59 protein-coding genes and 1 pseudogene are annotated in these 55140 nt (G+C 39.3%); 24 read left to right on the top strand and 36 right to left on the bottom strand.

Annotated features, from left to right (window positions below):
- Positions 1–46: 46 nt before the first annotated feature.
- A complete protein-coding gene (locus C3945_RS08145; protein ID WP_202623327.1) occupies positions 47–592 on the bottom strand; it encodes a hypothetical protein in 546 nt (181 codons plus the stop codon).
- A gap of 3 nt (positions 593–595) precedes the next feature.
- On the bottom strand, positions 596–1024 hold the full coding sequence (locus C3945_RS08140) for an acyl-CoA thioesterase (RefSeq protein WP_161879204.1): 429 nt from the start codon (positions 1022–1024) through the stop codon (positions 596–598).
- 127 nt (positions 1025–1151) lie between these two features.
- Between C3945_RS08140 and C3945_RS08135 the strand changes: the two genes are divergently transcribed.
- Positions 1152–1358, top strand: coding sequence for a hypothetical protein (locus C3945_RS08135; RefSeq protein ID WP_161879203.1), 207 nt, complete (start codon positions 1152–1154; stop codon positions 1356–1358).
- A 63-nt stretch (positions 1359–1421) separates the two neighbouring features.
- Here C3945_RS08135 and C3945_RS08130 read toward each other — a convergent pair whose 3' ends face one another.
- The 6 genes from C3945_RS08130 to C3945_RS08105 form a co-directional block, all read right to left on the bottom strand.
- On the bottom strand, positions 1422–2141 hold the full coding sequence (locus tag C3945_RS08130; RefSeq protein WP_161879202.1) for an MIP/aquaporin family protein: 720 nt from the start codon (positions 2139–2141) through the stop codon (positions 1422–1424).
- A 22-nt stretch (positions 2142–2163) separates the two neighbouring features.
- Positions 2164–3831 (bottom strand): FAD-dependent oxidoreductase, encoded by a 1668-nt coding sequence (locus C3945_RS08125; RefSeq protein ID WP_161879201.1) that lies wholly within the window; start codon positions 3829–3831, stop codon positions 2164–2166.
- 56 nt (positions 3832–3887) lie between these two features.
- Positions 3888–5411 carry a glycerol kinase GlpK gene (gene glpK, locus C3945_RS08120; RefSeq protein ID WP_161879200.1) on the bottom strand — a complete coding sequence of 508 codons (1524 nt, stop codon included), beginning with the start codon at positions 5409–5411 and terminating at the stop codon, positions 3888–3890.
- A gap of 229 nt (positions 5412–5640) precedes the next feature.
- Complete coding sequence (locus C3945_RS08115) at positions 5641–6186, bottom strand: general stress protein (RefSeq protein ID WP_161879199.1); 546 nt, start codon at positions 6184–6186, stop codon at positions 5641–5643.
- Positions 6187–6393: 207 nt separating this feature from the next.
- Complete coding sequence (gene pta / locus C3945_RS08110) at positions 6394–7377, bottom strand: phosphate acetyltransferase (protein ID WP_161879198.1); 984 nt, start codon at positions 7375–7377, stop codon at positions 6394–6396.
- 100 nt (positions 7378–7477) lie between these two features.
- Positions 7478–8164: a uracil-DNA glycosylase gene (locus tag C3945_RS08105; protein ID WP_442862169.1), complete on the bottom strand. Its 687-nt coding sequence runs from the start codon at positions 8162–8164 to the stop codon at positions 7478–7480.
- 115 nt (positions 8165–8279) lie between these two features.
- Between C3945_RS08105 and C3945_RS08100 the strand changes: the two genes are divergently transcribed.
- Complete coding sequence (locus C3945_RS08100; RefSeq protein WP_161879196.1) at positions 8280–9176, top strand: Cof-type HAD-IIB family hydrolase; 897 nt, start codon at positions 8280–8282, stop codon at positions 9174–9176.
- An 86-nt stretch (positions 9177–9262) separates the two neighbouring features.
- Here the strand turns inward: C3945_RS08100 and C3945_RS08095 are convergent, their stop codons facing one another.
- Genes C3945_RS08095 through C3945_RS08085 form a run of 3 tightly spaced genes read right to left on the bottom strand, consistent with a single transcriptional unit; the run spans position 9263 to position 11197 of the window.
- Positions 9263–9811 carry an acyl-CoA thioesterase gene (locus tag C3945_RS08095; RefSeq protein WP_161879195.1) on the bottom strand — a complete coding sequence of 183 codons (549 nt, stop codon included), beginning with the start codon at positions 9809–9811 and terminating at the stop codon, positions 9263–9265.
- A gap of 20 nt (positions 9812–9831) precedes the next feature.
- Positions 9832–10440 carry an NUDIX hydrolase gene (locus C3945_RS08090; RefSeq protein ID WP_161879194.1) on the bottom strand — a complete coding sequence of 203 codons (609 nt, stop codon included), beginning with the start codon at positions 10438–10440 and terminating at the stop codon, positions 9832–9834.
- Between the two features lie 25 nt (positions 10441–10465).
- Positions 10466–11197 carry an NAD-dependent protein deacylase gene (locus C3945_RS08085; RefSeq protein WP_161879193.1) on the bottom strand — a complete coding sequence of 244 codons (732 nt, stop codon included), beginning with the start codon at positions 11195–11197 and terminating at the stop codon, positions 10466–10468.
- A 155-nt stretch (positions 11198–11352) separates the two neighbouring features.
- Here C3945_RS08085 and thiD point away from each other — a divergent pair, with 155 nt between their 5' ends.
- Both thiD and C3945_RS08075 read left to right on the top strand, forming a co-directional pair.
- Entirely contained in the window at positions 11353–12177 is an 825-nt protein-coding gene (gene thiD, locus C3945_RS08080; protein WP_161879192.1) for a bifunctional hydroxymethylpyrimidine kinase/phosphomethylpyrimidine kinase, read from the top strand.
- Positions 12178–12489: 312 nt separating this feature from the next.
- The gene (locus C3945_RS08075) at positions 12490–13062 is read left to right on the top strand and encodes an LURP-one-related/scramblase family protein (RefSeq protein ID WP_161879191.1); all 573 of its coding nucleotides are present in this window, start codon (positions 12490–12492) and stop codon (positions 13060–13062) included.
- A gap of 48 nt (positions 13063–13110) precedes the next feature.
- Here C3945_RS08075 and C3945_RS08070 read toward each other — a convergent pair.
- From C3945_RS08070 to C3945_RS08055, 4 genes and pseudogenes are all read right to left on the bottom strand, one after another.
- A pseudogene (locus C3945_RS08070) lies at positions 13111–13320 on the bottom strand (GNAT family N-acetyltransferase); the annotation flags it as partial.
- Between the two features lie 12 nt (positions 13321–13332).
- A complete protein-coding gene (locus tag C3945_RS08065; protein ID WP_161879190.1) occupies positions 13333–13674 on the bottom strand; it encodes a GNAT family N-acetyltransferase in 342 nt (113 codons plus the stop codon).
- 12 nt (positions 13675–13686) lie between these two features.
- Positions 13687–15471 (bottom strand): excinuclease ABC subunit UvrC, encoded by a 1785-nt coding sequence (gene uvrC / locus C3945_RS08060; RefSeq protein WP_161879189.1) that lies wholly within the window; start codon positions 15469–15471, stop codon positions 13687–13689.
- Positions 15472–15500: 29 nt separating this feature from the next.
- Positions 15501–15755 carry a hypothetical protein gene (locus C3945_RS08055; protein WP_161879188.1) on the bottom strand — a complete coding sequence of 85 codons (255 nt, stop codon included), beginning with the start codon at positions 15753–15755 and terminating at the stop codon, positions 15501–15503.
- A 181-nt stretch (positions 15756–15936) separates the two neighbouring features.
- Here C3945_RS08055 and C3945_RS08050 point away from each other — a divergent pair, with 181 nt between their 5' ends.
- The 8 genes from C3945_RS08050 to C3945_RS08015 all read left to right on the top strand — a co-directional run bounded on the left by C3945_RS08050 (position 15937) and on the right by C3945_RS08015 (position 22667).
- Complete coding sequence (locus tag C3945_RS08050) at positions 15937–16920, top strand: aldo/keto reductase (RefSeq protein ID WP_161879187.1); 984 nt, start codon at positions 15937–15939, stop codon at positions 16918–16920.
- Positions 16921–17107: 187 nt separating this feature from the next.
- Positions 17108–18031, top strand: a complete 924-nt coding sequence (locus C3945_RS08045; RefSeq protein ID WP_161879186.1) for a hypothetical protein — start codon at positions 17108–17110, stop codon at positions 18029–18031.
- A 126-nt stretch (positions 18032–18157) separates the two neighbouring features.
- Positions 18158–18859, top strand: a complete 702-nt coding sequence (locus C3945_RS08040; protein WP_161879185.1) for an NUMOD3 domain-containing DNA-binding protein — start codon at positions 18158–18160, stop codon at positions 18857–18859.
- Between the two features lie 158 nt (positions 18860–19017).
- The gene (locus C3945_RS08035; protein WP_202623325.1) at positions 19018–19392 is read left to right on the top strand and encodes a hypothetical protein; all 375 of its coding nucleotides are present in this window, start codon (positions 19018–19020) and stop codon (positions 19390–19392) included.
- Positions 19393–19615: 223 nt separating this feature from the next.
- A complete protein-coding gene (locus tag C3945_RS08030; protein ID WP_161879184.1) occupies positions 19616–20557 on the top strand; it encodes an NUMOD3 domain-containing DNA-binding protein in 942 nt (313 codons plus the stop codon).
- A gap of 158 nt (positions 20558–20715) precedes the next feature.
- The gene (locus C3945_RS08025; protein WP_161879183.1) at positions 20716–21657 is read left to right on the top strand and encodes a hypothetical protein; all 942 of its coding nucleotides are present in this window, start codon (positions 20716–20718) and stop codon (positions 21655–21657) included.
- 33 nt (positions 21658–21690) lie between these two features.
- The gene (locus C3945_RS08020) at positions 21691–22260 is read left to right on the top strand and encodes an ECF transporter S component (protein ID WP_202623324.1); all 570 of its coding nucleotides are present in this window, start codon (positions 21691–21693) and stop codon (positions 22258–22260) included.
- A gap of 11 nt (positions 22261–22271) precedes the next feature.
- Positions 22272–22667 carry a DUF4430 domain-containing protein gene (locus tag C3945_RS08015; RefSeq protein ID WP_161879182.1) on the top strand — a complete coding sequence of 132 codons (396 nt, stop codon included), beginning with the start codon at positions 22272–22274 and terminating at the stop codon, positions 22665–22667.
- 45 nt (positions 22668–22712) lie between these two features.
- Here C3945_RS08015 and C3945_RS08010 read toward each other — a convergent pair whose 3' ends face one another.
- The 3 genes from C3945_RS08010 to C3945_RS08000 all read right to left on the bottom strand — a co-directional run bounded on the left by C3945_RS08010 (position 22713) and on the right by C3945_RS08000 (position 27611).
- Positions 22713–24665, bottom strand: coding sequence for a BglG family transcription antiterminator (locus tag C3945_RS08010; protein WP_161879181.1), 1953 nt, complete (start codon positions 24663–24665; stop codon positions 22713–22715).
- A 110-nt stretch (positions 24666–24775) separates the two neighbouring features.
- Complete coding sequence (locus C3945_RS08005; RefSeq protein ID WP_272928088.1) at positions 24776–26776, bottom strand: PTS fructose transporter subunit IIABC; 2001 nt, start codon at positions 26774–26776, stop codon at positions 24776–24778.
- A gap of 94 nt (positions 26777–26870) precedes the next feature.
- Complete coding sequence (locus tag C3945_RS08000) at positions 26871–27611, bottom strand: alpha/beta fold hydrolase (protein ID WP_161879180.1); 741 nt, start codon at positions 27609–27611, stop codon at positions 26871–26873.
- Between the two features lie 174 nt (positions 27612–27785).
- On the opposite strand from C3945_RS08000, the gene C3945_RS07995 reads away from it, so the two are divergent.
- The 3 genes from C3945_RS07995 to C3945_RS07985 all read left to right on the top strand — a co-directional run bounded on the left by C3945_RS07995 (position 27786) and on the right by C3945_RS07985 (position 29513).
- Entirely contained in the window at positions 27786–28502 is a 717-nt protein-coding gene (locus C3945_RS07995) for a dihydropteridine reductase (protein ID WP_161879179.1), read from the top strand.
- Between the two features lie 79 nt (positions 28503–28581).
- Positions 28582–29070, top strand: coding sequence for a DUF1456 family protein (locus tag C3945_RS07990; RefSeq protein ID WP_161879178.1), 489 nt, complete (start codon positions 28582–28584; stop codon positions 29068–29070).
- 80 nt (positions 29071–29150) lie between these two features.
- A complete protein-coding gene (locus C3945_RS07985) occupies positions 29151–29513 on the top strand; it encodes a thioredoxin domain-containing protein (protein WP_161879177.1) in 363 nt (120 codons plus the stop codon).
- Positions 29514–29588: 75 nt separating this feature from the next.
- Here C3945_RS07985 and C3945_RS07980 read toward each other — a convergent pair whose 3' ends face one another.
- Genes C3945_RS07980 through gnd form a run of 3 tightly spaced genes read right to left on the bottom strand, consistent with a single transcriptional unit; the run spans position 29589 to position 32617 of the window.
- Complete coding sequence (locus C3945_RS07980; RefSeq protein WP_161879176.1) at positions 29589–30701, bottom strand: iron-containing alcohol dehydrogenase family protein; 1113 nt, start codon at positions 30699–30701, stop codon at positions 29589–29591.
- A 12-nt stretch (positions 30702–30713) separates the two neighbouring features.
- Positions 30714–31712: a D-isomer specific 2-hydroxyacid dehydrogenase family protein gene (locus C3945_RS07975; protein WP_161879175.1), complete on the bottom strand. Its 999-nt coding sequence runs from the start codon at positions 31710–31712 to the stop codon at positions 30714–30716.
- 2 nt (positions 31713–31714) lie between these two features.
- Complete coding sequence (gene gnd, locus C3945_RS07970) at positions 31715–32617, bottom strand: phosphogluconate dehydrogenase (NAD(+)-dependent, decarboxylating) (protein ID WP_161879174.1); 903 nt, start codon at positions 32615–32617, stop codon at positions 31715–31717.
- 156 nt (positions 32618–32773) lie between these two features.
- Here gnd and C3945_RS07965 point away from each other — a divergent pair, with 156 nt between their 5' ends.
- On the top strand, positions 32774–33646 hold the full coding sequence (locus C3945_RS07965) for a MurR/RpiR family transcriptional regulator (RefSeq protein WP_161879173.1): 873 nt from the start codon (positions 32774–32776) through the stop codon (positions 33644–33646).
- An 83-nt stretch (positions 33647–33729) separates the two neighbouring features.
- Here C3945_RS07965 and C3945_RS07960 read toward each other — a convergent pair whose 3' ends face one another.
- Genes C3945_RS07960 through C3945_RS07945 form a run of 4 tightly spaced genes read right to left on the bottom strand, consistent with a single transcriptional unit; the run spans position 33730 to position 36365 of the window.
- Positions 33730–34137, bottom strand: a complete 408-nt coding sequence (locus tag C3945_RS07960; RefSeq protein WP_161879172.1) for a PTS sugar transporter subunit IIA — start codon at positions 34135–34137, stop codon at positions 33730–33732.
- Between the two features lie 41 nt (positions 34138–34178).
- On the bottom strand, positions 34179–34670 hold the full coding sequence (locus tag C3945_RS07955; RefSeq protein ID WP_161879171.1) for a PTS system mannose/fructose/N-acetylgalactosamine-transporter subunit IIB: 492 nt from the start codon (positions 34668–34670) through the stop codon (positions 34179–34181).
- 28 nt (positions 34671–34698) lie between these two features.
- Positions 34699–35577: a PTS system mannose/fructose/sorbose family transporter subunit IID gene (locus C3945_RS07950; RefSeq protein WP_161879170.1), complete on the bottom strand. Its 879-nt coding sequence runs from the start codon at positions 35575–35577 to the stop codon at positions 34699–34701.
- Between the two features lie 17 nt (positions 35578–35594).
- A complete protein-coding gene (locus tag C3945_RS07945; protein WP_161879169.1) occupies positions 35595–36365 on the bottom strand; it encodes a PTS sugar transporter subunit IIC in 771 nt (256 codons plus the stop codon).
- A gap of 479 nt (positions 36366–36844) precedes the next feature.
- Between C3945_RS07945 and C3945_RS07940 the strand changes: the two genes are divergently transcribed.
- Entirely contained in the window at positions 36845–37285 is a 441-nt protein-coding gene (locus C3945_RS07940; RefSeq protein ID WP_161879168.1) for a YtoQ family protein, read from the top strand.
- 162 nt (positions 37286–37447) lie between these two features.
- Here the strand turns inward: C3945_RS07940 and C3945_RS07935 are convergent, their stop codons facing one another.
- Positions 37448–38236, bottom strand: coding sequence for an AAC(3) family N-acetyltransferase (locus C3945_RS07935; RefSeq protein WP_161879167.1), 789 nt, complete (start codon positions 38234–38236; stop codon positions 37448–37450).
- Between the two features lie 146 nt (positions 38237–38382).
- Positions 38383–39600, bottom strand: coding sequence for a 3D domain-containing protein (locus tag C3945_RS07930; protein WP_161879166.1), 1218 nt, complete (start codon positions 39598–39600; stop codon positions 38383–38385).
- A 336-nt stretch (positions 39601–39936) separates the two neighbouring features.
- Between C3945_RS07930 and C3945_RS07925 the strand changes: the two genes are divergently transcribed.
- Positions 39937–41502 (top strand): Ppx/GppA family phosphatase, encoded by a 1566-nt coding sequence (locus C3945_RS07925; RefSeq protein WP_161879165.1) that lies wholly within the window; start codon positions 39937–39939, stop codon positions 41500–41502.
- A 3-nt stretch (positions 41503–41505) separates the two neighbouring features.
- Entirely contained in the window at positions 41506–43659 is a 2154-nt protein-coding gene (locus tag C3945_RS07920) for an RNA degradosome polyphosphate kinase (RefSeq protein WP_161879164.1), read from the top strand.
- Positions 43660–43754: 95 nt separating this feature from the next.
- On the opposite strand, the gene C3945_RS07915 is transcribed toward C3945_RS07920, so the two are convergent.
- Genes C3945_RS07915 through C3945_RS07900 form a run of 5 tightly spaced genes read right to left on the bottom strand, consistent with a single transcriptional unit; the run spans position 43755 to position 47339 of the window.
- On the bottom strand, positions 43755–44663 hold the full coding sequence (locus C3945_RS07915; RefSeq protein WP_161879163.1) for a metal ABC transporter permease: 909 nt from the start codon (positions 44661–44663) through the stop codon (positions 43755–43757).
- Entirely contained in the window at positions 44660–45583 is a 924-nt protein-coding gene (locus tag C3945_RS07910; RefSeq protein ID WP_161879162.1) for a metal ABC transporter permease, read from the bottom strand. The genes C3945_RS07915 and C3945_RS07910 overlap by 4 nt, the downstream gene beginning before the upstream one ends.
- A complete protein-coding gene (locus C3945_RS12050; protein ID WP_272928087.1) occupies positions 45576–45971 on the bottom strand; it encodes a metal ABC transporter ATP-binding protein in 396 nt (131 codons plus the stop codon). The genes C3945_RS07910 and C3945_RS12050 overlap by 8 nt, the downstream gene beginning before the upstream one ends.
- Entirely contained in the window at positions 45944–46342 is a 399-nt protein-coding gene (locus C3945_RS12045; protein WP_272928086.1) for a metal ABC transporter ATP-binding protein, read from the bottom strand. The genes C3945_RS12050 and C3945_RS12045 overlap by 28 nt, the downstream gene beginning before the upstream one ends.
- A 58-nt stretch (positions 46343–46400) precedes the next feature.
- On the bottom strand, positions 46401–47339 hold the full coding sequence (locus C3945_RS07900; protein WP_161879161.1) for a metal ABC transporter solute-binding protein, Zn/Mn family: 939 nt from the start codon (positions 47337–47339) through the stop codon (positions 46401–46403).
- Between the two features lie 192 nt (positions 47340–47531).
- On the opposite strand from C3945_RS07900, the gene C3945_RS07895 reads away from it, so the two are divergent.
- From C3945_RS07895 to C3945_RS07880, 4 genes are all read left to right on the top strand, one after another.
- Positions 47532–48182, top strand: coding sequence for a metal-dependent transcriptional regulator (locus C3945_RS07895; RefSeq protein WP_161879160.1), 651 nt, complete (start codon positions 47532–47534; stop codon positions 48180–48182).
- A gap of 82 nt (positions 48183–48264) precedes the next feature.
- Positions 48265–48858, top strand: coding sequence for a TVP38/TMEM64 family protein (locus C3945_RS07890; RefSeq protein WP_161879159.1), 594 nt, complete (start codon positions 48265–48267; stop codon positions 48856–48858).
- A gap of 145 nt (positions 48859–49003) precedes the next feature.
- Positions 49004–50992 (top strand): type I pullulanase, encoded by a 1989-nt coding sequence (gene pulA, locus C3945_RS07885; protein ID WP_161879158.1) that lies wholly within the window; start codon positions 49004–49006, stop codon positions 50990–50992.
- Positions 50993–51041: 49 nt separating this feature from the next.
- A complete protein-coding gene (locus C3945_RS07880) occupies positions 51042–51779 on the top strand; it encodes a hypothetical protein (RefSeq protein WP_161879157.1) in 738 nt (245 codons plus the stop codon).
- A gap of 62 nt (positions 51780–51841) precedes the next feature.
- Here the strand turns inward: C3945_RS07880 and C3945_RS07875 are convergent, their stop codons facing one another.
- On the bottom strand, positions 51842–52369 hold the full coding sequence (locus C3945_RS07875; protein WP_161879156.1) for a cupin domain-containing protein: 528 nt from the start codon (positions 52367–52369) through the stop codon (positions 51842–51844).
- Between the two features lie 200 nt (positions 52370–52569).
- On the opposite strand from C3945_RS07875, the gene C3945_RS07870 reads away from it, so the two are divergent.
- Positions 52570–53079: a hypothetical protein gene (locus C3945_RS07870; protein ID WP_161879155.1), complete on the top strand. Its 510-nt coding sequence runs from the start codon at positions 52570–52572 to the stop codon at positions 53077–53079.
- Between the two features lie 172 nt (positions 53080–53251).
- Here the strand turns inward: C3945_RS07870 and C3945_RS07865 are convergent, their stop codons facing one another.
- From C3945_RS07865 to C3945_RS07855, 3 genes are read right to left on the bottom strand one after another with little or no spacing between them, the layout of a single operon-like run.
- The gene (locus C3945_RS07865; protein ID WP_161879154.1) at positions 53252–53890 is read right to left on the bottom strand and encodes an ABC transporter permease subunit; all 639 of its coding nucleotides are present in this window, start codon (positions 53888–53890) and stop codon (positions 53252–53254) included.
- Complete coding sequence (locus tag C3945_RS07860; protein ID WP_161879153.1) at positions 53887–54804, bottom strand: ABC transporter ATP-binding protein; 918 nt, start codon at positions 54802–54804, stop codon at positions 53887–53889. The genes C3945_RS07865 and C3945_RS07860 overlap by 4 nt, the downstream gene beginning before the upstream one ends.
- Positions 54804–55007: a PLD nuclease N-terminal domain-containing protein gene (locus C3945_RS07855; RefSeq protein ID WP_161879152.1), complete on the bottom strand. Its 204-nt coding sequence runs from the start codon at positions 55005–55007 to the stop codon at positions 54804–54806. The genes C3945_RS07860 and C3945_RS07855 overlap by 1 nt, the downstream gene beginning before the upstream one ends.
- Positions 55008–55140 lie beyond the last annotated feature (133 nt).

The following is a 55140-nucleotide window of genomic DNA, read 5'->3' as shown; positions in this document are numbered from 1 at the left end:
GTGTTTTTTGATAATTATTTATAAGAAGTTTCAATAACCGCAAGGGTTAAACCTGGATATTCAACTGCAAAACTTGAGTTAGGTAGTTGACTAAAGGAAGACGGGCCTCTACTTCCCCTTCATCGGAATTTAGTCGATGCCTTACATTACTGGTCACTAATTCTTTATGAGAGAACTCGATGTCTCGTTTTGATGGTTTGGCTGCCAACCGATCTTCCAACGTGTTTCGCTTTATTCGTTCGTTAATATCTACTTCAAGTTCAACGAAATAGACCGTTGCATTTGCATCGGTAAAAATCGATACCCAATTTTCCAGGACCTTCCAATCAGTTTCGGATCCGAAGCTAATCACTACAGTGAAGATGATTCCTTTAGTTGCATTCGTTTCTTCATTTTCGACGAATTGCTGAAATAAATCGGTTCTTACAGCATCAGACAAGTGAAAGGTTTGAGGGGTATAAGTCAAAAAGCGAGCAAACAAATCAATGGTTTGATGGTTATAAAGCAACCTCGCTTCTATCTTTCTTTCTAGCTCCAAACCAACTGTCATTTTCCCTACGGCTTGCGGTCCACAGAGTAGAATCAATTCCATAGTCTATTCCTCTACTTTCCTGTCTTTTAATTGATTAAATAAATCAAATAGGTTCTTGTGTTTGCGTTTGAGGGATAGTGGACGATAGGTTTCTTTATCCAAGAATGCATGCTTCGTTTCACCTGTGCACCGGATCTCCTCAGTATGCTTGTCGACAATCTCATAGGCGATGATCATCTTGACTCCTGTAAATTCTTTTATATGCGCTCTAACTTCGACGGTCTCACCAAATCTTGACATACTTTTATAATCAGCCTGAACCGCCAAAACAGGTACAACAATCCCTTGCTCCTCCATCTGATCATAACCAAAGTCGATTTGTTCCATTAAATATGTACGAGCCTCTTCAAACCACCTGATATAATTCGAGTGGTGGACGATTTGCATTTGATCTGTTTCATAATATTGTACTTTGTGAAGCCAGTTGTTCATATTCAGCATCCCTCTTCTTTTTATATTAGTTTATAGTGTAGCATAAAAGCGCTACTTTATGGTAAAATCATAAGTGAAAACGAATTGTGTAAATTATCACTAGCGAAGGGTAAGGGGGATGTTAAATATGAAAAATACAGTAGGTACGGTTATAGGATGGGTTGCTCTTTTAGCTGCTGTTGTTGGATTCTTCTGGCAAGCAAACATTATGGGCGGTATAGCCATTGGCTTAGGCATTATTGGTTATTTCCTGAAAGTCGATATCACTCGAATGAGCATCACAGCTATCGGGATGGGTATTGTAGCAATACTATTTGGAAACGTTAGTTATTAAGTAAAATAAAAACGGCAAGACTATTAACGAAATAGCCTCTGCCGTTTTTATTTTGATGAATTTTTAGATGACGAGTAAATAAATAAGTGCACCCAGTACGCCTCCGATAAATGGTCCTATTATGGGAACCCAGGCGTATCCCCAATCAGAATGACCTTTATTGGCAATTGGTAAAACTTGGTGCGCCATTCTTGGACCAAGGTCACGCGCCGGATTAATGGCATACCCTGTGGTTCCTCCAAGAGAGAGACCGATAACCACAATGAGCAACCCAACAACGAGTTGGTTTAATCCATCTGTAAAGTCCCCTTGTGTAAAGGCAAGCAATCCGTACACTAATACGGTGGTCGCAATGGTTTCAGATACAAGGTTCCACACGCTGCTTTTAATAGCCGGACCGGTAGAGAAAACAGCTAAAATGGCTTCTTTATCTTCCGTCGCTTCAAAGTGAGGCATATAATGTAACCAAACGACAACGGCTCCAGCGAAACCTCCTGCTACTTGAGCAATAATATATGGGAGTACCATATCCCAGCCAAATTCTCCAGCTACAGCCATACCTAGAGTAACAGCTGGATTAATGTGCCCAGGTGAGAGCCAACCAACAGCGTAAACCGCCATCGAAACAGCAAGCCCCCAGCCTAAACTGATCATGACCCATCCACCATTGTAAGACTTCGTTTTCTTCAAAACATTCGCTGCAACAACTCCATCACCGAGCAATATCAATATAAATGTCCCTAAAAACTCTCCAGTTATCTGTTGCCAAAAAGTGGTATCCACGGCGTTCTCCCTCTCTTATCGGTTAATTGTATTTAAATTGCTGTAAGGATGTTTCTGCCATTCTGTCATTCAATTGCTGATTCCAAAACTCTCTATCTTCTTTACTCCAATTCAACTCTTTTTCAAAAGCATCAAGAACAGGTTCTTTCAATGCTTCCATCTTATCTATAGCAAATAAGAGTGTGTCTGTCCGTCTAGCAAAAAAGTCTTCAGGGGTTAAGGCCATCTCATGTTCCAATGCATAAGCCAGTTGCAAGGCATCCTTTAGAGGCATGTCATAGGATTTGGCTTTATCAACCATTTCATACACTGTATCAACATTCGTTCCATACCAATCTGCCAGACTATCTGCTTCTTCTTCAGTTAGCCCAAGTGCTGTACCCTTTTCTCGTTTTGATTCAATAAATGCTTGAAAGTTGTTAGGATCTGAAACATCTCCTCCGGATAAAGGAATAGACTTTGTGTCAACGGAATCAAACGAAATGGATGCCTCTTTCCACTTTTCATCAATGACTCTAAAGGCATCCTCAGCCATACGTCGATAATCCGTTAACTTTCCACCAGCTATAGTGATCAAGCCATCTTCTTCAACGAAAATGTCGTGACCTCTTGAAATACCCGATGGATCAGAATTGTTTTCATCTTGAATCAGTGGCCTTAAACCAGCCCAGCTTGACTCGAGATCATTCACAGTTAAGTGAATCCCTTCAAAACGGTGATTAATCGCTTTTAACAAATAATCAATATCTTCTTCTGTTATTTCTGGGTCTTCATAAGGCCCTTCAAAAGGTGTATCCGTTGTTCCGAAGTATGTCTTATTCCCCCTTGGGATAACAAATATCATTCGGTTATCATCTTGGCCAGTATCCGTATATATCGTGCGATTGATCGGCAATTTGTCATGAGATACAACAAAGTGGACCCCTTTCGTTGGAAACATCTTTTGCTCTGTTTGGGCATCTTTATGGTTACGAACCTCATCAGACCACGGGCCAGCAGCATTAATAACGATACCGGCTTCAATTTCAAATTCTTCCTCTGTCAGCATATCTTTGGCGATAATACCTTTAATTTGCTTTTGATCATCATATAAAAAGTCCACAGCTTTCACGTAATTGGCTATAATCGCACCATACTCATGAGCTTTTTTTATTGTCTCGATAGTTAAACGGGCATCATCATTTGTGTAGTCTAGGTAAAAGCCCCCTGCATTTAAATCTGCTTCTTTTAAAGAAGGCTCTGCCTTTAGAACCTCTTCTTTTTCGACCATATAATGAGCCCATTCCTCATCCACTTCAGCTAAATAATCATACAGGTGAAGCACCACTTCTGCTGTAAATTTATTAAAGGAAGCTCCTGTTTCATCGTAAACGGGCATCAGCATATAGCTAGGTTGGGCAATGTGTGGTGCATTTTTGCCAATGACTGTCCGTTCTTTTGCCACGTCCGCTACTAGTTCAACGTCAAATTGTTTTAGATACCTTAAGCCACCGTGTACCAATTTAGTTGACCGACTGCTCGTTCCACCTGCAAAGTCTTGCATATCAATTAATCCCGTTTGTATATTCCGGGCGGCACCGTGAAGTGCCACGCCGGCCCCAGTTACTCCACCCCCAATAATTAGAAGGTCAAGCTTGTTTTCTTTAAAGCTTTTTATGTTTTCGCTTCTAGTCCGAGCTGACCATGTCATTAATGCATCATCATCCTTTCACTTGTTATCCTAACCATTCCTTCATTCATAGCAGACTATTTTTTCTCTTTTTTAGTTCGTTTTGGTCTGTGCTTGAATGCACGAGTCGCTTCTACTGCTTGTTGCCACCCACTGTATAAATCTTCTCTTTGTTCTTCATCCATTTCTGGTTTAAAGGTAGCGTCCTTGTCCCACTTTTCTTTAATCTCGTCCAAGTCTTTAAAGAATCCTGTTTCTAATCCAGCTAAATAAATCGCTCCAAGAGCCGTCGTTTCCATTATTTTAGAACGATCAATCGTCACGTTAGAGATATCGGCTTGGAATTGCATCAAGAAATCATTCATGCTAGCTCCGCCATCCACTCGAATAATTTCCGTTTTTAAACCGGCATCTTCATTCATTGCATCGACCACATCACGTGTTTGGTAAGCCAGCGACTCTAGAGTTGCACGAATAAAGTGTTCTTTTTCTGTTCCTCTAGTTAAACCGAAAACGGCTCCTCTTGCGTCTTGATCCCAATGAGGCGCTCCTAGTCCAGTAAATGCTGGAACCACGTACACATTGTCTGATGACTCTACTTTTGTTGCATACTGTTCAGATTGAGGGGAATCTCTAAACATACGTAATCCATCTCTCAACCATTGGATAGCTGAACCAGCTACAAAGATAGCCCCTTCTAGAGCATAGTAGACTTCCCCGTCTAAACCGTACGCTAAGGTGGTCAGCAATCCATTTTCAGACTGAATGGGTTCTTTTCCTGTATTCATGATAATAAAGGCACCCGTTCCATACGTGTTTTTGACCATGCCTTTTTCAAATGCCGTTTGACCAAATAAAGCCGCTTGTTGGTCTCCAGCAATACCCGCAATAGGTACATGCGTCCCGCGGAAAATCTCATCCATGGTTTCTCCAAAGGAATGAGACGATGGCAAGACTTCTGGAAGCATGTCTTCCGGTATGTCTAACAGGTCTAATATTTCTTTATCCCACTCCATGTCATAAATATTGTAAAGCATCGTACGGCTGGCGTTGGAGTAATCCGTCGCATGAACCTTTCCACCTGTTAATTTCCATAAAAGCCACGTATCAATGGTTCCGAATAATAACTCGCCATTTTTAGCACGCTCTTTTGCTCCATCTACTTCATCAAATAGCCATTTAATTTTTGTTCCAGAAAAATATGAGTCTACTATCAATCCTGTTTTCTTGTGAATCATGTCTTTATGACCATCTTTTACTAACTGGTCTGCAATATGAGAGGTTTGTTTTGACTGCCAAACAACTGCACGGTGAATCGGTTCACCTGTCTCTTTGTCCCAAATAACTGTCGTTTCACGTTGGTTTGTAATCCCAATACTATCTAAATCTTTTCCATATAGACCCGACTCAATCATGACACTTGCAATAACTTGAAGCGTCTTTATCCAAATTTCGTTTGCGTCATGCTCTACCCAACCTGGCTCTGGAAAATACTGAGTGATTTCCTGTTGCGATGTCCACTTCGGATCTCCATTCTTGTCAAATATGATTGCCCTCGTGCTAGTGGTTCCTTGGTCTATTGCCATAATGTAATCTGCCATATGATCATCTGCTCCTTTTCGTTTTGTAAAGGCTTACTATTACGTTTAGTATAGCACTGCTTACTTTCTTTCTTCTACTCAAAACCACTAGAAAGGTGTGGGAGTTTTATTTGACAACAAAAAGCACAATTAACCATGAACAAGTAGACCACTCGTCCACTGTTAAACATGATTAATCGTGCTATACTCGCTTACGCTTTATTAGTTGTTCATAAAAAACTTGATGCCATTATCTGTCTCGATTATACATGCTTGAATTTAGAGTGTTGTTTGATTCAAATGTTTTGTATACCGTATCGACTCTTTCAGGTTCAACTTCAACCATAATCACGATATTATCATCTTTTAAATAAGCTTCATATTCTTTTGCTTCTTCTTCCGGCATGCCGGCACCAACTAATGCTCCGACAATACCACCACCACCAGCACCAATTCCAAGTCCTGCTAATGTCGTAGCTAATGGTCCTGCAGCAGCCAATGGGCCAATACCTGGAATGGCAATCAGACCGACTTCTGCAATTAGTCCACCAATACCACCAAGTACACCTCCGGATAAGGCACCTAGACCTAGACCTTTACCTGCATTCTTACCTCGGCCGCTATCGTTTCCTTCAACGCTTTGGTTTGTGTCATCTTCAATGCGCTCGACTTGATTATCATCTTTAGCAAAAACAGATATATCATCTTTACCAAAATTCAAACCTTGTAGTTCTCTAATAGCTGCTTCTGCATCATTAACGTTTGAAAATACGCCACCAATTAATCGTTTTTCCATTATAATTTATCTCTCCTTTAGACTATTTGTACGGATTTGCATGAGCAATATTCGTTCATTTAGTTAAAAGATAAGACCATCCCCTTCTTACATCACTAAAACCAGTTTAACCAAGATAAAAATAGGAGTCAAAAATAAGGCTTAGAGGCTTTACTATTTACCAAATAAAAAAACGCCCACGGTTATAGTGAGCGTTTTTCTATTGGATTAGTTATTCATGATGGCTTGGTTTGCTGTAATGATAGCTGTTTTGTAAACATCCTCTTCAATACATCCACGTGACAAGTCAGATACTGGCTTGTTTAACCCTTGTAAAACTGGTCCTACTGCTTCAAAGTTTCCGAAACGTTGAGCAATTTTATAACCAATGTTTCCTGATTGCAATTCTGGGAAGATAAAGACAGTTGCTTCACCGGCAACGGTTGAATCAGGTGCTTTTTGCTGAGCTACAGATTTCACGAAGGCAGCATCAAATTGTAATTCTCCGTCAATGTCGAATTCTGGAGCCAATTCTTTTGCAATTCGTGTTGCTTCTGCTACTTTTTCAACTTCTGGGGCACTTGCTGATCCTTTAGATGAGAAGCTGAGCATAGCAACTTTAGGTTCGATTCCAAACATTTTAGCTGTACGTGCACTTTCTACAGCAATTTCTGCTAACACTTGAGCATCTGGGTTAGGGTTGATGGCACAGTCAGCAAAGACATACTTCTCTTGCCCTCTACCACGAAGCATGATAAACGCACCAGATGTACGACTAACGCCAGGACGTGTTTTGATGATTTGTAGAGCTGGACGAACGGTATCGCCTGTTGAGTGAATCGCTCCACTGACTAAACCATCTGCAAGATCAAGATACACAAGCATCGTTCCAAAATAGTTAACGTCTCTTAACTGTTTTCTCGCCTGTTCTTCTGTTGCTTTTCCTTTTCTGCGTTCAACAAAAGCTGCAACCATTTCATCATATTTATCATATGAGTTAGGATCAATAATTGAAATATCTGTTAAATCGTAACCATGTGATTTAGCTTCTGCTTGTACTTCATCAGGCTTACCTAATAAGATAGGTTGCAAAATATCTTCATGATGTAAACGAAGAGCCGCTCCTAAAATACGTTCATCTGTTGCTTCAGGAAAAACAATCTTAAGGTTTTTTCCTTTAATTTGACTAATTAATGTCTCTCTTAATTCCACTTGTATTACCTCCAAGGTTTTGTTTTCAACACTCATTATGATAACACTTTTCATCCTGTTTTCACAGAGTCATCCATTATTTCTCTAGATTCTTCTCTTTTTACTGATTTTCAGGAACATGCGGTAGCTGCCAGTCAATCGGTGACATACCCCAATTTAGTAATCGTTCATTCGTTTTAGAAAACGGTCTTGATCCGAAAAAACCTCTACTTGCTGACAGCGGGCTAGGATGTGCAGAAGTAATCACGGCATGCTTCGTTTCATCAATCATCGCTCGCTTTTCTTTAGCCGCATTTCCCCACAGAATAAAGACGATGGGTTTATCTCGATTATTTAGAGCTTCAATCATATGGTCAGTAAACTCTTCCCATCCTTTGTTTCTGTGAGAATAAGCCTCTGCTTTTCGAACAGTTAATACAGTATTTAAAAGCAATACCCCTTCTTTCGCCCATTTTTCTAAATAACCATGGTTAACTGGCTTGATTCCTAAATCAGCATCGAGCTCTTTGTAAATATTTCTTAGCGATGGCGGTATTCTGACACTTGGTTGAACAGAAAAAGCCAATCCATGAGCTTGATTCTCACCATGATAAGGATCCTGCCCTAGAATAACTACTTTTACTTCACTGAAGGGTGTCCACTCGAAAGCTTGCCACAGGTTTTCTTTTACTGGATAGACGATTTCGGACTCATACTCATGCTTTAAAAATTCCCTTAATTGTTGATAAGAGTCATTTTGGGCCTCTTGGTTTACTATTGGCTCCCAATCGTTAGTTAGTGGTATCATCAAAATTATCCCTACTTTCAAATGTAATGTTCGTGTAAACCGATGTTTTTTAACGCTGATTTTTGTTAGACTAGATAAGGATGATGATGAAAATTAAAACAAAGGAGTATCATGCATGATAAAATTAATTGTTTCTGACATGGACGGGACGTTATTAAATGAACAGATGGAGATTTCAGACGCTAATGCTTCTGCTATTAAGCGAGCTCAAAATGAAGGGATCCATTTTGCTATTGCTACTGGGAGAGACTTCCCATCTGCAAGCCCTATAGTCAACAAACATGGGATTGTCTGTCCACTTATCTTATCAAATGGTGCAGAATTCTTTAATACAGATGGAGATAAGCTTTACAATCGTGGACTTGAAAAGAATATGGTCCGAAACATATTGTCCATCTTATCAACAGAAGATACGCTTCATACAGAACTTGTGACGACTAACGGCTTATACACAGTGGACAAATCAGGTCGTATCAATATGGTGGCATCTTTATTAACAGATATCAATCCGGATATCACTTTTGAAGAGGCTAGAGAACTGGCACACGAGAAGATAACTGATATAAATCTACACCAAGTGGATTCTTTTGATGCCGTTCTTGAGGATGATCGTGTCATCATTTTGAAAGTAACCACTCACTCCATGAAAGGGAAAGAAGTCTTGACCCCTATTAAAGTCGAACTCAACAACACTATCCCTCATTTGGCAGTGACTGCTTCTTCTACCAGCAACTTGGAAATTAACCATGAAAAAGCGACGAAAGGCATTGCAGTTGCTCAATTGGCTAAAACACTTGGCTTGAAAGCTGATGAAGTCATGACTATTGGAGATAATATCAATGACGTCTCCATGTTAGAGTGGGCTGATTATTCTGTTGCTATGGAAAACGCTGCTCCAGAAGCTAAGGCCGCAGCAAACTATTCAACTTCAAGTAACGCTCATAATGGTGTAGCTGAAGTCATTTCCCGTGTGTTGAGTGGAAGCATGGATAAAAAAGCTGCTAACTTTTAGTTAATTAGTCATATAAATTGGAACAGAAGAATCGCTCTCACTCATTTTTGGGAGCAGGTTCTTCTTTTTTTTTAATGATAAACAGGTTAGTTCTTAGTTGAACTAATCCAAGGTGGCAGTAAAGACAAGGCGTTAACTAGCTCTTTATTCCCCTCTTTATCCTTCAACCGTTTTTGTCTTCGTTCTTGATAGCCTTCACAAATCATTTTTTCTTCTGTTGATTCCGGCGCTATTTTCGGAAGCGAAAAGTCAGGGTTCTTTTTTCTGTCTAAAACGACAAAGGTTAAAAAGCTCGTTGCCCCAATGTATCGTTCACCGGTTACTAAATCCTCCCCCAGTACTTTAGCGAATACCTCTATGGAGGTTTTTCCAGCTCCAGTGATGTAGGTTTCTACACACACTGAATGGCCACTTTTAATTGGATGAATAAAATGCAATTCATCCATGGAGGCAGTCACGATTGCATTCGATCTGGAAAAGCGTGAAACTGAAATGGAGGCCGTATTGTCAATAAAACTCATTAACTTCCCACCGAATAAAGTTTCATGATTGTTCAAATCAGACGGAAGAATCCGATGAGTTTGGACTACTCTCGTTTCGTTGCACGTCCGTTTTTTTGTATGTGGTTCAGTCATTTGAAGGACCCTTTCTTCTTCTAGTTATGTTTATCAATTATTTCTATGAAGCGATGAGTGAAGTTAGCTGTAAAGCCCCATAAGTAATAATTGGGCATGCGGTAAAAAGGGACAAAGTGTTTACGATCAATCCACTTGTATTTCTCTCCCGAGAATATGAGATCAAAGGGAAACCGTTCATCATGGACAGTTTTCATGTTAACACCATGGTACTCGGGTGGGTTTTCTATAAAGAAAGAGAGCGGTACAGTGAATACTTCATCGACTTCCTTATTCGGCTTGATGGAATCGACGTCTTCTATTTTGAGGTGGCCTACAAAGCAGTGGATAATATGAGATTGAGTAAGAATATAGTCCATTTCTCCTATAATTTCTATGCTGGATTTAGGTAGGTTTAACTCCTCCATCGTTTCCCTAATAGCGGCCTCTTTGTACGACTCTCCCTCTTCTACGCCACCACCTGGAAAAGATGTTTCTCCCGGCTGAGATACAACCGAGCTTCTGACTTCATAAAGGATATGCCATTGACCCTCCACTTCTACAAGAGGTAACAGTACCGAGTACTTATTTTGTTGACCAATGGCTTTTGCCTCATAGTTTTTAAACAACTGTTTAATCTCTTCAATCATTTAAACAACTCCTTCCATTTCATTTTTAATTATGAAACAAGTGAATGATATCTCTTGTCCAATCACTAATTGCTTCATCGAATACTCCTTTGAAATATGAGTCTAATGGGGTGATGCCCCGAGTAACTAATACACTCTTTTCCCCACGGTAATCATAAATCAATCCAGCTGCGGGATAGACGATTAGGCTCGTTCCTAGGACAAGCAAAATATCTGCTTCTCTGACAGCTTCCATGCTTTTTTGTAGGACCTCACCATCAAGTGGTTCTCCATAAAGAGTAATATCCGGTCGTACGTCTTCACCGTTTGACATAAATAAGCCGTCTACGTATTCAATGTCATCAGTATACACGGTTATACCGCTCTTTGTAATAAAGCGATGAGCATTTCCATGAAGCTCTAAAACGTTTTGACTACCTGCTTGTTGATGCAACCCGTCAATATTTTGCGTGATGATGGTGACAGCCATTCCCCTGTCCTCAAGGTGTTTTAAAAAGCGATGCCCCTCATTTGGTTTGGCTCCTTTAATCATCAGCTTTTCCCGATAGAACTCGAAAAAGACTTTAGGATAACTCTCAAAAAAATCAACACTCAATACTGTTTCTAAAGGGATATTCCTCTTCACTTCTTGGCTAAATAAGCCCCCAGACGATCTGAAGTCTGGTATGCCGCTATCAGTGGAGATACCTGCCCCTGTAATGACCGCAAGCTTCTTCCCCGGCTTAAACCACGAGGCTATTGTCTCTTTAGTCAACATGACTCTCTCTCCCTTATGAATATCTGTGCTTTTTTTTTCAGCTATTTCCATTATACTAGTAACATAGAGAATATAAACTGATCTTTCACTTTTAGTGGCCTATTCAGTTCAATCTATGTGTACCGCACACTTTTTTTAAAACGGAGGAATGTAACATGTCAACTCATAAACTGACCTTAACCATTGCTGGAAATGATGCTAGCGGGGGCGCGGGAATTGCCGCTGACTTAAAAACATTTGCTGAATATGGAACTTTTGGAATAGCTACATTAACCACTATCGCGACAATGGATCCTGATAATAGTTGGAGCCATGGCGTCACTCCTATTGATGCTCAAGTCGTTCAAGACCAATTGAATACAGCCTTTGCTGGACCGGGTATTTCAGCTGCTAAAACCGGTATGCTTCCAAATGCATCGGTTATCAACGTGATTGCAGACAAGATTGAGCAGTATCCTGATACTCCTTTTATCGTTGATCCTGTCATGGTCTGCAAAGGTGAAGACGAGGTATTAAATCCAGAGAACGTACAAGCGACTAAAAAACGTTTAGTTCCGTTAGCTACCGTTATCACGCCAAACCTTTTTGAAGCAGGACAACTCTCTGACTTAGGTACCCTTCATACTTTAGACGATATGAAAAAAGCAGCAGAAGTTATTCATTCCAACGGAGCAAAAATCGTCGTCATTAAAGGCGGAAAAGCGTTGCCTGGAGAAGATGCTATCGACTTAGTTTATGACGGCACAGACTTTTTAACATTGACTGCTAAAAAAATTGCTAACCCCACTCACCATGGTGCTGGATGTACTTTTGCAGCAGCCATTACTGCAGGAATTGCAAGAGGGTTAAGCCCCATTGACGCAATCAAAAAAGCGAAAGAGTTTGTCACTGAAGCGATTGAAGCTGGCTTCGAATACAATCAGTACGTCGGTCCAGTTTTCCACAGTGGATACAGACTAAACAGACAAGAAAACATTTAGTTAAGTGTATAGAATATTAAAACACTCGTCACAAGCTTAAGCTATGGCGAGTGTTCTTTTTATACCCACTGGCTCGTTTGCTATCGGTACACAAACAGGCATTTTTACTCGTGTACATTTTATAGAGTCCAGTTTAATCAGTCTCAAGAATTCTTTTTTAATGCTTATAGATTAATAATTTTTCTTTCTTCAAATTTCCGCCATATATTTAGGTCCGGCAGCCTCAAGGTATTCTCTCTTATTTCGGTTTTTCAATTAGTGGTGTTATAATGATAGGGAGGAACGAACTGATACGAACTTGAGGTGAATAAAGTGGTTCGTCTATTTATTAAAGAAGAGCATTTATCATTACAAAACAGGATGATTGTTAAAGACGATGCAGGAAACGATGTTTTTTTAATTGTGGGTAAATGGGGTCGTCTTGGCGATATGATGACCGTTTATTCCATGTCTGGCGAACGCCTTGTTGAGGCTAAGCAAACCTTACTATCTGTTTTTCCAAAATTTAGTTTACACCAGAACGGCCAATACATCGGCACGATAAAGAAACAAGGTGGTTTACGTGGCTTAAGAAAGCCTTATGTCATTGTAACCAAATTTAACTGGCTTATTACTGGAGATTATGAGAAACGTCGGTTCACTGTCAGACACATTGCCAAAAAAATAATGACTATTGAAAAGACTATTTCTTATTCAGGTGATTTTTATATACTTAATATCGACAATGAAGACCATGCGGCGATTGCTTGTGTGTTGGCAGTGCTTTTGGACCATTACGTTCATAAGAAAAACGCACGCTGGAAAGAATACAAGCAAGAGAAATACAGTCTGGGACTCATTCACTCTGTCCTTTTGCGATTTAAACCCATAAAATGCGAAAAATAAAAAAGGTAATGCGCTGGCGATTGACCAAGCGCATTTCCTTTTTTTATTTTATATGACTACTTTTTGCATATGATCATACATGTGATCACCTAATTTAACTTCCCCGACTTTTTGAAAGCCTTGCTCCTTATAAAGCTTCATTGCTTTAGGGTTATTTTTGTCAACATTCAACCCTACTTTTGAAAAGCCTGATTTTCTAGCCAAGTCATACGTACCCTTTAGTAACGCTTTTCCTACTCCTTGACCTCTAAACGATGGTTTGGTTACTAATTAATCAAGATACCATTCACCTGCAAAGGACTCTTCTTTCAATAATGTTCTGAAATCAGGCAAACTATAGTTTTTTAACACGATACCTAATGGTTCAATTCCCTTTTCAATTAACTGACCATCGTAGGAGAAACAAAATCCGGCGATTTCGCCATTGATCTCTTTGACTAACGCATTATGATAACTCTGAATATAATCTTCTCTCAAAGCTGCTTCAACAAAGGCGGGTTTTAACGCTTCCCAGGGAAGGTCTTTCATAATCGGGTGTTCTGTATCGATTAAAATGGTTCGGAACAACTCCACTATTGCTTCAGCATCTTCTTTTCGAGCTTGTCTTATCATCATCATTCCCCCTTAATCAGGTGTCTGCTTAACGGTCTCTTTAATACGCTCTGCTACCGCCTGCGGTATGCCGAGGGCTTTAATTTCTTCGATATCTGCATCCTTCAATCGCTTCATGGATTTGAAATGGCGAAGCACTTTCGTTCGCGTTTTAGGTCCTACCCCTTCGATATCATCCAGTTGGCTGGTAAAGCTATTTTTACTACGGACATTTCTATGAAAAGTAATGGCGAAGCGGTGGACTTCTTCCTGGATGCGTTGAACAAGATGAAAGGCTTGACTTCTCGGGTCTAAAATCACCGGTTCATGGGCATCCCCAAATATTAAGCCTGCCGTTCTGTGTTTCGTATCCTTGACCATCCCAGCTACAGGAATGGATAGACCGAACTCATTTTCCAGTACGTCTACAGCTGCGTTGACTTGAACCTTTCCGCCATCCATTAGAATTAAATCTGGTAAGTCTTTTCGCTCTTTTAATAAACGCCCATATCGCCGACGAATAACTTCTTGAGTCGTCGCAAACTCATTACTACCTATGACCGTTTTTATTTTATATTTACGGTAATTCGTTTTATCTGGCATTCCATCTTTAAAAGAAACCATGGCTGATACCGGATTGGTTCCTTGAATATTCGAGTGGTCAAACGCTTCGATGCGCTCAATATACGGTAAACCCATCGCTTCAGATAATACTTCAATGGCTCCCGTGGTTTTCCGTTCTTTCATTTCTATTAAATGGAATTTTTCTTTTAATGCCAGTTCACTGTTTTTACCGGTTAAATCCAACAGCTCTTTTTTACGCCCTTGTTTAGGGACGTATACTTTGGTCTCCAATGCCTCTTCTAACAAGGCATGATCAACTTCTTCTGGCACATAGACTTCTTTCGGTACAATGTTATTCGGATCTTGATAATATTGTAGAATGAAACTCAAAAACTCTTCTTCCGGTGTATCGACAATTGGAAACATCGTCGCATCTCTTTTGATTAATGTTGCCTGACGAACAAAAAAGACTTGGATGGATATCCAGCCTTTATCCATGTAATAATTGAAGAAGTCCCTTGGCGTGTAATTATTCGAGATAATGGACTGTCTTTCCACTGTTCGTTCAATATAAGCCACTTGATCTCTAAACTCAGCTGCTCTTTCATAGTTCATTTCTTCAGCTGCTTCTTGCATATTTCTTTTCAAATCACGTTTAATATCCGTCACATTCCCGTTCAGAAATGAGCGGATACGTTTGATTTGCTCTTCGTATTCCTCCACGGGTACCTCGTGATCGCACGGACCGATACATTGACCGATATGGTAGTATAAACAGGCTCGTTTCTGATGCCCATTGCATTTTCTCAAAGGGTAAATCTTTTGGAGCAACTGTTTCGTTTCCGAAGCTGCCCATACGTCTGGATAAGGTCCGAAATAATGTCCTCCATCATCCATAACCTCTGAGGAAATGACTAATTGGGGGTTACGCTCATTGGTTATTTTCAAATAAGGGTAACTCGTCCCTCTTTTTAATCGGATATTATATTTCGGCTGATGCTTTTGTATTAACGTCACTTCTAACAGAAGGGCTTCTTTGTCAGAACCAGTGACAATCGTTTCGAAATCAACAATATCTTCTACTAACCGCTTCGTTTTTCCTGTATGCTCACCACGAAAATAAGACCTTACTCTGTTTCTAAGGTTCTTTGCTTTTCCAATATAAATAATCTCATCATCTTTATTTTTCATAATGTAACAGCCTGGTAAGTCAGTCAATAACTGTAGTTTGTTTTCGATTAATTCGTTCGACAAAAAAACACCTCCTTTTCCTTCAATTGCTATTATTTATCCTGTTCAAAAATATAGAGAGAATGGAACGTGTTGAAATCTGATTTTCCCACTAGAACATCTTTATACACAAACGGTTTTCCCACTTCATGCGTACCTTCTTTAACTGCTTTCTCTATAGCATCTGCAATCTCTGCATATAATTCATCAATGTCATCATCTGATAAGGAGCCATATTTATTCTCCCAAGCAGCTAAAAATGTATCTTCGTCTTTTCCACGGTAAAAATCAATATATAATTCTGACATCGTATCAAACACCCTCTCTTTTACTTTCATCGCACCTTCTATTATAACAAAAAAGGGAACACCTGTCAGCTTTAGAAGCTATCTTTAAGTAAGCGAAAATCTTAATACGTATGCAAACGGATGAACCGCTTTCTCTCGATATGATATACTGATAACAGATTTTTATAAAGGAGCAGATGAGATGAAATACAATCCATTAGGCGATACAGGGTTTAAAGTCAGTGAACTAGGCTTTGGGACATGGGCAATTGGCGGCGACTGGGGTAAAAATGATGACCAGGAATCGTTAAGAGGTTTAGACACAGCAATAGATGCTGGTGTGAACTTTTTTGATACGGCTGATGTTTATGGCTCGGGCCACAGCGAAGAGTTATTGGCAAAAGCAACTAAAGGTAAAGAGGACCGCATTTATGTGGCCACAAAGTTTATTCGTATGGGCGATATTAATGACCCTAACAATTATTCAGAAGAAAACATCCGCTCGTATGCTGAAAACAGTTTAAAACGTTTAGGACGAGATGCTATTGATTTATACCAGATCCACTGTGCACCACTAGATATGTTGAAAAACACTGATATTTTTCCTATCCTTGAAAAATTAAAGCAAGAAGGTACGATTAGAAGTTATGGCGTCAGTGTGGAATCGGATGAAGAAGGTCTATTTGTATTAGAAAATACAAATGCCAGCGCACTCCAAGTTATTTTCAACGCCATGCGTCAAAAACCTTTGAAAGAATTGTTCCCGAAAGCTCAGGAAAAAGGCGTGGGTATATTGGCACGTGTTCCGCTAGCAAGCGGATTATTAACAGGTAAGTTTTCAACAGATCACGAATTCGAACAAGATGATCACCGTAACTATAATAAAGACGGTGATGCCTTTAACGTCGGCGAAACATTCGGTGGTTTGCCCTTTAAAAAAGGTGTGGAACTCAGCAGACAATTAGACTGGATTGCGGAAGGTCGCGACAGCATGGCATGCGCAGCTTTGAAATGGGTCTTGCAACAAGAAGCCGCTACAAGTGTGATTCCTGGATTTAAAAACGTTAAGCAAGTTCAGGACAACTTGAAGTCTCTTGAAGTGCCTGATTTCTCAGCAGAAGAGTTAAAAAAAATGGAAGACTTTTATTGGTCAGACATTCACGACCATATTCGTGGCCCTTACTAATTGTTTACAACTTTCTTAAAAGAAGACTCCCTTGGTTATTGGGATTCTTCTTTTTTTGTAATCAAATTTGTCCTATACTATAGGTTGGCATTTGTCTTTCGGAATTATCCGATACATAGATGTTGTGTTTCTCTAACTATGTGATACCATATATAGTGTAATAAAAGAAAGAAAGGACGATTTAACCATGGAATTCTTACCCACCTCTTTTGTAGAGGATTATATTGTAACAAACCCGAATCCGCTGAACGAATTGGGACAATTTGTCTATAGCCGCACGTACTCACGTTGGCTTGAGGATAAAGGACGCCGTGAATATTGGCACGAAACGGTGAAACGAGCAATCGAATATAATATGTCACTGGAGTACAAGCATTTGAAAAATATCGGCTACTCTATTCCGTTAAAACGGATGAGAGAAGAAGCCAAGGAATTGTTCGAATCCATTTATCATACCAAGCAGTTTCCTTCCGGAAGAACTTTGTGGCTTGGGAATGCCAATGAAAAAGTGAATAAAGACTTTGCTTTAGGAAATTTCAACTGTTCATTTTTATCTATTGAAACGTGGAAAGATTTAGGTGAATTATTTTATCTGTTATTAGTAGGTACAGGTGTTGGCTTTAAATCGACTAAGAAAATGGCTGCGAAAATGGCTCCTATCCGTGCGAATACCACTCTCCTACATTCAGAATACCGTCCGGTTCCAGCAAACCAACGATTAGAGCACACGCAAACGGTTAAGATGGAAAACGGCTATGCTAAAATTTACGTAGGGGACTCTAAAGAAGGTTGGGTAGAATCACTGGATCAGTATCTGGAACTATTAACTCTTCCAGAAAACGAAGATATTCACACCATTAAAATTAGTTACAACAGCGTCCGTCCTGAAGGTGAGCGATTGAAAACCTTTGGAGGAACAGCATCTGGCCCAGCACCTTTGAGAGAAATGTTCGAAGGTATTGATAAAGTATTGAAAAATCAAATTGACCCTTATCTGGACCCTATCCAAACCGACGAAAAAGGCTACGGTAAAGTACGTCCGATACATATTCTAGATATCGGCAACTTGATCGGAGCGAACGTCGTCGTTGGTGGTAAACGAATCTTCTAATGCCTCCAACGTTAAAAAACACTCCTCTTTATCGGGGGAACTCCTAAATGGACAATCCCGAGGGAAGCAAATGAATGTTAGGCGAACCGCAGAGATTAAAGTATAATAATCTTAGAGGTGAGCAATGTGCATAAAGATTTTTATGTGTATGAATATTATATAGTGAATACTGATGAAGTATTTTACATCGGTAAAGGAAGACAAAATCGTTACCGTGAACTGCACAATCGTAACAAGTATTTTAATAATATCATGGCAAAATATACTTGTGATGTGCGGATCGTAGAAAGTGGATTAACCAACAAAGAAGCTTGTTTAAAAGAAAAAGAATTCATCAAAAAAAGATGGAGTAAAGGACAAGCGCGCTGCAATTTAACTGCTGGAGGAACAGGCTTCTCAGAAGGAAAGCTAAACCCAAGAGCATTAAAGCCGCATAAGGGTGAGCTTAACTACTTTTACGGCAAGCGAATGGTTGGAGAAGAAAATCATTTTTACGGTAAAAAACACACGGAAGAAACAAAACGAAAAATTTCAATGAACCGTAAAGGAAAAGGCGGCCAACCAGGCAAGCTAAACCCTATGTACGGTAAAGGCAGAAAAGGCGAAGACAATCCTATGTATGGCAAAACACGTTTTGACCATCACAATGCAGTAAAGTTTCATGTTGTATATCCAGATGGAGATTCAGAATATCTAACTGCAAAGGAATGCGAGAAAAAATTCGGCATTGCTTTTACCCGTATCCGGAAAACCGGCGGTACATTACACTATAAAAAAAATACACCAAACAAAACTCTTTACGAAAACACAGTAATAACAATTATTTGAACCTGTAACGACTATCGAAAGCATAGCTTCTGCCTTTGGGGCACGAGTGAAGAAGCGAGTAGAGTACACCTTTACGGTGGAAACGGGGAGCTTTAAAGGGTAACACCTTTATTGAAGAGATAGTCTAATCTTTATGGAAACATAAAGTTAATATAATTATGGTTAGAAGAACCGCAGAAATTTTCTTGTTTGATGCTGATGACCACGAGTCTATGTTTGCCAAATACGGCATGAACGGTATTTGGACTGAAGACCAATTGGCTCAACATAAGAGAATCGGAGAACTACTCGAAAAAGAAAACATAAAACCAAAATGGTTTGATACTCTTGAAACGATTGGTGACCGCCGTGATGGTTTAGATCATCGCCGCATGAGTAACAACTCCATTGCCTTTGAGAAAAAACCTAAGAGAGAATTTTTAAATCTAGTTTTTGAAATGATGCAACTGGAAGGTGAACCAGGTTTCTTCAATATGGAAGAAGCCAGACGTCGCCGCCCTAACGCTGAAGGCGTTAATCCATGTGGTAAATAATCTTGCCTCATGTAAAAAACCGACCAATATCGGTGGAGGCTAAAGCGAAAGCCAAGCTAATACCGAGATAACTGAGAACATCACTCAGCATCGTAACGCATAGGAGTTGAGCGTTAAGAGAGCAAAAACACTCCCAAGAGTGGTCGGAACTTTAGAAAATATATCTTGGGGATTATAGTAATTTAGAGTATAAATTTATTATAAAACTCAAGAGGTGTATAAATTGGAAATAGCAAGAGGATATAGTGGTTATTATAATGGACAATATCTAAGAAGCTCTTTAGAATTTGCCTATGCTTATTATTTGGACCATACAGGTATAGAATGGGAATACGAATCATATATGTATACCTTCGATGATGGTACAACTTATCTTCCAGACTTTTACATTAAAGAGAATAATTGTTTCAGGATTGTAGAAGTTAAAGGAGACGGGAATAAGGAAACTGGTTTAAAAAAGGCAAAAAAATTAAAAGAGAACTTCAATTTAGATGTTGAAATGATCTTTTACAAAGACTTAGTACAACTTTATAGAAATGAAATGCCCATAAGATTAACAGCTGCAAAGCGTATATGGATAGAAGAATACGGAGCTGAACATAAACATGACACTTCTGGAAAACTTAACCCTATGTATGGAAATAAGCATTCCGAAGAAACTGTGAAATTAATATCTCAGAAAGCAAAAGAAAGGTTTAGCTCTGGCGAGTATGATTATGTGACTCAACGCATGATACAGTCCAATCGAGATCGTAACTTTGATTTTTTAAGAAAGCCTAAAAGTCCACGTATGACTAAGACTTGCTTAAATAAGAACTGTAAGAACGAGTTCATTGTTACTGTTTATAGTAAACGTCTTTATTGTACTCATCTATGTGCAAATAAAGCACACTCTATTTTAGGAGCAAAAGTAGAAAAAGAAGAAGCTTTTAAAATAAGAGAACAAATAAGATTACACATGCTTCTCTGGGCAAGGAGCAATAAAGAAACTATAAAAAATACTAAGTTTAATAAAATTGCTCAACCATTACAACCTCTCTATGACTCTATAGAAAGTGAGTTTGGAATAAAAGATAAACGTATCGTATCTAAGGCACTTTTAAGAAGAGACGGTACAAGAAAAGAAATGCTCACTTTCCTAAAAGAATACACTGATAATATTTAAAGTTAAAATGTATGCTGGACTGGGTAGGAATCGACCTACCGCAACACAAAAGTGTATGAGGGAAACCTCCAGAAGTAAGGGATAAAAAGCCCCTACGATAACATAAATCGGAAATTATTTTAGATTCAAAAGGCGTCTGTAACTTAACAACTATCAACGTGAAAGCTTTTGTTGAAGAAGATGAAGCTGGCTCATACTCACTTGATTTAGAAGGGTTGAAACGCGCTCAAGCTTTATCTGCTCGTATTGGTTTACGTATGACCCTCTCTCCTTTAGAAATTGAGTCATGGGACGCCATTCAAAAACGTGACCGACTGATTGGGACATCTGTTACAGGATGGAAAGATGCGTTGGCTTTGGTTGGAGCAACGGAAGAGGATGAAGAACGTTGGATGAATGAACTCCGTGCTGCCTCCCGTAATGAAGCAGATGCTTATGCTAAAGAAATGCGTGTAAATGCGCCATTATTAGCCACGACAGTTAAACCTGAAGGGACATTATCACAAGTAGCTGGTGGCGTCTCTCCTGGTGTTCACATGAGTCATAGCCCGTATTACATTCGCCGCATTCGTATTAATGCAACGGATCCTTTAGTAAAAGTAGCTAAAGAACTCGATTGGCAAATACACGCTGAAGTGGGTACAAATGGCCTCTATTCAGAAGATGAGTTGGCTCAAGAATCTGTCATTGCTGCAGCAAGAACCGTTGTCATCGACTTCCCTGTAGCAAGTGGAGCTGACCGCACGAAGGAAGACACCACTGTTGATGAACAGTTTGACACTTACTTCCGTTTCCAGAAAAATTATGTTGAACATAATGCATCAAATACAATTGATGTGAAACCTGGTGAATGGGGTCAAGCAGAACAGCGTGTGTGGGATGGTTGGGACAACTTTGTTGGGGTCTCTTTCTTAAGCCACGACGGTGGAACGTACACCTTAGCCCCTTATGAAGCGATAACAGCAGAACAATATGAAGTACGTAAGAAAGCAATGAAACCATTTGATGCAGCGATGCTTCAAGCTTTTGAAGCGAATGAAACGACTGCTGACTTGGATAACATGGATGCCTGTGCTTCTGGCGTCTGTCCTATTCGTTAATTCATCTAATAAGAGAGAAAGGTGGAATGAGATGTGAGAATGGAACCATTGGAAAGGCGGACTGTAGCGGATAAAAGCAGAACCTATACCCTCACACGTATAGCCATGCTTACAACCCTTGTCTCTGTGGGGAGACTCTCCTTCTCATTTCTGCCAAATGTTCAGCCGATGACTGTCTTACTCGTCTGTATTACACTTTATTATGGGTGGAAAGACAGTCTGGCTGTATCGTTACTCTCCGTCCTGATCACTAATATTTATTTGGGTATGGGACCCTGGACCTTTGCTCAATTGGCCAGTTATGCTGTTATTATCCTTTTAACAAGCCTACTTGAGGATTCTTACGAAACGATTCCCCTGCCTGTTATGCAAGTATATATGGGGTTTCTCGGCTTATTATACGGACTAATTATCTCTTTAGTTCAAGCTCCATTTTTTGGATGGAATATATTCCTTCCTTATTATTTGTCTGGTTTGCCTTATGATCTGCTACACGCTGTGGCAAACATTGCGTTCTTTGCATTGCTTTACCCGGTTTCGATGCGGGTGTTTAAACAAACAGACAACAATAGTACGGCTGTACAATCAATTGGTGAACGTTAGAGGGGAACAACATGAACAAAAAACAAAAGTACTTGGTCGGAATAGTAGCTACTGTTATTTTAATCGTTATCGGACTGACTTTAGCTGGTCTATTTTCAAATGATAACGACTCAAGTTCTGACGCAGATAAAGAGGTACAAATTCTTATTTTAACTGCCGATGAAGAAATAGCAAACGAAATGGTCGGAGCGTCCTCAAACGAGACACTAATGGAGATTATGGAACATAACTTTGACGTGAGTGTCTCTGAAGAAGGGTTTGTCGAATCGATTGAGGGCGTTGAACAAAATCCTGATGATAATGAATATTGGGTTTTTGAAGTGAACAATGAGATGGTTACGGTAAGTGCCGAGGAATTTATTCCTAAAGATACTGATTTAATCACCTGGGAGTTAATGGCCTTTTAATGACCGACAAAAAAGCTGATTCGTGATGGTTTACTAACCAACGAATCAGCTTTTTTGTATAGTGGCTTCATTTAAAAAGGTTAACACATCTGTTTCATTTTTCAACTTAGTCCATTTGACGGAATCAGCCATGACTTCTTGGATAAACTTGAAAAAACCTTTAGCCTTACTATTTTTCAAGTCATCTTTCTTTAAAGAGAATAAAAAGACGACGGCTACTTTGTCACTCCCCCACTGAATCGGTTCTTTTAATGTCACGCAGCTAATGACTGAAGAGGTTATTAAAGACGGCTTACCGTGAGGCAAGGCGATCTCTTTCCCGATTGCTGTTGACGCACGGTATTCTCGGTTTAAGACGGTATCTGCATATCCCTCTTTAACATACCCTCTCTTCTCTAGTTCGTGAGCCATAAATAATAAAAGATCGTCACGATTCTTAAAATCTTTTTGCAAGTGAACTAAAAACGGTTGAGTGTAATCGAGTAGTGACCACGATTCTCTTTCGTTATTTGCTACTTTTTCGCTCGTCCCTTTTAATACGTTTCCTATTTCTTCCATCTCGTCTTCATTCAGTAATGGCGATATCTGTTGCGTGGGTACATTCAGTTCAACAGACAAAGGAATCGTCGTTAATATAAAATCAAGTGAATAATCAGTTATAGCAGAAGCGACGTCCTCTTCAGATAGGAGTATCGTTTCTTGAATATCTGGAAATCGATTTTCGATTCTGGCTTGAATAAAAGCGGACACTCCGACCCCATAATGACACACAATACCTGTTTTTATAAGCTTAGGCGGCTTGACTTTGAGACGTTCCACAGCGGTTTGAAAGTGAACGGTTAAATAGCCAATTTCTTCTTCAGGTAAGCTCATTTTCTTACCATCAACATAATTTTCAACTGCATTTTGTACGACATAGAATAAATAGACATACGCCTTTTTTATCTCGTTCAATAAGGGATTAGATATAATAAAGTTGTTTTCTAAACGAGACGCTGTGTTCTCCAAATGCAACAGTAAGTTTTCGTGTAACGTCACATCTTCTTTTAATGGCAACCCTGTTAACTCACTCACATCAGCCATTAAAGAGGTGACCAATTCATCTACCCACTGAGGACGGTTAACTAATTCATCCCTTACTTTACTTAAACGGACGTTTTGAAAGTGAAGAGCCAGGTACGCGATTTCATTTTCAGGAAATCGAACAGCTAGGGCCACTTCTGTCTGTTCTGCAAATTCTTTTGCCCAAGTATAATAATGCGTTTGACGAATTTCCAGCTGTTTCTCATATGGAACGACGACTGGCTGATTCAATAACACACGTTTAATTGTAAATAAAGCATGGAGCCTCAACCCCTCAAATGAGTAAGAGGAAAAATCTAACTTATACTTCTTTTGAATGGCTTTTAACGCAAGGGTAACTGTAGTGACTTCAATCGACTCAAAGAATTGAAGGAGCTTTTTTTCGTGTAGTTGAACTTTACCTAGTTGCTTAACTGCATAAGACAGTAAGGCCCGTTTGTCTGTTTCAGATCCTATAACATGAGTCCCCACACGCTGAATGGTTTGAAGAGACACATTAAATCGGTCACACACCTTCTTTATCTCATCTAAATCGGCCCGAATAATCGGCGTTGAAACGTAGTATTGAGATGAAAAGTAGTCAAGAGTGAGTGGTGTTTTTGACATCAACAGGTGGTATAAAATAAATAATTGACGCTCTTTCGCTTCTTTTTCTGGTGACGCGTGAACCCGCCTGTTTAACCATTGTTCCAGTTTGTTTTTCTCATCTACATTGAGCAGAAAGCGAATGCCCACTCCTCTCACACGCTCAACAGGCGGCAACCCATTTTCTTTTAATATTTCTGTGAGCACGTTTAAATCACTTCTTAATGTTCGAGGTGAACAACCCAGTTGCTCAGCCAGTTCGTTCATTTGAGAAAACGCATCGTTTCCTTTCACTAATAATTGAAGCAATGCTTTTTGTCTTTGATGCAAAAGGGTCACCCTCTTTCTACTTTCATACCTAACAATAAAAAACATTCCTCGTATAAACGTTTGCCTACTCATTATACGAAGAATGTTTTTATTATTCAATTCCAGCTTAGTTATGAAATAGTTTTGATTAAATCATAAGCCTCTTCAGTGGTTTGAGCATTTAATAAATCTGTTCTAAACTGGTCATCCATTAAACGGCGAGATAGCATTTGTAAAATTTTCAAGTGTGCATCGCTTTGATTAGCCGTTGGTACAGCAATCATGAAAATCAATTTAGCTGGCTCACCATCTACGCTTTCCCAGTCTACGCCTTTTGTTTGACGTCCAAAGACAACTGATGGTTCAGTAACAGCAGAAGACTTCCCGTGAGGTATGGCAATTGTCATGCCAATGCCCGTTGTGCTTTCTGCCTCTCTGCTCAAAATAGCTTTTTTAAATGCTTCATGTGACGTGACTTTCCCTGAACGAGCGAGTTGAGCAATCAGTTCGTCCATGACCTCTTCTTTTGTCGTGCTTTCTAATTCTAATTGAATCATGTCTTCCGTTAAAATATCACTTAATTGATTGATTTCGTTTGCTTTATCTGGAGTAGTCGGTGCTGGCACAACTTCTGATTCATGGCGACTACCAACACTGGATACCTGATTCATTGAGCCAGAACCATCACCAGCATCTGCTCCTGCGACGGCTACTTCTGGTGTTCTTTCCAAGTCCTTCTTCAATAATTGAAGCATGAGCATCGTCACAGCAACACCAACGACGACGGCAACGAAGAACATAATCACATTATCAACTGCTCCTAAAACGGCTACTATCGGTCCGCCATGAGCTACTCTATTCCCAACACTACCTAACGATGCGACTACCGCGCCTGCCATTGATCCAATAATAATACTTGGAATGACACGGAGTGGATCTTGGGAAGCAAAGGGTATGGCTCCTTCTGTAATTCCAAATAAGCCCATTGTAAAGCTCGCTTTACCAGTTTCGCTTTCCCCTTTAGTGAACTTGTTTTTCATTGTCATAGAAGCCAATCCTAAAGCTAATGGCGGCACACAGATAGCCACTGCGATCGGTCCCATTATCTCATAGTTTCCTTCTGCAATCATTCCCGCACCGAATAAAAAGGCAACTTTATTAAATGGTCCACCCATATCAACGGCAATCATCGCACCTAAAATCATTGCTAGTACAATACTACTGGCTCCTTGCATACCCGCTAACCAATTGGTCAACATCTCAAAGAATCCGGCAATAGGTTGACCGATGAGGAGAATAAATAACAGTCCCACAACTAATGATGAAATAATAGGTATAAAAATAATTGGCATAACAGACTGCATCGCTTTTGGAACCTTGACTTTTTTCAGCCATAGAGCCACGTAACCTGCTAAGAACCCTGTAATGATTCCACCAATAAATCCAGCGCCTGCTTCACTTCCATAAAACGAACCATCTGCTGCAATAAATCCACCAATCATACCCGGTACTAATCCTGGCCTATCCGCTATACTATAAGCGATAAAGGCTGAGAATATAGGAACCATTAATGACATGGCAATGCCGCCAATCGCTTCTATAGATACCCAGAACGACCCTTCTGGTATAACAATGCCTCCAGCTGTAGGTTCTCCACCTATGGTTAAAGCAATCGCAATGAGTAACCCTCCAACGACCACAAATGGAACCATATAAGATACACCGTTCATTAAATGACGATAGATAGGGTTTTCTCTATCTTTACTCTTTGTTTCTTCTGATTCCTGTGCAACATTTGCTTCGCCAAAAACAGCGGCATCCCCGTCAATAATCCGTTGTATTAATGCTTCGGGTTGTCTTATGCCTTCTTTCACTGCAACATTGACCATCGGTTTGCCCTGGAAACGCGTTCTATCTAAATTAGTATCTGAAGCGATAATAATGCCATCAGCTGCAGCAATCTCTTCTGCTGAGGCTTGATTTTCTACCCCAATCGACCCATGTGTTTCTACTTTTATGTCCACGCCCATTTTTTCGCCTGCTTTTTGTAAGTTCTCAGCAGCCATATAGGTATGCGCAACTCCAACCGGACAAGCAGTCAAAGCAATAATTTTCACTTTATCTTTTGCCATCTTAATCACCCTTCTTTATTTTCTATAGTGTTAGTGTATCCCATTACAATCCACATAAAAAAAAGAAGTTTCCTTTGATACGGCAAATCTATTTTTAATTCATCATCTCTTTTTCAAAAAAAGCAGTGATTCGGTCCATCGTTGAGGTTTTGACTAGGTGTTCTTCGTCTTCATCCTCAAAAGTGATTGACCGATTCGGATTCTCTTCAACAAATTCACGAGCATGGTCATAAGGTACAATGACGTCTTGTTTCCCATGCCATATATAAAGAGGACGATCACCTAAAGCTTCTGGATTTAAAGACAAATCGTATTTAGGTATCCATGTTAATAAGTCTTCATAATCGTTTGGTATAAAGCGATTCATCTCTGAAGCATATCTTTGAATCCGTTCCCTATAAGCCACCGGCTTTGGCGAACCCATCACACAAGCAGCTGCTTTTATTTCAGGGTGGTGCGTCAGTAATGCACATGTTGTCATCCCTCCCATTGATACACCGCCTACTGCAATACGATCATCTACTAAGCCTAACTTCTGAAAGTGATTCACAATGTAACCAAACTCAAATAAGTTTGTGTGGATACATTGCCAAAAAGTTAATGACGGTATTTTCGTAATGGGTTGTTTGCGTTCTCCATGATTGGCTGCATCTGGCAGCAGCACACGAAAACCGGCTGCGGCTAATCGTCTCCCTTGAGTTAATACTAACTCTTTTGAAGACTGCCACCCGTGATAGTAGACAATTAAGGGTAATAGGTCATTTCTCTTCTCTTTTTGAACCACTTCTAACAGCGGTATGGTCCCTAATGTTCGTTTTCTAATCGTTAATTTCATCTTTCTACACCTCACTACTATATTAGCACAACTAAGAAATAAACAGACTCTGTTATACTTTACAGAGAATAGAAAAAAGAGGTTGAACAATTCTTCACTTTCAATTGAGAATGGTTATCAATTAGTGTATCTTTAAGAGTACAGATAATCAATAAACTGTTAGGGGAGAATGAAATGAATATTTACTGGACCACTATACATAAGATTGTTGAAGAAAGCCCAGAAGTAAAAACCTACTTATTGAATTGCCCTGATGAGGTTTCTTGGGAAGAAGGAGCTCATATTCACTTAGCTCTTAAAGGATTTAACGATGGGGAAAAGCCCAATCGACAGTTGATACGTCACATGTCTATTTCTACTTTGCCAAATGAACGCTACATTGGTATCACTACTCGTATAAAAGAAGAATGCTCTGAGTTTAAACAGCGTCTGAGAGAGCTTCGAGTCGGAGATCAGGTAGCCATCTTTAAGATTCATTTAAATATTCCACTGAGACGTGAGAACCGAAAGATTTACCTATTATCTTCAGGTGTTGGCTTGGCTACCTTTAGACCTCTGGTGCTGGTTTATATAAATGATTCAGATGAGGTTAAGCAGATTCATTCTTTAAATGTTGATTCATCTAAGCATTCCTTATTTCCTGAACTATTTAATGAGGCTTCTGAACATGCAGTGACTTCAGAATTTGTAGACAGCAGACAGGACTACTACAAGCGTCTTGAGCAACTAGCTCATGATAAAGAAGCACTCTATTATGTGGTGGGTAGTGATGAATTCCTTTTACAAAATATTACTCTTTTGCATGAACAAGGCATTCCGTCAGACCAAATAAAATTAGATAAGCATGAAAGACGTCTAGCTGACTTTTTACAGATTGAAAAACTTGCATAAAAGAACCTGAATAGTTAAAAAAATGCAGTCCCTACTAACTTTTCCCTGTATACTATAGAGTAAGAAAGGATGTGACCATATGAATCATAACGATCGATTAACCCGGTTACGCTATGCGCTAGATATTAAAGACACTGATATGATTGAGATTTTTTCTCTAGGCGGCATGACCGTGACCAAAAAAGAAGTTCAGGCCCTACTCAAGAAAAAAGAACAAGATGCGGAAGATAGAGATGTCGAAAATGAGTACGAGCTTGAATGCACTGATGAGATGCTTGAACGCTTTTTAAATGGCTTTATTACGTTCAATAGAGGACCAAAAGATGGCATCGTGCCTCCTTTAGAGCTGAATGAATACAATGCCAATAACTTACTGTTGAAAAAAGTTAAAATTGCTTTATCTCTGACCTCGGAGGACATCTTGGATCTATTGGCAGATGCGGACGTCACTATTTCCAATAGTGAACTAAGTGCTGTATTAAGAAAAGAAGGCCACCGCAATTACAAACCTTGTGGTGACAGATATATTCGGAACTTCTTAAAAGCTTTATCGTTTCATTACCGATAACCCTCAACAAGCACGAGAATGGGTCTTATCTTTTATCTTTGTTATAATAAAAGTACGACACAATTAAAGGAGATAATAATATGGCCTCAGATGAAAAAGAATTTTTAACATTAGCGAAAGATTTCGAACGCGTGTCTCCAGATAAAGCAGAAAATATTTTAGCACAAAATGACGATGTGGTTGTTTTCGTTGCTCGCGAGACATGTCCTTACTGCCGTAAATTCATGCCGAAATTGCACAATGTAGTGACGAGCAACAATAAAAAGGTTTACTTCATCCATTCTCAGGATGAACAATACGCAGACGAAGTCGATGCTTTCCGTAAAAAATATGGTATGCCAACCGTTCCGAGTTTAATGTATAAAAACAATGAGGGCACAAAAGTCGTGAGTGATAGTTCCCTAAGCGAAGACGACATCGCTCAATTTATTCATGCATCTTAATAACTATAAAAAAAGAGCGGTTTGTCCCTTCTGACGAGGAACAAACCGCTCTTTTTTTATAAACCTATCTAATTATTAGAAGTTAACAGTCTTTGCTATAAAGTTTTCTAAATCAATGACTGCTTTCTTCAAAATCGATTCATTTATGTCAATTGGCAGTAAATGCACCTTAGCTTTACTGTTAACTAGTTGTACGATTTTATTCAATTGGGTTTCTGATAATGGATAGACGCCCATCTCTGTCAACGACATAGGTAACTGAAGAGCTTTGTAAAAAGGGATTAATTCTTGAATCATTGCCCATTTTTCTTCTAAAGCCAATTGATAAAAAATACCGTAAGCCACAATTTCCCCATGCAGATACTGATGAATGTCGGGCAAATAAGCAGACAAGGCATCATGCATGGCGTGAGCGGCAGTGTTGCGTGCGTATTTATCCCCCAACCCACCTACAAGTCCTGCCAATCCAAATACAATGGCCGATACATGAAGGAATTCTTTAGATACCTTTTGGTCCTTCATGTCTTGAATCGCTTTGAATGACTTATCTGGTATCTGATTCTTACATATTTCAGTGGCTTCGCGAGCTAATTGTAAAAATGGCTCATCTCGCATGTCTTCTTGTTGGAGAATCAAATCCGATTCATACCATTTAGCTAATGTATCTGCAATGCCAGCAACAAAATACTCGACTGGTGCATCAATAACTAATCTAGGGTCAGTGAGTAGAAAAGCAGCCTGTCGCATCACGTGTTCCGTTTTTCCTTCGGCCATGCCATTGTCTTTATACATGACAGACAAAGGCGTCCAAGGTGCGCAATTACTTGGTAAGGTTGGAACCAATCCAAATGATGTATTGGACAAATGACAAGCATATAAAACCACGTCAGATAATTTGCCGCCGCCTACGCCGATAACAAAATCACTATCATGTTCATTTACAATCGATGCGAGGCGTTCCCCTTCATTGTAGCTGCATTCCCCACTGTATTTAACAAAGGATAAGGTTCCTTCATAGGCATACAGTGCCTTCAAGTATAGCTTGGCTTTCTCCCAAGACGTTGTCCCGTGAACAACTAAGATGTTCTTAGCTTGATGCTCTGTTAATATCTCAGGGATAAGATCAATGGCTCCTTCACTGTACCTGTAAACCTGTGGTCCTACTTTAACCGTTAAGTCGGCAATCACGATGGTGCCCCCTTACTTAATATAGGTGCTTTCAGCTTGTACTGGTCGATTTGGTAGCAAGCCTTTCACAACGTTTTCACAGTCCGTTACACAGGTTTCTCCCATGCCTTCTAAACATTCCATTGAATAAGCAGAGGTATGAGGCGTCACAAGTGCTTGATCAAATGATAAGTACGGGTGATCACTTCTACCAGGTTCAACTTCTAGTACGTCTGTGGCAAAACCTGCTATCTTACCTTGTTCTAGCACTTCAACCATGGCTTCTTCCTTAATTAAAGCTCCTCTTGCTGTATTGGTAATGTAAACATTGTCTTTCATCATTGAAAACTGTTCTTTAGATAGCATGTGGTAATTGTCTTCATTTAAACTAGCATTCAAAGAAATAACATCCGACTCTTTCAATAAGGTTTCTAAATCAACCGGTTTAGCACCATACTTTTCAAGTTCGAATTTATTTTTATATGGATCATACCCTAAAACATTACAGCGGAAACCATAATTTAAAATTTCAACGACGCGACTGCCAATATTTCCTACGCCGATAACACCAACGGTCTTCCCACTTAAGCCATGACCGACAAAGTGGTTTCTGTTTTCCCACTTGTCCTCTTTGACAGCTTTGTTTGATAAGACAGTCTGACGCATCACAGCCAATAAGTTAGTCACGGCATTTTCAGCGACTGCATCTCGTTCAACCAAGGGAGGGACAATAGAAACCAATGTATTGTATTCTTTAGCAGCCTCTATATCAATGTTGTTATAACCAATACCATGACGAGTAATCAATAGTGTCTCATCTTTGTGCTCAAAAAATTCTCTAGTAAAGAAAGGCGTCACACTTGCAACGATCATCGTATAGCCTTGCAGCTTTTCGGCTAATTCTTTACCATTTACTTCACTGTCAATATCGAAGCGATCAACTTGACCTAGTGCTTCTAGTCTTTCTAAATGAGCGGGAAAGGTTTTCCCAAAACTACTTGAATTGACGATTGCAATCTTTTGTTTATCCATGATTAATCCTCCTGTTTTACGATGGCATGGCCACCAAATTGATTGCGTAGAGTAGCGACAGTTTTCATGGTAAAGCTGTCATCTATTTTTGATGAATTACGTGCAAATAAAGAAGTCGCAATAACTGGGACAGGAATACTTAGTCTGAGTGCTTCTTCAACCGTCCATTGTCCTTCGCCACTTGCATTGGCTACGCCTTCGATTCCAGTTAATTTAGGGTCTTCCTGGAAGCTTTGTTGCAAGAGTTCGATTAACCATGAACGAATAACTGACCCGTGATTAAATACAGAGGCTACTTGTTCTAAATCAAAATCATAGTCGCTCGCATGCAATAAGTCGAATCCTTCGCCAATCGCTTGCATCATCCCGTATTCGATTCCATTGTGTACCATTTTCAAGTAGTGACCACTTCCTGGTTTTCCTGTGTAAAGGTAGCCCTTTTCAATGGCTAACTTTTCAAATAAGTACTCAACTTGGTCAAAGACTTCTTTTTCTCCACCAATCATTAAACAAGCCCCGTAACGAGCGCCTTCCATACCGCCAGATGTGCCACAGTCTAAAAAGCCAATCCCGTGTTCTTTTGTCAGTTCATAATTTGCAACTGATTCGTGGAAGTTTGAATTCCCTGCTTCAATTATAATATCACCAGGACTCAGCTTAGAACATAACTCTTTAACCGTTGAATTAGTAATGTCTCCTGCCGGTAAGCTAAGCATAAGGACTCTTTTCTTGTCAAAACTATCCAACAATTCCTCCAGCGAAGAGTGTACATCGATGTTTTCATCTTTTGCTTCCTTACGTGCGTCTTCAGATATATCAAAACCAGATACCTTCACCTCGTTATCCTTTAAATTCAACGCCATGTTTAATCCCATTTTTCCTAATCCAATAAGTCCGATTTCCATTGATAAGACCCTCCATTTATAATATCCATTCCCTGTGTAAGTGATTCCATTTAAGTATAAGTAAAAAATGTTTTTTTGTAAAGAAAAAAGAATTTATTTTATTTTTACTCGGTTAATGTATAATAAGAGTAATGACTAAATAAGGATGTGTAGGAAATGATTAATCAGTACTTAAAAAACTTATTTAAACCCTATATAAGTGAGTACAGCAAAACTGAAAAAGTGATTGCCCAGTATTTCTTATCCTTAGGGCCCAAGCTACCACTTAAAACACTGGAAGAATTATCTGAAGAAATAAGTGTCTCTAAGACCTCTATCTTTAAATTTGTTAAAAAACATGGATTTGATGGTTTTCAAGACTTCAAAATCACTCTCGCTCAAAATAATTACAGCCAAAGCGATCGCAGCAATGACTTAGTCGTTTTTTCTGATATTTCAACTTCAGATTCTACCTTTACAATTGCTCAGAAAGTGATTCAGTCTTCTCAAGCTTCACTGAATAATTTGCTTCAATCGTTAACAGAAGAACAACTGAATCAAGTGATTGATATGATTCAACACTCTCAGTTCTTGCATTTTTTTGGCCTAGGCTCTTCGACTACTATCGCTTACGATAGTTATCATAAATTTATCCGATCAAAGTATCGTTGTAATTACATTCAAGATCACCATATGCAGATCAGCTATGCGACCAAATTAAATGAACAGGACTGTGTGTTTTTATTCTCACATTCAGGCAAGTCTATCGAAACCATTAATCTCGCTAAAGTACTAAAGGAGAACAACGTTAATATTATTCTCCTAACAGGTAATGCTTTAAGCACGCTTTTGGAGTATGCGGATAGTTCCTTTATTGTTGATTCAGAAGAAGCGTCTTTGGGGTCTGAGTCATTATCATCTAGAAATCTTTACTTGACGATAATGGATATCATTTACACCGCTATTATGTATCAGGACGAGGATTACAATAAAGAATCGATAGCCAATATTCGAAAAGCTTTGCTCCATTCTAAACTGGACACACAATAAAAAAAGTACCCCCATATCCCATTAGTTTGAAACTAAAGGATATGGGGGGTACTTTTTATTCTATAACCTTAAAATCAGTCGTTTTACTTTGGTAACTCCACTGCTCGAATACTTTCTTTACCTGCAGCTTCAATAGCTGGAACTAAGTCATTTAACGAGTTACCTTGACGCATGGCCAGAGATTCTATGACCATAGACAAGTTTACTCCTGTAATGATTTGAACGGCGATGTTACTGTCATGCAATCGTTCGCGTATGGCGGCAATCGTGTTAAAAGGTGTCGCTCCAAACATATCCACAAACAATAAGACACCATCGCCTTCATTCAATGAATTGGCTAGTGAAAATACATCCTCACTAAAGTCGTTCATGTCTGCCCCTTCAGTCAGACTCAACACATCAAATTGTGGATTGTCTCCCATAATCATGTGTGTCGCATGTTTTAACCCATGGGCAAACTCACCATGAGTGATAATACCTACTCCAATCATCTTCTTTACTCCTATCTAATCCAGTTTAAGTGTCTAATTCATTAAAATTTCTTTTCGACTTCAGTGAATGACACGCGTTTTAATGATGGTACAGGTTGAACAAAGACTTCCACGTCTTTTCCATCGACCCACTCTTTCATTAAATCAAATTGATCACTCGATACTGCGACTTCATTGGTTACAGAAACGGATCCTGGTTTTTGTGCACTGTTACCTAAGTTCACTTTCTTAATCTCTACTCCACTGCTAATTAATTTACCCATGTCTTCAATACTTTTAGTGATTAATAAAACTTTTTTGTTGCCAAATTGATTATCGTTCCAACGTTCAATGGTTGCATCGACAGTTAAGACTTCCGCTTCCATTCCACCACTGGAACCTGTTGATTCTGAAATGCTTTTTAAGAAATCATCGCTTGCAATGGCATCATTTGCCAATATAATCGTGTTCGCTCCTGTTGATGGTGCCACGCTTGACGTAATTTGTCCGTGAATCATACGTTGGTCAACTCTTGCAAATGTTATTTGTCCCATAATATCCTCCTGTGAATCTGTTATTTTTTTATAATATTCCTATTGCAGCCAACACACCTAATACGATTGATACGATGAGTGCAACTTTCATTACATTAAACTCTTTTTTAGTGAAATAATAATAAATCCCTAATGTGACACTTAGTGGTATCAAGCCAGGTAAGACAGAGTCCAGCATCGCTTGTATGGATTGCTGATCCTGACCGCTTCCCCACGTCAGTGGCGTTGAGATATCGACGTAATTGGCTACTAAGATACCCATCATGAAAATACCAATGATCCTTAATCCATCAATAATAACCTTACTACGGGCACCAGAAACAACTTTAGATGCCGCTTTTGTTCCTATGGCATTTCCCATCTGAGTGAAGGTGCTACCTATAATAAATTGATAAAGAGCAAAAACGACCCAAGGGAGTAACGCCCCTAGTATATTTCCATTCAGTGCCCATGGTAACCCAATGGCAATTAAGGTATACATCACTGTAAAGGTATCCACCGAATCTCCAATACCTGCTAGTGAACCCATTAAACCCTCTTTAGTGGTATCTATTATAGAATCAGAAATCATGGAATCCCCTGTTTCATGTAACTGTTTCGCTCGCTTTTCTTCCATATCGGAAAGGATGCCTATAACGAGGCCACCGCCCCAAGTAGCGTTGGTATTGTAATAAACAAGGTAGCGTTGGTAGACTCTTTTTAATTCATCTTCATCTTTATATAATTTTTTTAGTATAGGCATCATTGCCCATAAAAGCGAACCAGCTAAATAGCGATCAACAGAGTGGGGTATTTCATTAGCAAACCACCATCTAAACCACGATTTTTTGACATCTTTTTTGGTGATTTCTTCAGGTGTAGTATTAGCCTCTTCTTTTAAGGTGTCTTGTACTGTATTGCTCGACATAATCGGTTCTCTCCCTTCTAATCGCTACTTTTCAAAGCGTCGGCATCACTTGCCAAGATGTAAATGAAAGCTATGGCCCCAGCTAATATAGCAAAGGTCACCATACTCGTTCCTGGTAATAAAATGGCGACTACGTAACCGACAAAGAAAAACGGGAGGTGCTTGGCTTTACCCATGGCAACCATACCAGCAGCTAAACCAACCGCTGCCAGACCACGACCGACAACATCAAGGACATGGCCAAGTCTACCTTGAACCAAGCTCTCTCCCAGTAACGTTAGTAGTGGCACACCCAAGTATAGGACGACCAACATAAGTACTGTATATATAGCTAAACTGGTTAATAAGGGTTTTACTATAATCTCTCTTGTCAGTCCCGCTTCGTCAAGTTCTTCAGCTTTAATATCGGCTGCTTTCATGTATGACGTATTTATCTTGAAGCGAGCTTTATATAAATACGATCCTAATACGGCTATCGGTAAAGCAATAACAACCGACTGATACGGGTTAAGTCCGCCAGATAAAACGACCGGTACCATGATTGCTGCTGCAAATGCGGGTTCCCCTGAGGCAGATCCACCGGCGCCGCCTACATTAAATAATGCCAATTGAATGGCTACACCGGCTACAAGAGCTGTCGGAACATCCCTCATCACTAATCCAACAACTAAAGCAGTCATTAATGTCGTAAACCTTAACTGTAACGTTGCTACGGAAAAACGAGATAGGACCAGTCCTATCCACAAAGCGATAAGCAACGCCTGCCATATGCTTAAAGTAAAATTCATATCCTTTAAACTCCATTCCTTTTTTATCATCATTTTTAATCTGATATATCAGATAAGCATTCCATGCGAATATTATCTAAATATGTAAAAAAGCGATTACATTCATCTATAAATTATTATATCAGTAATAAATAGCAAGTCAATTAAGTTTTTTTCTTCACAATATATATTAAATAAACACTATATTTGAAAGGGCTACAAAAGCTATTAGAACGCTTAGTTACGATGATTATCAGTTGTGTAAGTGATAAAATAGTTTTTTAATTTTACAACATGATGGTTTGTTCACATACAAACCTTTTTTAAATTTAAAAAGTAGTATATTAGAGGGTTTTCCTTTATCCTTTTATTTGATGCATCGTTCTCCATTAAACTTCTATGTCAACTAAGCTAGACCTTAAATGAAAACCTTGGTTTTGCTTCCTCGAAGCTTTCATGACATAATGAATGAAAGAACTATGCGAATGGAGAAAACCAAATTGACTTTCACGGTTTATTTAGCTGGACACATTCACGATGATTGGCGCGATACATTGATCAAGAAGGTAAAAGAAAAAGACCTGCCTTTTGAATTCGTTTCACCACAAACAAACCACGATGCATCTGACGATATTGGGGAAAAAATATTAGGCGACCAACCAGGAAAGTATTATAAAGACGATGCGGCTTCAGATATCAACAACTTCCGTACTCAAGTGCTAATGAACAAAGCCGATATTGTCGTTGCTTTATTTGGAGAACAGTATCGCCAATGGAATACGGCGATGGATGCAACAACCGCTATTAATAGTGGAAAGCCCCTTATCATTATTCGACCAGAGAGCTTAATTCACGCCATCAAAGAATTGTCCAACAAAGCCAATGTCACTGTTGAAACGATTGATCAAGCCGTATCGGTATTAGAATATGTGACTGTTTAATAGTTAACCCTTAATGGGAAAAGCACAGCCTGAGAAGCTGTGCTTTTTTCTTATAGTCCTTTTGGATGTTGTCAGAAGCTTTTATCTGCTTCCTTTCTTTCTTATGTAAAAAAAAGCCCCTTGACGAGCAATTCTTATTACTTGTAGTGGCATGTTGTCTATTTAATTTTTATTAAAGAAATGACGCCATTTATCTTCCAACGGTTCATTATCCGAAAAGAGATCTGGGTTGGCTTTTAATAATTCAGTTAATAATTCAGTTGTTTTGACAGGGTTATCTATGCGAACCGTCGCATCTCCAAACTGTCCTTTATATAAGGCCCCTTCTTCAATTAACATGTCTTCCACTTTCCAAAAATGTTCGGACCAAGACAAGCCATAGTGACGTCTAGATGGGACCGGCACTTTTTCACCTGTATGCAAAATACTATACAGCATTTCATGGGAATCAGTCACTCGTCCAGGAATATCGATCCATTCTTCAATGCCATGAATGTACGTGTTTCTGGTCAAATCTACACCTAAGAGCATGACTTGGGCATCACGGTCGACGAGTTTACCGTAGACAGACGTTCTCGCACATGGTGTCTCGTGTTTATATTCTCCCGCCGTAAATTCTTTTGCATCCTTACCAAGCGCCGCAACTGAGTGAGTCGGGTGTTCTGAACGAATGACCCCTTCTCTCTTTCTAAATAGCTCAGTTAAAATCCCTACATTCGTTGGTGAGTTGTTAACATCAAAAACCGGGTTATCTTTTTTGATATACTCCCATGTATGAGTCGGCAAGACCAACAAGCCATCTTTCATATACTCGCTGAGAGCATCTAACACAGTATCCGGTCCTCCCTCGACATCGCCAATACTTTTATATGACGAGTGGACCAGAAGTGTTCCCTCTTTTTTTATATTTAATCTTTCAAGGTCTTTCATCAATGATTCTTTCGTATGCATGCCTGACTCCTCTTTCATCCATTTTTAAAACGCTCACATACTAGATTATCAAATTATCTGTGAATAAGCTAATCCGTTTGATAATAAAAAACCGATTCTACTTAACTGTTAGACAGTGTAGAATCGGTTTTTGCAATTATATAGGATTATTTCAAAATACGAATGGTGACGTTGCGTCGTCCCCAGTTAAGGGCTTGAGCTACTGTTTCAAAGTGAATATCAATGATGTTTCCTTTGATTGCTCCACCAGTATCTCCTGCGATATAAACGCCCATGCCTTCTACTTCAACCATCGATCCTAAAGGAATGACTCTTGGGTCTACTGCAATCACTCGTGGATTGACTCTCAAATCAATTCCTGTTGCAGTGTGAGTACTTAAATTAGGTTGTTTTGTTGAGTAACCTGTCGCTTGCACTCTTAGTGTTTTAGCACTGCTTTGGCTAGCTGGTTGGCTAGGTGCTGGCTTACTTTGTGCTGCCGGTTTGCTTGTTTTAGCTGGTTGGCTAGCACTGCTGGATGCGTTACTTGTATTAGATGATGAGACTGTTTCACTAGCAGAAACAGTTTCTGTAGAATCACTTGAAGAAGTGGATACCTCTTGTGAGCTTTGGCTTGCTCTGGCTTCTGCCGTTTGGCGAGCGGCTTTAGCTTGCGCTTGTTCAGCTTCTGCTGCTGCTCGTTGTGCTTCTTCTCTTGCAACACGACGCGCTTCTTCGATTCTTGCTTCTTCTGCTGCTTCTCTTTTAACAAGAGTAGTTAATTCTTCTTGGTTATTTTGAATAAGTGCTTGTAGTGAATTTAACTTGTCATCAAAACGATCTCTTTGAACAAGAGCTTCCGCTTTCTGCTCCTCAAGTTCTTGATGGCTTACGATTAACTTTTCTTGAAGATCAGCTAACTTTTGAACTTCTTCTTCAGCAGATACTATTTGTTGATTACTTGCATCGGTTAATCTGACAACTGCAAGTGTTCGACTAAGTAAGTCTCCCAAACTTTCAGCTTCCAAAATGGCTAATACAACATTTCCACTGAAATCATTTAATTGAATCGATTGTAGTCTCTCGCGTGCTTGATCTAAACGGGCTGCAACGAGTTCTTCCTGCTCAGCTACTTCCGCTTCAGTCTGCTCCACTTCTGATTTTTTTTGTTCAATCTCAGTATCAAGTTCCGCTAAGACTCGGCTAAGGTCGCTTACTTCTTCCAATACAGAGTTGACCTCTGATTGTAATGAATTAATTTCATCTTTCTTTTGCTCTTGTTGTTGTTGAATAACTTCTAGGGTACTCGCTGATGCAACTGACGCCACACTCATGTTAAGAATACTTGCAATAACTATAACGAGACCAACGATATTCTTTTTCATCGTTTATAGAACAATCCTTTCCACGTACGGTTTTTTTTATGTTCTGACAATTTTAAGAATGCTCCGTAATTATACCCACAAAGGCGATTAAAAAGATGTCAATTTACTTACAATTTGTTACAAGCACTTGAAAAATCACTGAAACTTCCTCCAGAATACGTGTTTTTTGTAAAATATAGAGCGTTTGGTACCGTTTTCTATTATTTTGTAATATAATTGTAATGCAAGATTGAATTTTAGACTTAGTCTGTAGCACATAGTATGATTATATTAAGAAAGGATTTAATTTAACTCTGTTATAATTAATCAATAAGCTAATTTAAGGAGTGTCACTCTATGAAAAATGAACGGTTTGGCCTGTTGGACGTTGGATCGAACACAATTCGTCTTGTTATTTTTGAAATGGATGAACATCACAGTATATCTGAATTACAAAATATTAAGACTCCTGCCCGACTGGTACAATATTTAGACGAGGACAAGGTCATGTCTGAAGAGGGTATTCAGGTGTTATTGACTGTTCTGCGAAGTTTCTTAGATATCGCTGATCGTTATGACATTACAAAAAGTCGAGCCATCGCTACTGCCGCTATTCGTCAATCAACTAATAGAGAAGCTATAATCAAACGTGTCAATGATGAACTCGGTTTAGAATTGGAAATCCTTCCAGAAGAGCGAGAAGCCTTTTATGGTAACTACGCTGTCAGACATACTATGGATGTTATGGATGGTATCAGCATTGATATAGGGGGCGGTAGTACAGAGCTTACTCTATATAAAAACAAAGAAGTTAAGTCCTCACACAGTTTCCCGTTTGGTGCCGTTTCCTTACAACACCAATTTTTTGACGGTAAACAACACAACGATAAAAAAGCAATCGAAAAAGCCCGCTCATGGGTAAATAAACAATTTAAATCCTTGAAATGGGTAAAATCGGCTGGTGTCCCTTTAGTGGGAATCGGAGGCTCCGCTCGAAACTACGCTGATATTCACCAACGTCAAATTAATTATCCTATTGCTGGTATCCATGAGTACCGCATGACACCTCAAGAGTTAATGGATACTTTTGATATACTCACATCCAGTTCAATGGATGAGTTGTCTGATTTAGATGGTTTAAGCGAAGACCGCCGAGATATCATTATTCCTGCAGGTATTGTGTTTACTGAACTAATGGCTGTTATGAAGTCTAAAGGCTTTGTTATCAGCAGTCGCGGATTACGTGAAGGTATTATGATTGAGCAACTGAACGATATGTATGATGAACCTTATGATTTATACGGTGTAAAAAGACAAACTGTTCAGCGTTTGTTTAATCAGTACAATATTCGAACCATCAGTGCACATCAACGTATTATCTTAGCTGACCGATTGATTGCTATGCTAAAGGAAAAAGAGATCGTGTCTGTAAAAGATAAACATTTGTATCTTGTTCACTATGCTGCTACCTTATACTATTTGGGAAGTTATATAGAGGATGATTCAGAATCTCAACATACCTTTTATATTATTTCAAATTCGAACTTAAATGGCTTTAGTCATCGGGATCGCGTTCGTCTGGCTTTACTTGCCAGCTATAAAAACAGATCCTTGTTTAAACAGTATGTGAAAGATGTTGAAGATTGGTTCGATGACGAAGAAAAAGAAGTGTTGCTATACCTGGGTTGCATTATTAAATTTGCAGAAGCACTAAATGACTCTCGTGTTAATTTTGTTGAAGATATTGACATAAAAGAAGGCAAAGATGACGATTATGAGCTTCATATCACTTACAAAGGGAATGCCATTGCAGAAGAGTATCGAGCTAACAAACATAAGAATCATCTAGAACGTGTGTTCGGCAAACCACTCACTCTGGTATTCCACACCGATTCTGATGGTCCATCATTATCGGAGGGATAAACAATGGTTGAACAATATAAGGATTTAGAGAATCCCATTTACTATCAAAACAGAGAATTGTCTTGGTTGGACTTTAATGAACGCGTCATCTATGAAGCGATTGATTCATCGAACCCTTTACTTGAACAACTAACTTTCTTGGCAATCGGTAGTTCAAACCTTGATGAATTTTATAAAGTGAGAGTTGCCGGTCTGCAAGATCAACAGAAAATGGATGTCACCGAACCCGATACTAAAACCCAATGGTCGCCAAAAAAGCAACTCCAAGAAATCACTCGACGCAATCATGAGATTGTAAAGAAACAATACACTCTTTATCATCAGAAAGTAAAAGAGTTAGCCGATCACCACGTTTTGTTTCGTTCTGTTTCTGAGTTATCTATAGAAGATAAAGAACGGGCTAGACAAGTGTTTAAAGATGAAATCGAACCAGCTGTGACTCCCTATGGTGTCGATGCTTACCGACCTTTTCCACATCTAACAGACGGCGTGCTTCATTTGTTTGTTCGATTGGAAAAATCGGGTTCTCCATTTATTGCGATTGTACCTGTATCCACGCGGTTAAATCGTATTCATTCTTTGAAAAGTGGAGAGAAGACGATCCTTCTAATGACGGATGATTTACTCTATTACTTTTTGCCTGATTTGTTTAAAGGTTATAAGATAACTTACTCCTTTACTTTTCGAATCACTAGAAATGCCGATTTAGCGATCCAAGAAGATGGGGCAGACGATTTGCTCTCTGCTATAGAAGATTATTTGCAAAAACGAAAAAACGGAATGGCTGTGCGCCTGGAAATTGATAAGCGTCAGGCAGACACGCTAGTCGAAGATGATATTGAGTACTTGAAAAAAGAACTCAGCATTAAACAGAGAGATATTTATATGATCGATGGGCCACTTGACTTAACTTTTCTTTACGAAGTCACTGGTTTATTAAAAGAAGATGGTTTTGGTGAAAGCTACCCTCCCTTTTCTCCAGTTGAACACGCTGTTTTGAAGAGTCAATCGATTTATGATGTCGTACAAACTCAAGATTTGTTTTTCCATCATCCCTTTGATTCCTTTGATCCAATTATCCAATTTGTCAAAGAAGCTGTTGAGGATGAACGAACAGTTGCCATTAAGCAGACTCTATACAGAGTAAGCAAAGACTCTCCTTTAATAGATGCTCTGAAACGAGCAGCTGAAAAAGGAATTGAAGTAACCGTTTTGGTTGAACTTAAAGCCCGTTTTGATGAGGCGAACAATGTCCATTGGGCTAAGGAATTGGAAGAAGCCGGTGCTCATATTCTTTACGGTGTAAAAGAGTTAAAAACCCATAGTAAAGCCACCTTAATTGTTAAAAAAGAAGAATCAGGGTTTAAGCGTTATGTTCATTTAGGAACAGGTAATTATAACGAAGACACTGCCAAACAGTACACGGACATGGGAATCGTTACAGCTGACTCTTATATGACCCAAGATGTTGCTACTTTCTTTAATTATTTGAGTGGCTATTCTGAACAACCGACTTATCATTACTTGCATGTGTCTCCTTTTGACATTCAAGATACCTTTATCGAGAAATTGGAGCAAGAAATGGCTATGCACAAGAAATATGGCAATGGCTATGTGATTGCTAAAATGAATTCACTTACTGATAAGAAAATGATTCTTAAATTATTTGAAGCTAGCCAAGTCGGTGTTAAGATCGATTTAATCATTAGGGGAATATGCTGCTTAATTCCTGGTATCCCGGGAATTAGTGAAAACATTACCGTCCGTAGTGTGGTGGGACGTTTTCTAGAGCACAGCCGTATTTATTACTTTCATTCAAACGGAGAAGAGAAGTTATACCTCTCTTCTGCTGATATGATGACTCGAAACATGATTAAACGGATAGAAATTGCTTACCCAGTTTTGGATAACCTAATCAAGAAGCATATTCTCTCTATCTTAAAGCTTTACTTGTATGATAATACGAAAGCTTGGGAGCTCAACGAGGATGGTCTGTACAGAAAACTATCCCCAGGTCAGAACAAAGCTGTTAACGCACAAGAAGAGCTGATGCGTCTAGCTTATGCCAAACGTTCGGACCAACCCGCTTTACCTGCATCGCCGTTATCTAAAGTTCGTCAGCGATTTGGCCATCTGCTAAGTAAAATTAAGAAGTAATGAGTTATAAAAAAACGACCACAGCTGCTAAATGTATGTTCACATTTAACAGCTTGTGGTCGTTTTTTTAGTGCAAGAAGTTAATTCTAGCTAATCTATTTTTCAAGTCCCAATTTTTGATTCACTCGTTTTTGCTCTCGCCTACGCACGACTGACGCTTTAACTAAACCTTTTCGAGGTGAAAAAACGAAAACAACTAAAGTCGTTAGACCAGTCACCACAGCAATCATACCCGCGATGGTTGTATCAAATGAAAATGCTAATATGACGCCTGCTATACTATTTACCATAGCAAAAATCACTGTCAGTCCAATCATTTTCTTCAAGGAATGAGTCAGTAAGTAAGCTGCCAGTGCCGGTCCTACCATAAAACCAACAACTAATATTGACCCGACAGAGTCATATGCTCCAACAGCTGTCAATGAGACACTGGTCATTAAAGCATAATGAACGATGACAGGCGATATGCCGATAGACGCTGCGAAGGCCGCATCGAAAGTCGTCACCTTTAACTCTTTGAAAAACAAATAGATGAATAACCCATTGCCTAACAAGATAACACTCATCGTCCATAATGCGCGCGGTCCTACATCTATTCCAAATAAAACCAGTCGTCTAAAAGGAGCGAAAGCCAATTCCCCCATAATAACTGCATCAGCATCTAAATGAATATCACCAGCGTAGCGAGTGATTAGGACAATGGCGATACTGAAAAACAAGGGGAAAATAATACCGATTGCCGCATCGTTAGAAACAAGTCGCGTGTTTTGTAGAGCTTCAATCGCCCAGACAGTCGCAAGTCCTACAAGAGTTGCGCCAATCATTAATAGTGGTGAATTTAAATCTTGAGTAATAAAAAAAGCTAAGACAATACCTAGAAGAACAGTATGTGTAATGGCATCAGACACCAACGTTGTGCCTCTTAAAACGAGAAACACTCCTGGTAGAGCACAAGCAATTGCCACGATAACAGCTATTAAAGTGATTTCAACAATCATACTCATGAGCGCTCCTCCCCTCTACTCAACTGTTTCATCAGGTCCTTTTCTCTCTTTTTGATCTGAATTTGTCTTGCTAATATGCCACGTTTAGGTGAAAAGAGCAGGCTAATAAAGACGATGGCACTTAAGACAATAACGATTGTCGGACCTGTGGGGATGTGAGTACCAACCGAACTAATAAATGTGCCTGCTACTCCCGAAACAAAGCCCACAAAGGCTGCAATAACCATCACGATTCCTAACTTGTTGCTCCATTGTCTAGCCGCAATCGATGGGCCAACCAATAAGGCACTGATTAGGATAACCCCCACTGACTCCAACCCTAAAATAATCGTCACCACAATCAAAGTCGAAAGTACGAATTCCACCAATCGACTAGGAAGCGTTAGTGTTTTAGCAAACATAGGATCAAAGGTAAAGACCTTAAACTCTTTCCAAAATAAGACCACCATCAAAAGCATAAGTCCCCCTACGGCAGCAATCATTTGAACATCACTGCTGAGCATGGCGCTTGCCTGTCCAAAAATGAAATTGCTCAAACCTGCTTGTTGGGCATTCGGGTTATTTTGAATGGCTGTTAGAATAACGAGTCCCAGACCAAAAAAACTGGATAAAATGAGTGAGAGAGCACTGTCTAATTTGACAACAGTCTTTCTATTCATCACTTGAATAATGACAGTTGCTAGTAACCCAGAGAGTAATGCACCTAGTAAGAGTACCCACAGTTCTTTTCGTTGTATTAATAAAAACCCGATACCTATTCCTGGTAAAGCCGCGTGACTTAGAGCATCTCCTAATAAACTTTCTTTTCTAAGTGTCGCATACGTCCCAATCACGCCGCTCAACAACCCCAAAATACCTGTGCCTAAAGCGACCACTTGAAAGGTATAATCACCAAATAAAGTCAGCAGTTGATTAAGCATCCTCAACGACCTCTTCCCCTAAGTTGTGATCTTGATGATACGTTAAATCAATAATCTCTTTGTTGAAGACCTCTTCAACGGGACCGGCTGCAATGATTTCTCGATTAATGAAGACAGCATGATCAAAATAATCTTCCACTGTTTGTAAATCATGATGAACGACAATAACCGTTTTCCCTTCATTAACTAAGTTTCTCAATAAGGTCATAATAATGCGTTCTGTTTTCATATCGACACCTGCGAGAGGCTCGTCCATAATATAAATCTCTGCGTTTTGAGTTAAGGCTCTAGCCAAAAATACACGTTGACGCTGGCCTCCGGAGAGCTGACTGATTTGTCTTTTGGCAAAGGTTGGTAAGCCTACCTTTTCAAGCATGCGTTTAGCCATTTCTTTATCTTTTTTCCAGGCCGCTTAAACCAACCTAAATGACCGTAGCGTCCCATTAGGACAACATCCAAAACTGTTGCGGGAAAGTCCCAGTCTACTGTTGTATTTTGCGGCACGTAAGCAATGTGTTTTTTAGCTTTTTCATAAGACCACTCGCTATTTTCTTCAATTGAATACGATACTGTCCCCATGACAGGTTCAATAAAGTCCATCATTGTGTTTATCAGCGTTGATTTTCCTGCTCCATTTGGTCCAATAACGGCTGTCAATTTCCCTTTTTTAAAGGATGAAGAAATATTCCATAATACAGGTTTGGCATCGTAAGCGACTGTCAACCTATCAATAGTGATGGCTTGAGAATTTATCATCATACGTTCCTTCTTTCTTTAGTGGGTATTCATTTTTAAAAAACAATGTGTCAGTTTATAGTTATTGCTTCAGTGCATCGACTATCGTGTCAATGTTGGATCGGTACATTTTAATATACGTATCCGCATCATCTTCTTCACTTCCTAAAGCATCTGAATATAACTCTCCGGCGTTTTCCACTTCATGCCCTCTACTAGCAGCTGCTTCAATCAACGCTTCGATGTTTCGTGGCGAAACAGAGCTTTCCACAAATACTGCTCTTATATTTTGATTGACTAAAAAATCAGCTAGTCGGCTAATATCCCCGGTGCCTGCTTCTGTTTGAGTATTTAAACCTTGCAACCCAACAACCTCAAAGTCGAACTCTTCACCAAAATACTGAAAGGCATCATGAGCCGTTACTAAATAACGAGAGTCCTCGGGAACTTCTTCTACCCGTTGATTGATATAGGTCGCTAATTGTTCTAGCTCCTTTATATACTCTTGTGCATTGTCTTGATAGCTAGCCGCGTTTTCAGCATCCATTTCACTGAGTTGATCAGCCACGTATTGAGTAGCCGTTTGCCAATGGTCCACACTAAACCAAATATGTGGGTCATAAGCCAAATCATCATCTTCCATCGGATTTAAATACGTCGATTCATCCAAGCTATCTGCAATCACTATTAATTCAGTCCCTCGATTAGGCAGTTCTTCAAATACTTCTGAAAAACGTTCTTCTAAGGTTAAGCCATTATAGACCATCACGTCTGTATCACCCATAGTAACGACATCAGATGTTGAAGGCTGATAGTAATGAGGATCAACTCCAGGTCCCATTAACCCTGTCACAGACACGTGCTCTCCCCCAACAATCTCTACTAAATCAGTAATCATTGTTGTCGTCGTCACGATGTTTAAAGAAGACTCGTCCGTGCCTGGACCAAGGTCTTGTGAAGCACAAGCACTTAATAAGAGAGCTCCTACTATTATCATCATTATTTTTCTCAACTGTTTCATATGCATTCCTCCCTGTTTCCATATTTAAGGTATTAGTTAAAGTAAACAAGCAGTCTATTCATTAGACTACTTTCATTTTTAGTCTAAACTAAAAATATTTTATTGTTAACCACAAAATATTTTACTAGCTTTGACAAAAGTGGGTTTAATGTGGTACAACTGATACATGAAACTATTAAAGGGGTTTAGACTATGACACCCAATAAAGAAGATTTTATTAAGGCTATATATGAATTAGGCGGCGACCAGAACGTCGTAACCAATAAGGCACTTGTTAACCAATTATCCATTACAGCGGCTTCTGTCACAGATATGAATACCCGCTTGTTAAAAGAAGAATTGATTACCCACATTCCTTATCAAGGTGTGAAACTGACTGAAAAAGGCTCACTTATTGCTAACCAACTCATTCGAAAACACCGCATCTGGGAAGTCTTTCTTTCAGAAAAACTGGGGTATGATTGGAATGAGGTTCATGCTGATGCCGATTTACTTGAACATGCTTCTTCAGATTTACTTATCGAACGATTAAATCAATTTTTGGAAGAGCCTACCTTCGATCCACACGGCGGTGTGATTCCTAATAAAGACGGCACCATCCCTGACATCGAATCCACGCCTTTAATTGATGTCTCTCTTGGATCGTCATTTAAAATAAAAGAAGTGGATGATCAGCAAGAATTTCTTGAGTATCTTCTATTTAAAGAAGTTCAGTTAGGCAAGGAATATACATTGGTAGATATTGAACCTTACGATGGACCACTCACTCTTGAAACTGATTCAGGCGATCGAACGATTTTAGGTCATAAAGCTGCCTTCAAAATTTTAGTGGAGATTATTTAACCGCGGCAAAGAGCATGTTATTCGGCTTCTCTTTGGCAATCTGATACACTTATCTTATTCTTTCAGTAAAAGGAGCAAGTCTATGGTCATAGCCGGAAAAAAATTCGAATGGATTGATATATTAAGTATCATTGGATTAATTATGACAGCTATCCTTGTTCTTTTTGCTTGGCAAGCCGGTATATTTGAATCTCGAGAGCAGTTTGTTGACTACATTCGAGGATTCGGCGTATATTCCGTGATTGTGTTTATTGCTTTACAGACGGTTCAAATCTTTCTACCTCTGCTTCCGTCAGCTATTACCGTTCCAGCCGGTGTTGTGTTATATGGTTTTGTCATTGGTAACTTGTATAACTTTATCGGGATTGCCCTTGGATCAATCCTTTCCTATCTTGCTGTCAAGCGGTATGGTGAACGTGCTTTAGGTAAACTAGTTAGCAAGAAGAAAATAAAGAAGTATGAAGACAAATTAACGAATGGTAAACGGTTTGAGCGACTCTTTATAATTGTTATGTTCCTTCCCTTTACGCCGGATAATATTTTTGTTTACTTAGCTGGCCTTTCAGATATGCATCCTGGTAAAGTGATTACTTATATACTGCTTGGCAAACCTTTGTCCATTGCCATTTACAGCCTTGGATTGACCACACTTCTTGAAATGATTGGTATTCTTTAATCAAAAAAAGATGACTGCATCTGAATTTGGATGACAGTCGTCTTTTCTTTTTCTTGCCTACTCCTTAACCATTCCTTAATACTTTAAGGAAGGCAAGCAGGCGTGGTATACTGTACTAATAATTAAGAGAAAGGGTTTTTACGCTATGACAGAAACGAATGATTTCAATCAACGCATAGATTATTTGGAAGAACACTTTTATGATGAGTCTGATTTAGGCTTAACTTATACTCCAGATCAATCCCTATTCAAAGTGTGGTCCCCTTTAGCTAAAAACGTTTGGGTCAATCTATATGAGACAGCCGAATCCCCAAATCCATACAACTCTATCGAAATGATTATGACAAATAATGTGTGGGAAGCAACTGTAGAGGGTAATTTAAAAGGCGCATACTATACGTATCAATTCGTTCACGAGAATGATGATAAAGTTGAAGCGGCTGACATTTATAGTAAGGCTGTCGGCTTGAACGGTAACCGATCAGCCATTGTAGCCATGGATGAAACCAATCCAGATAACTGGGAGTCCGATTCTTTTGATCAGGTCAGATCCATTACCGAGGCGGTTATTTGGGAATTGCATGTAGAAGACTTTTCTAGTGATGAGGCGGCATATTTTACGAAAGAGTACCGAGGCAAGTATTTGGCATTTACCGAAGAAGGCGTAACCGTCAACGGTCATGCTGATCAGCCCGCCGGTTCAGACTATGTTCGTTCACTAGGCATAAATTACATTCATTTGCTCCCTGTATTTGATTATGAAAATAATGAACTCGATTCTGCTTATAATTGGGGTTATGATCCCAAGAATTTTATGGCCCCTGAAGGACGGTATGCTACTGATCCAGCAAATCCGGTTTCACGAATAAAAGAATTTAAAGAAATGGTTCGTCATTTGCATAAAAAGAACATTGGCGTCATTATGGATGTCGTATATAACCATACCTTTTTCTTTGAAGAAGGCTGGTTCCAACGGACCGTTCCAGATTATTATTACCGCTTCACACATGACGGTCATTTGGCAAATGGTTCTGGAACAGGTAACGAAACGGCTAGCGAACGGAAAATGATGCGAAACTATCTTATCGACTCCGTTCTTTATTGGGTGGAAGAATATCATATAGATGGTTTTCGTTTTGACTTGATGGGCTTGCACGATGTAGAAACGATGAATCAGTTAAGAGAAACATTGAATGCCAATGGTCATGACCATGTTTTACTTTACGGTGAACCATGGAATGCTGGAAGTGTTGAGATTTATGAACCCAATAAACCCGCTGACAAATTTCATATCGGAGATTTGGCTGACGGCATCGCCATTTTCAATGATGAATTTCGAGATGCCATAAAAGGACCCGTTTTTGACACATCTAAAGGTGCTTTTTTGCAAGGAGCGAATGGCCGAGAGGATAGTGCCTTCTCTAATAATGATTTAATTGCCAGCATCTTAGCGAATACACAAACGAACCTCGGGCGTTTTCATTTGCCTGACGAGAAAAAATGGGCTCGAAACCCAACTCAAGTGGTTAACTATGCTTCGGCTCATGACAATTTAACGTTGTACGACAAACTGGTTGCAACAACGAATAGACAGTCATATAGTCGGGATATTGAACTGATTCAACTAAACAAAATCAATGCTGCCCTCCTCTTCACTTCTCTTGGAGGAATCTTTCTTCAAGCCGGCGAAGAATTCGGCAGGACCAAATACGGTGATGAGAACAGTTATATCTCTTCCATCGATGTCAATTTGTTAGACTGGGCTCGAGCTTATGAAAACAAAGACTTAGTTGACTATTACAGAGGGATGATGCGTATTCGAAAAGCTTATCCTCCTTTGAGAGATGCAACGAATCAGACAGGGAATGCCGTAACGTTTTCTCAATTACGTGAAAATATGATTGCTTATACTATTCCTAACTTGACCAATCAAGGTGATTGGCGCATGATGGCAGTGGTTGTCAATACATCAATGCATCCTGATCAAATCGAACTAAGGAGCAGTCATCCGCTACCAAAAGAATGGACCATTTTAGCCAATCGACACGCGGCTGGCCTAGATTCATTAGGGTCCATTCAAGGTAACCGTCTCATTATAAACCCTCGCGAAGTCCTTGTATTAGTAGGATCTTAATACAGTGTCTACAACACGCTTAGAGTAAAGGGGAAGACCACTGAAAAAGATGATGATAACGGGCACCCTCTTACTTGCTGGCTTGTTACTACAGGCATGTAACTCAGCAGACAGCGGTGCCCCGCCTGCAGACTTAGAGAATAATTGGACAGAGTATATAGAAGCAGGTGTCGATAATCTTGACAGCTATGCCTCAGAGTCCCTTCTTAATGTGCAGATAACAGACGGAGCAGAAGTTGTAGCCGATTATGATGAAGAAGTGATTCGAATGCAAGTCGTAGGCGATTTGGAACAAGTCTATTCTACGAATGAAAGAGATGAGGTCATAACCCAAGAGCTTTTCTTTGAAGACAATCATTTTTACCTTAACGAAACAAATGGATGGGTTAAATACGCAGATGCCGGTCCTATTGAATATGATTCATGGTATCCAAACGTTGTCGAAGCTTTGGTAAGTATCGCCCATTTAATTGAAGCAAACCATACTGACACTCAATTGGAATTAACTTATGAAGGATATGACTATGATGTGTGGGAAGCTTTTGAAGGGGTATTTAGTCTGACAATGAGCGGTATAAATGAAGATAACATCCATATGACACTAACAACTTATATGGACGAGTCCACCTATTATTTAGAGCGTTTGACATTAGATATTCGTGGAGAACAAATTCAAGACCAAACAGTCCTGGGAAGCGTATCGATACATGTTGATGTGAATTACTTTGACCATGACGGAATCGATTTATCTGATGTAAAGGCGAATATTAATGAGGATGTAGAATAAATTAACTGGGATCTTATATAAAAAAGAAGCAGAACCTATATGGTCTGCTTCTTTTTCTAGCCTTAATCTAAATGAGAATCTTTCGTTAAGTCCCAACATTCCTGGACTGCCCCGTCTGATCCTGTAAGTGGGTCTTTTTCAGGCACAGGAATATCATAAGCGCGTTGCTGTATCTCTTCGTAATTTGGCTCATCCCCTGTTAAGGTATCTGGATTTACTCCATTTGGATAAGCTCCTACGATTTTGAAATCAGATGTCGCTTCAATTAACTTATGTGCGACTCCCGCTGGAAGCAGTAAAGCATCGCCCTTTGAAAACTGGTACTCATTCTCATTTGGTCCACCTAATTGAACGGTCGCTTCTCCTGATAAGCATACCAATACTTCGTGGGTATTCGAATGGAAGTGATGGTAGTCGTGAATCCCATTTGTCCATGAGTTAGTATAGCCGTTTTCCATGAGTAAATTCTTTGTCGCTTGATCCGCATCTTCTCCCTTAACAAAATCATTTAATACATCAGTATAATAAATAACTGGCAAGGGTGAATTCGGAAAGGGTTTGTTTTCTCTAATTCGAAAGACATCAACCATAATAGAGCCTCCTTAAATAATAGTAATCAACACATTAAGTGTGTCACTCCTTTTTAAAAAGTGCAAGAATTAGCTATTATCATCAACGCTATTTAGTCTAAAATTGACTATCTTCTTCTCTTTCAGTATTCTAAGTATAGAGACCGACCGTTTTACTTTTAGTCATTTTTAACTAATACACCAATAGAAGGAATGAGAACATGGGACTATTCGATTTTTTCAAAAAGAAAGATGATAAAAAAACACCTAATGTAGCGGAATCTACAGATGCAACAGAATCAGCTCAAGAAACTATACAGTATGAAACGAAAATAACGGCTCGCGAAATCAAAGCTGATCCAGTGACAATTAAAGAGATTGTTGAAAAAATGGTAGAGGAAGACCCTTTCAAGCGATTCTATAACGGAAAAACTGCTGAAGACTTCACTCCTTTAACGTCACGCATCTATAAATATGACAACATCACAACAGTCAATGTCGACTTTGTCCACAAGGAAAAAGGCCGCACCCTTGTGACCATTGAAGGTATTCCACTCGGCTTTTTGACGGAAGAGCAGGCTGACACGATACAGCAGTATCACTCTAAGTATTTACTGACTGCTTATGTGTACGCAACAGACGGACCTTACATGGAATATGATACTGAAACCGAAGCAGCTGTCGAAAAAGAAGCACCCTACGGACTTGATATGTATATTCAGTTTACCTAATAGACAAGCAAACCCACGCTAAATCCCAGCGTGGGTTTTTATTTCAATTAATGTTTCTTCGTTTAAATAAATAAATTGAGCCAACTAAACACCCTATCGTCAGTATGCCGGTTACTCCGAATGCTTGCGCTAATAGTTGGTCTCCTTCTTGATTCACTAAGAGTTCGAGGTTTCAAGTAGCTAGTTGTAGTGGATTCCATTTGTGAACAGCGGGAAATATATCCCCTATAAAGCTGAAAACGACAAAGCCACCCACTGCTAAAAGTGGCGCAAAAGCACTCTTAAAGATGACTGCACTTACTAATAATACGGCTAACAAGAGGATGCCAAAGCTATATAAACTGACTAATGGTAATAAAAGTCCCTCTACCCTACTGTCTGAAAAATACAGATGGGTATAGACAAAGGTGATTAAAGCACTTAACCAGTAACCGACTGTCCAGCTAATCAAGAGGACCGTAGCTTTCGATAAGATAATCGTTTGGCGAGGCAACCCTTTGGTTACCATGTGTACGAACGTCCCTTTTTCAAATTCCTTTGACATGAGTGGACTGAAAAGTAAAAGGAAAACAATTAAACTGATTTGATTCGTATTTGAGAAGAACTGCACCCACGAATCCACGTAGGTAGGGTCCTGTATGATAATCGTTATAGTGTCGTCGACCAAACTTTCCAATAAAACGGGCAAAAACTTTGCCGATAAAGGGCTCAAAAGGCCCACTATTGAAAAAACGATTAGGATGATCATAAATTTATAGTTTCTACTGTTCTCTTTTACCTCTTTACCTAAAAACGCACGGTATCCTCTCATTTAATCGCCTCCAAAAAGACATCTTCCATACTTGCTTCTTTTCTTTCCACTTTCACTGGCGTAATAGAATGAGTGGATAAGGTGTCTAATATGGTAGCCATTGCTTGCTTCGTGTCTGTTGTGCTACCTTCAAGTATATGGTTTGATACGTTAATATCTGTGAATAAAGGTAAGGCTTCTAAATATTCCTTCATTTTGAAAGCTTCTTCTTCTGTTTCAAATACAACAGACCATCTTTCGTTCGATAACTGCTTTTTTAAAAATGAAAGAGTCCCTTGTGATACGATTTTCCCATTGTTTAATATAGCGACTTCATCACATATACTTTCAACGTCAGATAAAATATGGGTTGAGAAGATAACCGTGGTTTTTTCTTTTACTTTTTTTAAAACGGATAACAATTGCTTTCTTCCCACTGGATCGAGTGCCGATGTTGGTTCATCACAGATAAGAAGAACTGGGTCATTAATTAACGCTTGTGTGATTCCCAATCGTTGCTTCATGCCTCGTGAGTAGGTTTTTATTCGCTTATTGGAGTCTTCCAGACCCACCATCTCAAGCAGTTCAGTAATCCTGTGTTTAGACCCTTTAGCATCCATACCACTTATATCTGCACAAAGTTTTAAGAACTCTCTTGCCGTTAAAAAGGGATAAAATTCAGGTACATCTGGCAAATAACCGACTAGTTTATTCGTTTCCGTATCGCCGTATTGGACTAATTTTCCTTGAATGGTGATGTCCCCTTGGTCAGCTTTTATTAGCCCCAAAGCGAGATTCATAGTGGTTGTTTTTCCAGCACCATTTTTCCCGATAAAGCCATATACAGATCCTTTAGGTACGGAAAACGAAATGTCGTCTAATACCTTTTGAGAACCAAACGACTTTGACAAGTGTTTGACTTCGAGTATAGTCATTAGTCATCTTTCCTTCCAAAAACGAGATACAAAATAGGTCCGATAATATTTACAAAGACAATGACCAAGGCCCAGATAATTTTATTTGCTTGGTCCAGTCGATCATTTCTAACTAAATGAACAATGGCTGTCACAAGTAAAATCAATTGCAAGATGAGTAGCGGTATGATAATCGGTAAATAATCAATGATTAATGACGACATCTGACTCGTCTCCTTTCCTTAAGTTAGCGCAATACTCCAAATAATAGTTAGTACCACTAGTGTTGCATAAAACTTAGAATAAATGATTTTCATACATTGTTACTTTCATCACAAGTAGTTTTCGTTAAAATTT

The sequence above is a fragment of the Alkalibacterium sp. MB6 genome (assembly GCF_009935905.1).
Lineage (GTDB): Bacteria > Bacillota > Bacilli > Lactobacillales > Carnobacteriaceae_A > Alkalibacterium.
This window is presented reverse-complemented; position numbering and strand designations above follow the sequence as displayed.

Excerpts from the sequence above, each read along its gene's own strand:
- C3945_RS08145 (WP_202623327.1), bottom strand. The coding sequence starts at position 592 with ATGGAATTGATTCTACTCTGTGGACCGCAAGCCGTAGGGAAAATGACA.
- C3945_RS08140 (WP_161879204.1), bottom strand. The coding sequence starts at position 1,024 with ATGAACAACTGGCTTCACAAAGTACAATATTATGAAACAGATCAAATG.
- C3945_RS08135 (WP_161879203.1), top strand. The coding sequence starts at position 1,152 with ATGAAAAATACAGTAGGTACGGTTATAGGATGGGTTGCTCTTTTAGCT.
- C3945_RS08125 (WP_161879201.1), bottom strand. The coding sequence starts at position 3,831 with ATGACATGGTCAGCTCGGACTAGAAGCGAAAACATAAAAAGCTTTAAA.
- glpK (WP_161879200.1), bottom strand. The coding sequence starts at position 5,411 with ATGGCAGATTACATTATGGCAATAGACCAAGGAACCACTAGCACGAGG.
- C3945_RS08115 (WP_161879199.1), bottom strand. The coding sequence starts at position 6,186 with ATGGAAAAACGATTAATTGGTGGCGTATTTTCAAACGTTAATGATGCA.
- C3945_RS08105 (WP_442862169.1), bottom strand. The coding sequence starts at position 8,164 with ATGATACCACTAACTAACGATTGGGAGCCAATAGTAAACCAAGAGGCC.
- C3945_RS08100 (WP_161879196.1), top strand. The coding sequence starts at position 8,280 with ATGATAAAATTAATTGTTTCTGACATGGACGGGACGTTATTAAATGAA.
- C3945_RS08095 (WP_161879195.1), bottom strand. The coding sequence starts at position 9,811 with ATGACTGAACCACATACAAAAAAACGGACGTGCAACGAAACGAGAGTA.
- C3945_RS08090 (WP_161879194.1), bottom strand. The coding sequence starts at position 10,440 with ATGATTGAAGAGATTAAACAGTTGTTTAAAAACTATGAGGCAAAAGCC.
- C3945_RS08085 (WP_161879193.1), bottom strand. The coding sequence starts at position 11,197 with ATGTTGACTAAAGAGACAATAGCCTCGTGGTTTAAGCCGGGGAAGAAG.
- thiD (WP_161879192.1), top strand. The coding sequence starts at position 11,353 with ATGTCAACTCATAAACTGACCTTAACCATTGCTGGAAATGATGCTAGC.
- C3945_RS08065 (WP_161879190.1), bottom strand. The coding sequence starts at position 13,674 with ATGATAAGACAAGCTCGAAAAGAAGATGCTGAAGCAATAGTGGAGTTG.
- C3945_RS08055 (WP_161879188.1), bottom strand. The coding sequence starts at position 15,755 with ATGTCAGAATTATATATTGATTTTTACCGTGGAAAAGACGAAGATACA.
- C3945_RS08050 (WP_161879187.1), top strand. The coding sequence starts at position 15,937 with ATGAAATACAATCCATTAGGCGATACAGGGTTTAAAGTCAGTGAACTA.
- C3945_RS08045 (WP_161879186.1), top strand. The coding sequence starts at position 17,108 with ATGGAATTCTTACCCACCTCTTTTGTAGAGGATTATATTGTAACAAAC.
- C3945_RS08035 (WP_202623325.1), top strand. The coding sequence starts at position 19,018 with ATGGTTAGAAGAACCGCAGAAATTTTCTTGTTTGATGCTGATGACCAC.
- C3945_RS08015 (WP_161879182.1), top strand. The coding sequence starts at position 22,272 with ATGAACAAAAAACAAAAGTACTTGGTCGGAATAGTAGCTACTGTTATT.
- C3945_RS08005 (WP_272928088.1), bottom strand. The coding sequence starts at position 26,776 with ATGGCAAAAGATAAAGTGAAAATTATTGCTTTGACTGCTTGTCCGGTT.
- C3945_RS08000 (WP_161879180.1), bottom strand. The coding sequence starts at position 27,611 with ATGAAATTAACGATTAGAAAACGAACATTAGGGACCATACCGCTGTTA.
- C3945_RS07995 (WP_161879179.1), top strand. The coding sequence starts at position 27,786 with ATGAATATTTACTGGACCACTATACATAAGATTGTTGAAGAAAGCCCA.
- C3945_RS07990 (WP_161879178.1), top strand. The coding sequence starts at position 28,582 with ATGAATCATAACGATCGATTAACCCGGTTACGCTATGCGCTAGATATT.
- C3945_RS07985 (WP_161879177.1), top strand. The coding sequence starts at position 29,151 with ATGGCCTCAGATGAAAAAGAATTTTTAACATTAGCGAAAGATTTCGAA.
- C3945_RS07975 (WP_161879175.1), bottom strand. The coding sequence starts at position 31,712 with ATGGATAAACAAAAGATTGCAATCGTCAATTCAAGTAGTTTTGGGAAA.
- gnd (WP_161879174.1), bottom strand. The coding sequence starts at position 32,617 with ATGGAAATCGGACTTATTGGATTAGGAAAAATGGGATTAAACATGGCG.
- C3945_RS07965 (WP_161879173.1), top strand. The coding sequence starts at position 32,774 with ATGATTAATCAGTACTTAAAAAACTTATTTAAACCCTATATAAGTGAG.
- C3945_RS07960 (WP_161879172.1), bottom strand. The coding sequence starts at position 34,137 with ATGATTGGAGTAGGTATTATCACTCATGGTGAGTTTGCCCATGGGTTA.
- C3945_RS07955 (WP_161879171.1), bottom strand. The coding sequence starts at position 34,670 with ATGGGACAAATAACATTTGCAAGAGTTGACCAACGTATGATTCACGGA.
- C3945_RS07950 (WP_161879170.1), bottom strand. The coding sequence starts at position 35,577 with ATGTCGAGCAATACAGTACAAGACACCTTAAAAGAAGAGGCTAATACT.
- C3945_RS07945 (WP_161879169.1), bottom strand. The coding sequence starts at position 36,365 with ATGAATTTTACTTTAAGCATATGGCAGGCGTTGCTTATCGCTTTGTGG.
- C3945_RS07935 (WP_161879167.1), bottom strand. The coding sequence starts at position 38,236 with ATGCATACGAAAGAATCATTGATGAAAGACCTTGAAAGATTAAATATA.
- C3945_RS07930 (WP_161879166.1), bottom strand. The coding sequence starts at position 39,600 with ATGAAAAAGAATATCGTTGGTCTCGTTATAGTTATTGCAAGTATTCTT.
- C3945_RS07925 (WP_161879165.1), top strand. The coding sequence starts at position 39,937 with ATGAAAAATGAACGGTTTGGCCTGTTGGACGTTGGATCGAACACAATT.
- C3945_RS07920 (WP_161879164.1), top strand. The coding sequence starts at position 41,506 with ATGGTTGAACAATATAAGGATTTAGAGAATCCCATTTACTATCAAAAC.
- C3945_RS07915 (WP_161879163.1), bottom strand. The coding sequence starts at position 44,663 with ATGAGTATGATTGTTGAAATCACTTTAATAGCTGTTATCGTGGCAATT.
- C3945_RS07910 (WP_161879162.1), bottom strand. The coding sequence starts at position 45,583 with ATGCTTAATCAACTGCTGACTTTATTTGGTGATTATACCTTTCAAGTG.
- C3945_RS12050 (WP_272928087.1), bottom strand. The coding sequence starts at position 45,971 with ATGGCTAAACGCATGCTTGAAAAGGTAGGCTTACCAACCTTTGCCAAA.
- C3945_RS12045 (WP_272928086.1), bottom strand. The coding sequence starts at position 46,342 with ATGATGATAAATTCTCAAGCCATCACTATTGATAGGTTGACAGTCGCT.
- C3945_RS07900 (WP_161879161.1), bottom strand. The coding sequence starts at position 47,339 with ATGAAACAGTTGAGAAAAATAATGATGATAATAGTAGGAGCTCTCTTA.
- C3945_RS07895 (WP_161879160.1), top strand. The coding sequence starts at position 47,532 with ATGACACCCAATAAAGAAGATTTTATTAAGGCTATATATGAATTAGGC.
- C3945_RS07890 (WP_161879159.1), top strand. The coding sequence starts at position 48,265 with ATGGTCATAGCCGGAAAAAAATTCGAATGGATTGATATATTAAGTATC.
- pulA (WP_161879158.1), top strand. The coding sequence starts at position 49,004 with ATGACAGAAACGAATGATTTCAATCAACGCATAGATTATTTGGAAGAA.
- C3945_RS07880 (WP_161879157.1), top strand. The coding sequence starts at position 51,042 with ATGATGATAACGGGCACCCTCTTACTTGCTGGCTTGTTACTACAGGCA.
- C3945_RS07875 (WP_161879156.1), bottom strand. The coding sequence starts at position 52,369 with ATGGTTGATGTCTTTCGAATTAGAGAAAACAAACCCTTTCCGAATTCA.
- C3945_RS07870 (WP_161879155.1), top strand. The coding sequence starts at position 52,570 with ATGGGACTATTCGATTTTTTCAAAAAGAAAGATGATAAAAAAACACCT.
- C3945_RS07865 (WP_161879154.1), bottom strand. The coding sequence starts at position 53,890 with ATGAGAGGATACCGTGCGTTTTTAGGTAAAGAGGTAAAAGAGAACAGT.
- C3945_RS07860 (WP_161879153.1), bottom strand. The coding sequence starts at position 54,804 with ATGACTATACTCGAAGTCAAACACTTGTCAAAGTCGTTTGGTTCTCAA.
- C3945_RS07855 (WP_161879152.1), bottom strand. The coding sequence starts at position 55,007 with ATGTCGTCATTAATCATTGATTATTTACCGATTATCATACCGCTACTC.